General features: G+C 66.6%; 45 protein-coding genes (2 of these 45 only partly in view). 22 read left to right on the forward strand and 23 right to left on the reverse strand.

What is annotated here, in order from left to right:
- Both AL3_RS08365 and AL3_RS08370 read left to right on the forward strand, forming a co-directional pair.
- Positions 1-275 carry the 3' end of a hypothetical protein gene (locus AL3_RS08365; protein ID WP_066299167.1) on the forward strand. 631 nt of this gene lie to the left of the window's left edge, so the window shows 275 of its 906 coding nt (coding positions 632-906); its start codon lies off the left edge, out of view; its stop codon occupies positions 273-275.
- Complete coding sequence (locus tag AL3_RS08370; RefSeq protein ID WP_066299172.1) at positions 272-1,294, forward strand: hypothetical protein; 1,023 nt, start codon at positions 272-274, stop codon at positions 1,292-1,294. The genes AL3_RS08365 and AL3_RS08370 overlap by 4 nt, the downstream gene beginning before the upstream one ends.
- On the opposite strand, the gene nhaA is transcribed toward AL3_RS08370, so the two are convergent.
- The 4 genes from nhaA to AL3_RS08390 all read right to left on the reverse strand — a co-directional run bounded on the left by nhaA (position 1,291) and on the right by AL3_RS08390 (position 4,317).
- Positions 1,291-2,661 carry a Na+/H+ antiporter NhaA gene (nhaA, locus tag AL3_RS08375; protein WP_066299174.1) on the reverse strand — a complete coding sequence of 457 codons (1,371 nt, stop codon included), beginning with the start codon at positions 2,659-2,661 and terminating at the stop codon, positions 1,291-1,293. The two genes, AL3_RS08370 and nhaA, sit on opposite strands and share 4 nt — an antisense overlap.
- A 120-nt stretch (positions 2,662-2,781) precedes the next feature.
- Entirely contained in the window at positions 2,782-3,003 is a 222-nt protein-coding gene (locus tag AL3_RS08380) for an SCO4848 family membrane protein (RefSeq protein ID WP_066299176.1), read from the reverse strand.
- A gap of 30 nt (positions 3,004-3,033) precedes the next feature.
- Complete coding sequence (locus AL3_RS08385) at positions 3,034-3,531, reverse strand: DUF2505 domain-containing protein (RefSeq protein ID WP_066299179.1); 498 nt, start codon at positions 3,529-3,531, stop codon at positions 3,034-3,036.
- Between the two features lie 111 nt (positions 3,532-3,642).
- Positions 3,643-4,317: a hypothetical protein gene (locus tag AL3_RS08390; protein ID WP_066299182.1), complete on the reverse strand. Its 675-nt coding sequence runs from the start codon at positions 4,315-4,317 to the stop codon at positions 3,643-3,645.
- 315 nt (positions 4,318-4,632) lie between these two features.
- Here AL3_RS08390 and AL3_RS08395 point away from each other — a divergent pair, with 315 nt between their 5' ends.
- A complete protein-coding gene (locus tag AL3_RS08395; RefSeq protein ID WP_066299187.1) occupies positions 4,633-6,297 on the forward strand; it encodes a M28 family peptidase in 1,665 nt (554 codons plus the stop codon).
- A gap of 184 nt (positions 6,298-6,481) precedes the next feature.
- Entirely contained in the window at positions 6,482-10,078 is a 3,597-nt protein-coding gene (gene mfd, locus AL3_RS08400) for a transcription-repair coupling factor (RefSeq protein ID WP_066299189.1), read from the forward strand.
- Between the two features lie 78 nt (positions 10,079-10,156).
- On the opposite strand, the gene AL3_RS08405 is transcribed toward mfd, so the two are convergent.
- From AL3_RS08405 to AL3_RS08415, 3 genes are read right to left on the reverse strand one after another with little or no spacing between them, the layout of a single operon-like run.
- Complete coding sequence (locus tag AL3_RS08405) at positions 10,157-11,584, reverse strand: NAD(P)/FAD-dependent oxidoreductase (protein ID WP_083521575.1); 1,428 nt, start codon at positions 11,582-11,584, stop codon at positions 10,157-10,159.
- Between the two features lie 49 nt (positions 11,585-11,633).
- Positions 11,634-13,091, reverse strand: a complete 1,458-nt coding sequence (locus AL3_RS08410) for an aminobutyraldehyde dehydrogenase (protein ID WP_066299194.1) — start codon at positions 13,089-13,091, stop codon at positions 11,634-11,636.
- Between the two features lie 17 nt (positions 13,092-13,108).
- Positions 13,109-14,395: a nucleotide disphospho-sugar-binding domain-containing protein gene (locus tag AL3_RS08415; protein WP_066299196.1), complete on the reverse strand. Its 1,287-nt coding sequence runs from the start codon at positions 14,393-14,395 to the stop codon at positions 13,109-13,111.
- A 139-nt stretch (positions 14,396-14,534) separates the two neighbouring features.
- Here AL3_RS08415 and AL3_RS08420 point away from each other — a divergent pair, with 139 nt between their 5' ends.
- The gene (locus tag AL3_RS08420; protein WP_066299198.1) at positions 14,535-15,146 is read left to right on the forward strand and encodes a TetR/AcrR family transcriptional regulator; all 612 of its coding nucleotides are present in this window, start codon (positions 14,535-14,537) and stop codon (positions 15,144-15,146) included.
- Here the strand turns inward: AL3_RS08420 and AL3_RS08425 are convergent.
- From AL3_RS08425 to AL3_RS08440, 4 genes are read right to left on the reverse strand one after another with little or no spacing between them, the layout of a single operon-like run.
- Positions 15,125-16,225 (reverse strand): ABC transporter ATP-binding protein, encoded by a 1,101-nt coding sequence (locus AL3_RS08425; protein WP_066299201.1) that lies wholly within the window; start codon positions 16,223-16,225, stop codon positions 15,125-15,127. The genes AL3_RS08420 and AL3_RS08425 overlap by 22 nt on opposite strands.
- The gene (locus AL3_RS08430; protein ID WP_205054147.1) at positions 16,222-17,061 is read right to left on the reverse strand and encodes an ABC transporter permease; all 840 of its coding nucleotides are present in this window, start codon (positions 17,059-17,061) and stop codon (positions 16,222-16,224) included. The genes AL3_RS08425 and AL3_RS08430 overlap by 4 nt, the downstream gene beginning before the upstream one ends.
- Entirely contained in the window at positions 17,058-17,960 is a 903-nt protein-coding gene (locus AL3_RS08435; protein WP_083521577.1) for an ABC transporter permease, read from the reverse strand. The genes AL3_RS08430 and AL3_RS08435 overlap by 4 nt, the downstream gene beginning before the upstream one ends.
- 5 nt (positions 17,961-17,965) lie before the next feature.
- A complete protein-coding gene (locus AL3_RS08440; protein ID WP_205054149.1) occupies positions 17,966-19,054 on the reverse strand; it encodes a polyamine ABC transporter substrate-binding protein in 1,089 nt (362 codons plus the stop codon).
- A 215-nt stretch (positions 19,055-19,269) separates the two neighbouring features.
- On the opposite strand from AL3_RS08440, the gene AL3_RS08445 reads away from it, so the two are divergent.
- Complete coding sequence (locus AL3_RS08445; RefSeq protein ID WP_066299202.1) at positions 19,270-20,484, forward strand: hypothetical protein; 1,215 nt, start codon at positions 19,270-19,272, stop codon at positions 20,482-20,484.
- Positions 20,463-21,464: an SIS domain-containing protein gene (locus AL3_RS08450; RefSeq protein WP_066299203.1), complete on the forward strand. Its 1,002-nt coding sequence runs from the start codon at positions 20,463-20,465 to the stop codon at positions 21,462-21,464. Before AL3_RS08445 ends, AL3_RS08450 begins: the two co-directional genes overlap by 22 nt.
- Here the strand turns inward: AL3_RS08450 and AL3_RS18420 are convergent, their stop codons facing one another.
- The 4 genes from AL3_RS18420 to AL3_RS18425 all read right to left on the reverse strand — a co-directional run bounded on the left by AL3_RS18420 (position 21,465) and on the right by AL3_RS18425 (position 23,111).
- Positions 21,465-21,602, reverse strand: coding sequence for a hypothetical protein (locus AL3_RS18420; protein WP_157075258.1), 138 nt, complete (start codon positions 21,600-21,602; stop codon positions 21,465-21,467).
- 188 nt (positions 21,603-21,790) lie between these two features.
- Positions 21,791-22,042, reverse strand: coding sequence for a hypothetical protein (locus AL3_RS08455; RefSeq protein ID WP_066299211.1), 252 nt, complete (start codon positions 22,040-22,042; stop codon positions 21,791-21,793).
- Positions 22,043-22,083: 41 nt separating this feature from the next.
- A complete protein-coding gene (deoC, locus tag AL3_RS08460; protein ID WP_066299213.1) occupies positions 22,084-22,791 on the reverse strand; it encodes a deoxyribose-phosphate aldolase in 708 nt (235 codons plus the stop codon).
- Positions 22,792-22,970: 179 nt separating this feature from the next.
- Positions 22,971-23,111 (reverse strand): hypothetical protein, encoded by a 141-nt coding sequence (locus AL3_RS18425; protein WP_157075259.1) that lies wholly within the window; start codon positions 23,109-23,111, stop codon positions 22,971-22,973.
- A 239-nt stretch (positions 23,112-23,350) separates the two neighbouring features.
- Between AL3_RS18425 and AL3_RS08465 the strand changes: the two genes are divergently transcribed.
- The 3 genes from AL3_RS08465 to AL3_RS08475 all read left to right on the forward strand — a co-directional run bounded on the left by AL3_RS08465 (position 23,351) and on the right by AL3_RS08475 (position 26,591).
- Positions 23,351-24,385, forward strand: a complete 1,035-nt coding sequence (locus AL3_RS08465) for a tetratricopeptide repeat protein (RefSeq protein ID WP_066299215.1) — start codon at positions 23,351-23,353, stop codon at positions 24,383-24,385.
- Between the two features lie 200 nt (positions 24,386-24,585).
- Complete coding sequence (locus AL3_RS08470; protein ID WP_151724033.1) at positions 24,586-25,023, forward strand: DUF7793 family protein; 438 nt, start codon at positions 24,586-24,588, stop codon at positions 25,021-25,023.
- Complete coding sequence (locus AL3_RS08475) at positions 25,020-26,591, forward strand: putative bifunctional diguanylate cyclase/phosphodiesterase (protein ID WP_066299222.1); 1,572 nt, start codon at positions 25,020-25,022, stop codon at positions 26,589-26,591. Before AL3_RS08470 ends, AL3_RS08475 begins: the two co-directional genes overlap by 4 nt.
- An 86-nt stretch (positions 26,592-26,677) precedes the next feature.
- Here the strand turns inward: AL3_RS08475 and AL3_RS08480 are convergent, their stop codons facing one another.
- Together AL3_RS08480 and AL3_RS08485 are read right to left on the reverse strand one after the other, a co-directional pair.
- Positions 26,678-28,438 carry a phospho-sugar mutase gene (locus AL3_RS08480; protein WP_083521579.1) on the reverse strand — a complete coding sequence of 587 codons (1,761 nt, stop codon included), beginning with the start codon at positions 28,436-28,438 and terminating at the stop codon, positions 26,678-26,680.
- A 30-nt stretch (positions 28,439-28,468) separates the two neighbouring features.
- Complete coding sequence (locus AL3_RS08485; protein WP_066299226.1) at positions 28,469-29,272, reverse strand: purine-nucleoside phosphorylase; 804 nt, start codon at positions 29,270-29,272, stop codon at positions 28,469-28,471.
- Positions 29,273-29,365: 93 nt separating this feature from the next.
- Between AL3_RS08485 and AL3_RS08490 the strand changes: the two genes are divergently transcribed.
- Both AL3_RS08490 and AL3_RS08495 read left to right on the forward strand, forming a co-directional pair.
- Positions 29,366-30,769 (forward strand): NAD(P)H-quinone dehydrogenase, encoded by a 1,404-nt coding sequence (locus tag AL3_RS08490; protein WP_066299229.1) that lies wholly within the window; start codon positions 29,366-29,368, stop codon positions 30,767-30,769.
- A gap of 197 nt (positions 30,770-30,966) precedes the next feature.
- Positions 30,967-32,367, forward strand: coding sequence for an MFS transporter (locus AL3_RS08495; protein WP_066299231.1), 1,401 nt, complete (start codon positions 30,967-30,969; stop codon positions 32,365-32,367).
- An 82-nt stretch (positions 32,368-32,449) separates the two neighbouring features.
- On the opposite strand, the gene AL3_RS08500 is transcribed toward AL3_RS08495, so the two are convergent.
- Positions 32,450-34,231: an acetyl/propionyl/methylcrotonyl-CoA carboxylase subunit alpha gene (locus AL3_RS08500; RefSeq protein WP_066299233.1), complete on the reverse strand. Its 1,782-nt coding sequence runs from the start codon at positions 34,229-34,231 to the stop codon at positions 32,450-32,452.
- 627 nt (positions 34,232-34,858) lie between these two features.
- Here AL3_RS08500 and AL3_RS08505 point away from each other — a divergent pair.
- Entirely contained in the window at positions 34,859-35,467 is a 609-nt protein-coding gene (locus tag AL3_RS08505; RefSeq protein WP_066299235.1) for an endonuclease domain-containing protein, read from the forward strand.
- Between the two features lie 164 nt (positions 35,468-35,631).
- Here AL3_RS08505 and AL3_RS08510 read toward each other — a convergent pair whose 3' ends face one another.
- From AL3_RS08510 to AL3_RS08530, 5 genes are all read right to left on the reverse strand, one after another.
- On the reverse strand, positions 35,632-36,261 hold the full coding sequence (locus tag AL3_RS08510) for a Maf family protein (RefSeq protein WP_370665167.1): 630 nt from the start codon (positions 36,259-36,261) through the stop codon (positions 35,632-35,634).
- Positions 36,262-36,409: 148 nt separating this feature from the next.
- Positions 36,410-37,846 (reverse strand): dicarboxylate/amino acid:cation symporter, encoded by a 1,437-nt coding sequence (locus AL3_RS08515; protein WP_066299238.1) that lies wholly within the window; start codon positions 37,844-37,846, stop codon positions 36,410-36,412.
- 269 nt (positions 37,847-38,115) lie between these two features.
- A complete protein-coding gene (locus AL3_RS08520; RefSeq protein WP_066299455.1) occupies positions 38,116-39,804 on the reverse strand; it encodes a DUF885 domain-containing protein in 1,689 nt (562 codons plus the stop codon).
- A 48-nt stretch (positions 39,805-39,852) separates the two neighbouring features.
- Positions 39,853-40,110: an acyl-CoA carboxylase subunit epsilon gene (locus AL3_RS08525; protein ID WP_066299240.1), complete on the reverse strand. Its 258-nt coding sequence runs from the start codon at positions 40,108-40,110 to the stop codon at positions 39,853-39,855.
- On the reverse strand, positions 40,107-41,702 hold the full coding sequence (locus tag AL3_RS08530; RefSeq protein ID WP_066299242.1) for an acyl-CoA carboxylase subunit beta: 1,596 nt from the start codon (positions 41,700-41,702) through the stop codon (positions 40,107-40,109). Before AL3_RS08530 ends, AL3_RS08525 begins: the two co-directional genes overlap by 4 nt.
- Positions 41,703-42,015: 313 nt before the next feature.
- On the opposite strand from AL3_RS08530, the gene AL3_RS08535 reads away from it, so the two are divergent.
- The 9 genes from AL3_RS08535 to AL3_RS08575 all read left to right on the forward strand — a co-directional run.
- Positions 42,016-42,867: an SDR family oxidoreductase gene (locus AL3_RS08535; RefSeq protein ID WP_066299245.1), complete on the forward strand. Its 852-nt coding sequence runs from the start codon at positions 42,016-42,018 to the stop codon at positions 42,865-42,867.
- Between the two features lie 47 nt (positions 42,868-42,914).
- A complete protein-coding gene (locus AL3_RS08540) occupies positions 42,915-43,799 on the forward strand; it encodes a biotin--[acetyl-CoA-carboxylase] ligase (RefSeq protein WP_066299248.1) in 885 nt (294 codons plus the stop codon).
- A gap of 28 nt (positions 43,800-43,827) precedes the next feature.
- Positions 43,828-44,391: a PH domain-containing protein gene (locus AL3_RS08545; protein WP_066299250.1), complete on the forward strand. Its 564-nt coding sequence runs from the start codon at positions 43,828-43,830 to the stop codon at positions 44,389-44,391.
- Positions 44,384-45,538 (forward strand): adenylate/guanylate cyclase domain-containing protein, encoded by a 1,155-nt coding sequence (locus AL3_RS08550; protein WP_083521581.1) that lies wholly within the window; start codon positions 44,384-44,386, stop codon positions 45,536-45,538. The genes AL3_RS08545 and AL3_RS08550 overlap by 8 nt, the downstream gene beginning before the upstream one ends.
- A 213-nt stretch (positions 45,539-45,751) precedes the next feature.
- Positions 45,752-51,874, forward strand: coding sequence for an Ig-like domain-containing protein (locus AL3_RS08555; protein ID WP_066299252.1), 6,123 nt, complete (start codon positions 45,752-45,754; stop codon positions 51,872-51,874).
- 74 nt (positions 51,875-51,948) lie between these two features.
- Positions 51,949-52,920, forward strand: a complete 972-nt coding sequence (locus AL3_RS08560; protein ID WP_066299254.1) for an AAA family ATPase — start codon at positions 51,949-51,951, stop codon at positions 52,918-52,920.
- A 161-nt stretch (positions 52,921-53,081) separates the two neighbouring features.
- Positions 53,082-54,251, forward strand: coding sequence for a DUF58 domain-containing protein (locus tag AL3_RS08565; protein WP_370665191.1), 1,170 nt, complete (start codon positions 53,082-53,084; stop codon positions 54,249-54,251).
- On the forward strand, positions 54,248-56,785 hold the full coding sequence (locus tag AL3_RS08570; RefSeq protein WP_066299259.1) for a transglutaminase-like domain-containing protein: 2,538 nt from the start codon (positions 54,248-54,250) through the stop codon (positions 56,783-56,785). Before AL3_RS08565 ends, AL3_RS08570 begins: the two co-directional genes overlap by 4 nt.
- Positions 56,786-56,857: 72 nt before the next feature.
- On the forward strand, positions 56,858-57,671 hold the 5' portion of the coding sequence (locus AL3_RS08575; protein ID WP_083521582.1) for a PP2C family protein-serine/threonine phosphatase. 71 nt of this gene lie beyond the right edge of the window; the window shows 814 of its 885 coding nt (coding positions 1-814); it begins with the start codon at positions 56,858-56,860; the stop codon falls past the right edge of the window.

Consider the following 57,671-nt stretch of genomic DNA (forward strand, 5'->3'; position numbering starts at 1 on the left):
ATCTCCCCGGAACCTCCGCCGCACGGATCGCCGCTGTCCCCGCAGCCGTGCCAGCCGCGCCCGCCGGGCTTCAGCCGGCTGAGGCAGAGGCCATCCCCGCGGCCGCGCCCTCCGGAACCCCTGACGCACCGCCTGAAATCACGGCCGCCTCATTCATTGAGAGTACGGTGGAACCGATCATCCGCACCTGGCAGGGCACTTTGATGGTGCTGCTTACCGCTGCATTCTTTGCTGCGGCTGCCGTCAGGACACGAATTACCCGAAGGACGCCATGAACCACAACGAGCAGCCGAAGCCTCCAGAGGAGAAATCCGGGATGCTGCAGCGGTTCCGGCGGCTTCCCGGCTCCCGTGCTGCTGCGGCTGCTTTTGTCCTGGCCCTCGTCCTGGGGTTCGGCGGACCCGCTGCTTACGCCTGGTGGAGTCAGCAGGGAGCCGCCAGCTTCTCGGTGACCGCCGGTGCACCCACGGCAACTCCCACGCCGACGCCGACGCCGACTCAGCCGGGCCCACCGGCGGTTGGCCCTAACCCGGTGCTTGCCGGGTGGCCGGGCAAGCCCTCCGGAGGGGTTGTTTGTACGCCCCTGAAGGACTTTGAGAGTCTGAGGCAGGACCGGGAAATGGGCATCAGCTTCTCCTGGGGAGCGCCGGTCAGGGGTACCGCGCCCACGGGCTACGCGGTGCGGATGACTTCCAACTCTCCCGGATTCGCCTATGACAAGGTGCAGAACGTCACCGCAGCCAATGCCGTGTTCACGCTGCCCCGGTCCCTGTCCGATCCAAAAAGCGGAAATGCCGTGGACGGATCCACGCCGTACTACACCACGTACACCATCCGGGTCATGCCCATGAACGGGGCAGTCGCCGGGGATCCGCTCTACTGGACCTACAAATACGAGCACTGGAAACTGGATAACTGCTATGACGAGCGGGGCCAGGGCAGCGGGCTCGGCACGGTGGGGAACACCGTCCTCACCTGTTCAAAGGCCATGCCGAACCCCCGGTGGGTGGACGGCTACTACACACTGACCCTGGGCTGGCAGCCCGCCCCTGCCGCGGCCTCGTACCGGGTAACGATCGTCTCGAACGGACGGCCCGGGGTGTACGGCCTGGATATGACCACGCCGGACGTGCAGGCAGCCCTGCGGTTCGCAAAGGAAGCCGGGTCCTACGGGCAGTACACGGTCAGGGTCCAGCCCATGAACGCCAGCGGATCCGGCGATCCGGCGTACATGACCTACCAGCTGGGCGAATACAGCCAGGAGTGCTGGAAGACCGGCGCAGAGTCGCTCTAGCGCCCCTCGTTTTCGCTGGAGTCCGCTTCGAAGACGTCCGGGATCCCGTTCTCATCGGCGTCCACCCGTTCGGCGGCGTCGATCACCGCATAGCGGCGGTTGCGGATGGTCAGCAGGACCGAGGCCAGCAGGGCCGCGAGCACGGAAGCGGCCAGGATGGCGACCTTCGCGTCGTCGTTGTGCGCCGATCCCACTTCGAAGCTCAGGTCGTTGACGAGCAGCGAGACGGTGAAGCCAATGCCCGCGAGGATGCCGATCCCGGTCAGGTCGATCCACTTCACTGAGTCGTCCAGCCGTGCCTTGGTCACAGTGGTCAGGGTCCAGGTGGTCAGGAGGACACCGATCGGTTTGCCCGCTACGAGGGCAAGGATAATGCCGACGGCGACCGGGTCGGTCAGGGCACGGCCCAGTCCGTCCAGTCCGCCGATTGCGACCCCGGCTGAGAAGAACGCGAAGACCGGAACGGCGAAGCCGGTGGAAATCGGCCGGAACCGGTGTTCGAAGATTTCGGCCAGGCCCGGCTTGTCCTCGCTCGGGGGGAGCTTGGCGCCGGCTGCGCTGCGGCGCAGGACCGGAACGGCGAAGCCCAGCAGGACACCGGCCACGGTGGCGTGGACACCGGACGCGTGCATCAGGATCCAGACGGCTGCGGCGAGCGGGGCGAGGAACACCCAGAATGCCCAGCGCCGGGTCCCGAAGAACCGGGGCGCACGCTGGACCAGGAACGTAAAGGCTGCGAGCGGAATGAGCATCAGCAGCAGCATTTCCGGCTTAACGTCTTCCGAGTAGAAGAACGCGATGATGGTGATCGCGATCAGGTCGTCAACGACAGCGAGGGTCAGCAGGAAGATGCGCAGCGCGCTGGGCAGATGGGAGCTGATAACGGCGAGGACGGCCAATGCGAAGGCGATGTCCGTGGCGGTTGGGATGGCCCAGCCGCGGAGCCCGTCGGAGCCGGAAACCAGGTTCACCGCAACGTAGATCAGCGCCGGAACGATAACGCCGCCAAAAGCTGCCGCCACCGGAACGATTGCTTTGCTGATCTGCCGCAGGTCTCCGGCCACGAACTCCTTCTTGAGTTCCAGGCCGACCAGGAAGAAGAAGATCGCCAGGAGACCGTCAGCTGCCCAGGCGCCGACCGTGAGGTCCAGATGCCAGGGTTCGTAACCGAAGCTGAAATCCCGGATGGTGAAGTAGCTGTCTGAGGCGGGGGAGTTGGCCCAGATGAGGGCGGCTACGGTGGCGATCAGCAGGAGAATGCCGCCAACGGTTTCCTTGCGCAGGATCTCTCCGATGCGCAGGTACTCGCGGTAGCTGGACCGGCTGAGAATGGTGCGGGACGCCCCGGAGGGCTTCTGTGAGGCCATGAAGGCAGGCTCCTAAACGTAATCGGGTACGGCAGAACTACTGCCGACCAGACTTCCCGGCTCACCTTCGCACTAGCTTACCTTCCCCCGCACCTTGAAGGTGCGGGGGAAGGTGGAGCGCTACGCGGCCAGGGCGCGGACGCCGATGATCGCGGTAGCCAGACCGAAAATGATCGCGGTGCTGATCAGCATCAGGTTCACGGTCATAAAACGGGTGGGGGCGCCGTTGGCGTCCCGGGCCTCCGGAGCCTTCAGGACACGCTTGAGGAACGGAGGCCAGACGATGATCGACCAGAGGCCGGCCGCAATGAGGACAAACGCCAGGGGTGCAGACAATGACAAAGAGAGCTCGCTTTCAGGCCGCGGACGGACCTAGTTGTTTTCGATCCATTTGCCGGCCTGCGTGGCCTGGATGGTCAGGGCCTTACCGATCATCGGTTCCGCGGCCTTGGCGATCTTGTCGCCCAGGAACGGGATCGAGGAGCTGACGCTGCCTTCGACGTCGGTCCGGGTGCCCTCCGGCACCGCCACCATGCGCTGGACGGCATTGACCTTAAGGGGAACGCCGCCGACAGACAGGTCGATGGTTGCGGTGCGGGAGCCGTCTGCGGCGGGCGCTTCCCAGGACTCCTTCTGGGTCACAGTCAGCGATGCACCGACCAGCTTTTTGGCCATGTCCGGCAGGCGGTCGGTGGGGAGAGTGCGGACGGCCGTGACGGTGAACGGGCCGGCGATGTCGCCGTCAACCACCAGTGAGACCAGCGAGCCGCCTACGTGCTCACTGATGCTGCGGACAAAGTCCTCATCCGTGAAGGTCTTGGTCAGCGTGGCAGCGTCATACGGCAGAGTGGTGGATGCAGTCAGGGCCATTGGGTCCTCCGATAGGTGGTGTGCGGCGGGCCCGGCGCCGAAGCGCTGGACCCGCCAAACATCCTAGTCGGTGAAAGGCTGCGCCCTCCAACGCGGTCTGTCCCGCAGTGCTCAGGGAATTCTCACGCAGCCCGCCGCCTGGTTGTCCGTGGAAAGGATGACGATGGACTTGCCCGACCCGTTGTCCGGCAGCACCCAGGGGACCGTCACGGATGCATCCGCAGACCCGTCCGCGTCCGTGGTGAAGTCCAGTGCCAGTCCGGACGGAACGTTCTCGCTGACATCCTCTTGGACGTATTCCGGTCCGGCGTCGGAGACATCGGCTCCGCACGCCTGGTTGTGCAGGACTCCGGAATAACCTTCATCCGCGGCAAAACCCTGGACCTGCATCTCCATCGTTGTCTCCAGATCCGTTTCCTGGAGCGTGAGTTCGGTTTCGGCTCCGGCCGGAATCAGGTCCGTGTCATAAGCCGTGGCGATGGCGTTCTCGCACCACGGCCCAAAGGCCCCTTCGATCACGCCGCCTGAAAGGGCAGAAGGTGAGGCGGATGAACACCGGCTGGCCTCCACCGTGGTGCCCGGGCCAGCAGCCTGGCAGGAGGCTGAGGTGGCTTCGGGTCCCGTCTCGCAGGCCGGATCGACCGATTCCTGCGTCGAGGCCGCGGGGGAACCGGAGTTGTACATACCTCCGCCATCCCCGTCATTGGAACAGGCAGTGAAGAAGAGAAGGGCTGCTGCGAAGGCAATGAACAGAAGCGGCGTTTGACGTACCAGTCTGCGTTCCATGGGGCAGGCCTCCGATGCGCTGGGGAAAGGCGGTTGCGGTGTTGCCCGTGCCTTTCCAGCGTGGCAGCCGCGATCCGGAAAATCCACACCCGGGCCCGCGCCCGGGCGCGATCAGGCGGGAGGAAACCTAGACCATGGACGCATCCGGGGGAAGATCCCCGCGCAGTGTCCGGAGTGGAAACAGGCTAATCATGCGGGTTTCACAGCTGACCCTGTTAGGCCCCCAAATCGTCGAGTAGCATCACCGCACGGCTGCTGCCCTGGGACGGTGACGGGCACACCGTGTCCACTCACTCGCATTCACTTAGGGGAACGATGAAATTCAGCAGATCGGCGCGCGGGGCAGCCCTCGCGGCCACTATTGTCCTTACAGTTTCGGCGGGAGCTCCGGCTGCCTTCGCCGCTGACGTTAACTCAGGCGGTAAGAACGGTCAGGGCGCCCACCAGGGGCCGGGGCAGAACAACGGCAAGCCAGGCCAGGGGCACCCCGGCAACGGAAAACCCGACAAACCCGGCAAACCTCACAAGCCTGACAAGCCCGGCAAGACGGACTCCGACAAACTGCGGGACAAGGTCACGCTCAAGGGGCTGCTGGGCCACCTGAACGCTTTCCAGGCCGCCGCGGACGCCAACAGCGGTAACCGTGCTGCCGGTACGCCGGGTTACGAAGCCAGTGCCCGGTATGTGGAATCGCAGCTGCGCAAGGCCGGCTACAAGCCGTTCCGCCAGGCTTTCACGTACGAACAGTTCGTCCTTAACGGAGACGCCCTGGAGCAGGTGTCACCGAATCCGGCTACCTACACCGCCGGTACCGATTACCTCACCATGAGTTACTCCGGCTCCGGGGACGTGACCGCGGCAGTGACGGCCGTCGACATCAACCTCGCCGGCAACCGGGCCAACAGCTCGGGCTGTGAAGCTGAGGACTTCGCGGGGTTCACAGCGGGCAACATCGCTCTGCTGCAGCGGGGAACCTGTGCCTTCGGCGACAAGGTTGCCAATGCGGCGGCCGCCGGAGCGGCCGGAGCCATTGTCTTCAACCAGGGCAACGATGTTCCGGGCGATGACCGCACCGGGCTGATCAACGGGACACTCGGCTCCGAGCTCTCCGCCATCCCGGCGGTGGGCACCACTTTCGCCCTGGGGGAGACCCTCGCCGGGACGGCGGGAGTGACGCTGCGGCTGGCAGTTGATTCCGCCATCAATGCCACCGAAACTTTCAACGTCATCGCTGATACGCCTAAGGGAGATCCAACGCGGCAGGTTGTGGTCGGCGCGCATCTGGACTCGGTGGCCGAGGGGGCGGGTATCAATGACAACGGCAGCGGTTCCGCCGCCATCCTGGAAACCGCGATCCAGCTCGGCAAGACCGGGAAATTCAAACTGGAGAACCAGGTCCGGTTCGCGTTCTGGGGTGCGGAAGAGGACGGCCTGGTTGGTTCCACGCACTACGTTTCCCAGCTTGACGAGACCGGCCTGCAGAACACGCTGGCCAACCTGAACTTCGACATGGTCGGCTCCACGAACTTCGTCCGCTTCGTCTACGACGGCGACGGCGACGCCTTCGGCACGGCAGGGCCCACCGGCTCGGACGTGATCGAGGGAGTCTTCAAGAGCTACTTTGCCTCGGTTGGCCTGGCCTCGGCACCAACTGAGTTCAGCGGACGCTCTGACTATCAGGCGTTCATCAACAACGGGATCCCGGCCGGCGGACTGTTCACCGGTGCGGAAGGGATCAAGACTCCGGAGGAAGCAGCGCTCTTCGGCGGGACCGCCGGCACCGCCTACGACCCCTGCTATCACTCGGTGTGCGATAACCGGAGCAATATCAGCAACAAGGCAATGGACGAGATGTCCGACGCCGTCGCGCATTCCGTGCTGACCTTCGCGCAGACGAAGGCCGATCTCAAGGGCGGTGCCGGGGCCGCCCGCACCGTGCCCGCACAGCCTGACTACCTGGGCCATGAGGCTCTGCGGTAACAGCCCAGCTGCCGGTTAGGAGCAAAGGAGGCCGTCCATTCAGGACGGCCTCCTTTGCCGTTCCGCCGACAGCGGGATCCGGAGCAGGCGGCCGTGCACAGCGGGTACGCTGGAAAGACCACCCGGGGTTGACTGCCAACTTCGGGTTCTTGTGTTGCCCTGCACTGAAGGAGAAACACCGAAGATGAGCCTGAACGGACTGCGCGCCGCCCTGGCCGAGGACCCGTCCTACGCACGCCTGCGCGCCCACGCTGCGCGGCCGCCGGCCCAGCGCAGCCAGGACCTGGAAATCGGAGCTCCGCAGGGTATGCGGGCCGCGCTGCTGGCCGAGATGGTGGACGGTCTGGCGTCCGGGGGCCCCGACGGCGGGACACCCGTGGTCCTGGCGGTCACCGCCACCGGACGGGAGGCTGAGGACCTGGCCGCCGCGCTGCGCAGTTACCTCCCGCTGGCCGGGATTGAGGAGTTCCCGAGCTGGGAGACGCTGCCGCACGAGCGGCTTTCCCCGCGTTCGGACACCGTGGGGCGCAGGCTCTCCGTCCTGCGCCGGCTGGCGCATCCGGGGAACGATCCGGTGCAGGTGGTCGTGGCGCCGGTCCGCGCGGTGGTTCAGCCGCTGGTGAAGGGGCTTGGGGACCTGGAACCGGTCTCCCTGGCGGTGGGGGATGAACGCCCGTTCGAGTCCGTGGTCAAGGCGCTCGCAGATGCTGCCTATGCGCGGGTGGACATGGTGTCCCACCGCGGCGAGTTCGCTGTGCGCGGCGGCATCCTGGACGTTTTCCCGCCTACCGAAGACCATCCGATCCGCATCGATTTCTTTGGCGATGAAGTGGAGTCGATGCGCTGGTTCGCCGTTGCCGACCAGCGCACGCTGACGGGGGAGGACGTGATCCACCCCAAGGAGCTTTACGCACCGCCCTGCCGTGAGCTGCTGATTACGCCGTCCGTGATGAGCCGGGCGGCGAAGCTCAAGGATGAGATGCCCGCAGCCGCGGACATGCTGGAGAAGCTGGCCGGCGGCATTGCCGTTGAGGGGATGGAATCACTGGCCCCCGTGCTGGTCGATGAGATGGTTCCCCTGATGAGCGAGCTGCCGGCGGGTTCCATCTGCGTGGTGATCGAACCGGAGAAGGTGCGCGCCCGCGCCCACGACCTGGAGTCCACGAACGAGGAATTCCTCGCCGCAGCGTGGGCCACGGCGTCCGACGGCGGCGCGGCACCGGTGGATCTGTCCGCCGGCCTGAGCGCGGACCTGGAAGCCGCGAGCTTCCGGTCGCTGGCCGACACCCGTTCCGCAGCGCTGCAGAACGACGTGTCCTGGTGGGCGGTCACCTCCTTCAACCCGGACGAAGAGACCGTCCTGGACATCGACACCCTGACCATCAACGCCCGGGAGCCGCGCGGCTACAAGGGCGACGTCGCGGAGATGATGGAGTTCATCGGCTCAAGGGTGCGCGACCAGTGGCGGATTGTGGTGGTGACCGAAGGTCCCGGCCCGGCGTCCCGGCTTGCGGAGCTGTTCGCTGACAATGACATCCCCGCCTCCCGGGTGGAATCACTGGATTCCGAACCGCAGCCCGGGATCATCGAGATCACCACCGCCAGCGCCGGCCGCGGATTCGTGTTCGACAATCTCAAGACCGGCCTGCTGACAGAGGCGGACCTGCTCGGCCGGGCCAGCGCATACTCCACCCGTGACATGCGCAGGATGCCCTCCCGCCGCCGCAACGCCGTCGACCCCCTGCAGCTGCAGGAAGGCGACTACGTGGTGCACGAACAGCACGGTGTGGGGCGCTTCGTGGAGCTGCTGCAGCGCGCCACCGGTGCCGGCGGAAACAAAACGGTCCGGGAATACCTGGTACTGGAGTACGCTCCGGCCAAGCGCGGGGCCCCCGGGGACCGGCTGTTCGTGCCCACCGACCAGCTGGACCAGATCACCCGGTATGTGGGCGGCGAGACGCCGGTGCTGTCCAAGATGGGCGGTTCGGACTGGGCGAAAACCAAGAGCCGGGCACGGAAGGCCGTCAAGGAGATCGCCGGGGAACTGATCCGGCTCTACTCCGCCCGGATGGCGTCGCGCGGCCATGCCTTCGGCCAGGACACCCCGTGGCAGCGCGAACTGGAAGAGGCTTTCCCTTACATTGAGACCCCGGACCAGCTGACCACCATCAACGAGGTCAAGGCGGACATGGAGCGGGAGATTCCCATGGACCGCCTGGTCTCCGGCGACGTGGGCTACGGCAAGACCGAAATCGCCGTGCGTGCAGCCTTCAAGGCGGTGCAGGACGGCAAGCAGGTGGCCGTGCTGGTGCCAACCACCCTGCTGGCACAGCAGCACATGGAGACCTTCACCGAACGGTTCTCCGGATTCCCGGTCCGGGTCGCCGCCCTGTCCAGGTTCCAGACCGCCAAACAGGCCAAGGAAGTGATCGAGGGGGTCCGCACCGGCACCGTGGACGTGATCATCGGGACCCACCGCCTGCTCTCGCCTGAGGTGCAGTTCAAGGACCTGGGGCTGGTCATCGTGGACGAAGAGCAGCGGTTCGGCGTCGAGCACAAGGAGGCGCTGAAGAAAATGCGCACCAACGTGGATGTGCTCGCCATGAGCGCGACGCCGATCCCGCGGACGCTGGAAATGTCGCTGACCGGCATCCGGGAAACCTCCACGCTGGCTACTCCGCCGGAAGAGCGCCACCCGGTCCTCACCTACGTCGGTCCCTACACGGACAAGCAGGCTTCCGCGGCCATCCGCCGTGAGCTGATGCGTGAAGGGCAGGTGTTCTTCGTGCATAACCGGGTGTCCTCGATCGACCGGACCGCCGCGCACCTGCAGGAGCTGGTGCCCGAAGCCCGGATCGCCGTCGCGCACGGCCAGATGAGCGAAGCGAAGCTTGAGCAGATCATCGTGGACTTCTGGGAAAAGCGGTTCGACGTGCTGGTCTGCACCACCATCATCGAAACCGGCCTGGACATCTCCAACGCCAACACCCTGATCGTGGACCGGGCGGATCACTTCGGCCTGTCCCAGCTGCACCAGCTGCGCGGCCGGGTGGGCCGCGGACGGGAGCGTGCCTACGCGTACTTCCTGTACCCGTCGGAGAAGCCGCTGGGCGAGGTTGCGCTGGAACGGCTGAAGGCTGTGGCTGCCCACAACGAGCTCGGCGCGGGCATGCAGCTGGCCATGAAGGACCTGGAAATCCGCGGCGCAGGCAACTTGCTGGGCGGAGAGCAGTCCGGTCATATCGCCGGCGTCGGGTTCGATCTCTATATCCGGCTGGTTGGCGAGGCAGTGGCGGACTACCGCGGCGAAGCCGAGGAAAAGGCAGCGGAAATGAAGATCGAGCTGCCGGTCAACGCGCACCTGCCGCATGACTATGTGCCGGGGGAGCGGCTGCGGCTGGAAGCCTACCGCAAGCTGGCGTCGGCCATCACGAACGAGGCCATCGACGAGGTCCTCGCCGAGTTGGTGGACCGCTACGGTGAGCCGCCGCAGGCGGTGAAGAACCTGATCGACGTGGCACGGTTCCGGGTTGATGCGCGCGAGGCCGGGCTGACCGACGTCGCGCTCCAGGGGAACTTCATCCGGTTCTCCCCGGGAGACCTGCCCGAGTCCAAGACCATGCGCCTGCAGCGGTTGTATCCGGGGGCGCAGGTGAAGCCGGCGCTGAACTCGGTGCTTATCCCCAAGCCGAAGACGGCACGGATCGGCGGCCGGGACCTGCAGGATGCGGAGATCCTGGAGTGGGCGCACCAGGTGCTGGACACGATCTTCAAGGACTAGCCCGGAAGGCAGGCGCGGCCTCCTTCGGGAGGGGGGACCGAAGGAGGCCGCGGTCTAGGGGGTGGAGACGGGCGGCAGCTAGGAATCGAACCCCATCCCGATGGCGTCCATCAGCTTCAGCCACGGACCCCGGCGGCCCTGCCGGCGGTCGGCACGCACCATGGCCGCGGTGGTGATTTTGACACCGATCCAGGCCACCGGCTCCGGCGGGAACGGCAGGGGCAGTTTGCGGACCAGCTCCAGGCTGGTGCGCCGGGTGGTTTCTCCCGAGAGCAGGTCCAGGAGCACATTCGCCGCGAACCGGCTGGCGCCGACACCGAGTCCGGTGAAGCCGGCCGCGTAGGCGACCCGTCCGCCGTAGGCCTTCATAAAGAAGGAGAAAAAGCGGCTGCAGGTATCAATCGCACCGCCCCATTTGTGCGTAAAGCGGATGCCTTCCAGCTGTGGAAACGTCAGCAGGAAATGAGCGGCCAGTTTGCGGAAGGTCTCCTCGCTCTGGTCGTGCTCGTTTTTCAGGCTGCGCCCGTAGTGGTACACGGCGTCGTACCCGCCGAAGAGGATCCGGTTGTCATCGGTGAGCCGGTAGTAGTGAAACCGGTTCGCGACGTCGTCGAGCCCCTGCCGGCGTGACCAGCCGATGGACTTCAGCTGGGCCTCGGTCAGCGGTTCAGTCATCAGCGCGTAGTCGTAGACAGGCACGGTGTGCAGCCGTGCGCGGCGCAGCAGCGACGGAAAGGCATTCGTGGCCAGGGCAACCTTGGCGGCCGCCACCGTTCCCCCGCGGGTGGTCACCTCCACCCCGTTCCCGGTCCGGGACAATGCCGTGACGGGCGAGTTCTCGTAGACCTGCACTCCTTGCTGCCGGCAGGCCCGCTTCAGCCCCCATGCCAGCCGGGCCGGGTCAACGAGGGCGCTGCCCCTGCGGTTCCAGAGGCCGGCGAGGTAGAGCGGTGAGTGGACTTCTTCCTGGACTTTCTCCTGGTCGAAAAACTCCTCACCGGTCTCCTCCGCTTCCTTCCGGAGCCAATCGACCTGGTGCGGTTCGGTGGCCAGGGCCAGGGTTCCGTTCCATTCGAAACCGCAGTCGATCCCGTGCCTCTCGAGCGCTGCGGCGAACTCGGCCAGATTCTCCTGGCCGAGTTCCTGGAGCAGGTCCACTTCCCCGGGCAGGTGCTTTACGCCGTTGCTGTGGCCGTGGGTCAGGCTGGCCGAGACGAAGCCTCCGTTCCGCCCCGAGGCGGCCCATGCCACCTCGCGGGCCTCCAGCAGCACCACGGAAGCGGACGGGTTCCGTTCCTTGGCCATCAGGGCCGTCCACAGTCCGGTATAGCCGCCGCCAACCACCACCAGGTCCGCGGTGGTGCGGCCGGTTAGCGGAGGCAGCGGGTCCGGGCGTTCAGGCCGGTCCAGCCAGTAGGGGGCAGCCGCGGCCCCGGACAGGGCGTCGGTGATGCTTCCGGCCGGGACACGTTCCTCGGCCAGGTCATAGGCGGTGGTGCTGGGCACAGGGTCTGCTTTCGCTCGTGGGTGGTTCTTAGCGGGCAATCCGCCGGGCTTAGGCGGGACGGTAACCGGTGGTCTCCGGCGGAACCGAGTGCCTGATCATCAGGTGCCGCGTGACCGAGTAGTCCAACAGCGGTTCCATGCTCATGTCCTTTCCAAAGCCGGATCCCTTGACCCCGCCGTGGGGTGCTTCCGAGGCCAGCGGAAGATGGTCGTTGACCCAGGTCACGCCGACGTCGAGCCGGTGGCTGACACGGATGGCACGGCCGACGTCGGCGGTCCAGACCGAGGATGCGAGCCCGTAGGCGTTGTCGTTGGCGAGGGCAACGGCGTCGTCCTCCCCATCGAACGGCAGGGCGACCAGCACCGGGCCGAACACTTCGCCCTGCACCAGTTCCGAGGACTGCCCCGCGCCCACCACGAGCGTGGGCGGGAAGTAGAAGCCCGCTCCCTCCAGCGCCGAACCGCCCTCCAGCACCTCCGCGCCGGCCTGCACTGCCCGGGTCACGAAGCCGGAGACCTTGTCCCGGTGGGCCGCGGAAATCAGCGGGCCAATGTGGGTCAGCGGATCGTGGGGGTCGCCGAGGACAATTCCCTTCAGCTCGATCCGCAGGGCCGCGACGGCGTCGTCGAAAATGCTCCGCTCAATGTAGACCCGGGTGGCGGCCGTGCAGTCCTGGCCCGTGTTGTAGGTCCCGCCCAGGGCCACCGCGCGGGCCATCTGGGCGATGTCCGCGTCCGCGAACACCAGTGCCGGGGCTTTGCCACCCAGCTCCAGGTGGACGCGTTTAATATCCTTGACGGCGCCCTGCATCACAGCCCGGCCGGTGGCCGTGGACCCGGTCACGCTGACCATGTCCACCCCGCGGTGGGAGGCCAGCGCTGAGCCGATTTCCCCGCCGCCGGTTACGACGTTCAGCACACCCTCGGGCAGGCCGCAGCCGGCAGCCAGCTCGGCCAGCCGCAGCGTGGATCCCGGCGTCAGCGGGGCGGGTTTGAGCACCACCGTGTTCCCGGCCGCCAGTGCCGGGCCGGCCTTCCAGAGCGCCATGATGAGCGGAAAGTTCCACGGAGTGATGCCTGCGACCACACCGACCGGCCGGCGCAGCATCACCGATGTGTATCCGTCCGAGAACACTCCGGCCCCGGTGCCGTCCACGGACCGGGCAGCACCCGCGAAAAAACGCAGGTTGTCCGCGCCGAAGGGGATCTCGCCGTCGAGCACCGTTGTCCAGGGCTTGCCGCCCTCGGTGACCTCCAGCTCGGTGAGCGCCTCAGCATCCGCTTCGAGCGCATCGGCGAGCTTGAGCAGCACCCTGGCCCGCTGTCCGGGCGTCTGCCCGGCCCAACCGGGAGCAGCAGCGCGGGCGGCGGCGACGGCGGTGTCAACGTCCGCGGGCGTGGAAGCGGAGAGCGTGCCGGAGACCGTTCCGGTCGCTGGGTTCACCAGCTCCTGGACTTCGCCGGAGGAGGAGCGGTAGCTGTTGGAAATGAAGGTTCCAGATGACATGGTGGTTCGTCCTAGCTTTACAGTGCGGTTTCGGTTTGGGGCTGTGCATGTACGGCGGCAACGCCTTCCAGCGCGGACGCGGCGGCGGCCAGGCCGTCGGCGGCCCGGATCCGTTCTCCGGCCGCCTCGCAGCGCGAGCGCAGGTCCTGGTCCCGGAGCAGCTCGTCCACGGCGCCCAGGAGCTCCGCGGGGGTGCAGGCATAGGTATCCAGCCGCCGTCCGTAACCCGATTCGTGCACCCGCTGGGCGTTGTCATACTGGTCCCAGAACAGGGGCAGCAGGATCATGGGCTTGCCGAAGTGCAGCGACTCTGTGGTGGTGTTGTTGCCGCCGTGGGTGATCACCAGGTCCACCAGTGGGATGATGCGCGTCTGGGGCAGGAATTCCGCGCCCCACATGTTGGCGGCGAGGGTAATCTCCTCATGCAGGGGACCCTTGGAGACGATGAAGTTGTAGTCCCCGGCGGTGCCCAGGATGTCCACCGTGCGCTGCATCAGAGCGACGTCGGCCCCGCCCAGGGAGCCGAGGCTGAAGTAAATGAGCGGTTTGGTGCCGTCCAGGAAGTGCCCTGGCAGATCGGCGGCAGCTTCCGTCTCCCGCACGGCGGAATCCACCCGGGTCCAGTCCGCGCCCAGCGGGCGGCCGGCGGTGTAGTCGAGTTCCTCCGGATACACGTAGATGTTGTGGACCCCGCTGTGAATGAACTCCAGGTAGGGCAGCGGCTGGGCGCCCTGGGCCTGGACCCAGGCGTTGAAGTCCTCCCAGAGGTCCTTGTGCGTGCGTTCGTATTCGGAGCGGTACTCGCCCCACCCGGTGACGTCCGTTTCTCCCAGGCCCGAGTAGGCCGGAGCGATGCCGCTGCCCGGGATTTCCAGCGGATTGCAGGAGACAATCCGGACAAACGGCCTGCCCGCCGTCACGAGTGCCGGAAACGCTACGACATTGTCCTCAATGATCACATCAGGATTTACTTCCGCAATTATTTTCTGCAATTCTGGCTCGCAGTATTTTGCACCTTCGATGGCTCCCTCCCAGATTGGACGGATTACCGTTTCAGCCTGCAGGAGTGTGGATTTGCGGAATTCCGGAGAGATTGCCTTGATGTATTCTTTCCAGAAATCTCCCGCTTCCTGGTCTCCTTCAGCCGGCGGGGCGAAGTCCACGAGCGCCTCCTCGAAACCAAGCGGCGCAAGCTTTCCGCGCCAGGATGACTCTGAAGCGAAGACGACGCGGTGGCCCCGCCGCAGCAGCTCACTGCCAATGCCAATGCAGTTATTGGTGGGCCCGTATGCACTTTCGGGCATGAAAAGAAAAGTACGTGAATTTGTCAATGTTCTCTCCTTGGTGCTTAAGTGACGAGAATTACTTCCTTGGAAATGCCGCTGATTGGACGGGGGTGTCATATTGTGGTGTATCTGATCCATTTGGAGGAAGGCTTCGAAGATGGCACGCCCGAAGAACCAGGCCGCACGGCGCAATGAAATTGTTGCCGCGGCGCAGCGTGCGGTTGCCAAGCACGGTCCGGACGGTGCGCGGCTGAACCGTGTTGCCGAGGAAGCTGGCCTGACCAGCGGGGCGGTGCTGTACTACTACCCGAACCTCGAGGACCTCATGCTCGAAGCCAACCGGGAAGCCATGGAACGGTTCTACGAACAGCGGGTGAGCATGCTTGGCTCGCTGCCGGATGACCCGGCGGCCCGGCTCCTGGCTCTGATCCGCTCCGGGCTTCCCTCCGGGCCCGACGATGCGCAGGTCGCGATGCTCTGTGCGCTGGGCGGCTCGGCCGGCAACAACCCGGTGACCGCTGCCCTGCTGACCTCCCTGTACGAACGCCAGGTGGGAATGTACCTGGTGGTTTTGGAACAGGGCGCGGCGCGCGGGGTCTTCGCCCTGGCCCAGGACCCGCTGACGGTCGCGAGGAACCTCGTGGCGCTGGAGGACGCGTACGGCTACCGGATTATTGCCCGTCACCCCAGCATCGACGCCGAAACTGCGGCGGGACTCATCGCGGACTATGCGCGGATAGCAGCCGGTCACACGCTCACCGGCGCCTGAGCTGCCGGGACCGCGCCCCTGTCATCGGCAACGGCCACGGTATGCGCCGGGTCCAGGATGAGCCCAACTCCGGCTCCGCGTTCCGGGACCTGGACAGCCCGCATGGTGCAGGTGAAGGGCTCCGGCAGCCCGGCAACCCGGATGGCCACGGTGGAGGTTCCGCCGAGGAAAAAAGTGTCCACGACAGTTCCGTCCAGGGTCCCGGCGCCCGGTGCGGCCAGGACAATGTCTTCGGGGCGGATCACGGCGGTTGCCGGGCTGCCCGCGGAAAGGGCGTGTTCCACGGCCAGGACCAGGCCTGACGCGAGCTGGATGCCGCCGGCCACGGCCGTACCGTCCAGCATGTTTGCCGATCCAATGAAGTCCGCGACAAAGCGGGACTGCGGCGCCGAGTAGAGGCCAACCGGGGTATCGACCTGCTCCAGCCGGCCGGCGTTGAGCACCGCCACCCGGTCAGCCATGGACATGGCCTCTTCCTGGTCATGGGTCACGACCACGAAGGTCATGCCGACTTCGTGCTGCAGCCGCTTGAGCTCCAGCTGCATCTCGGACCGGACCTTGCGGTCCAGGGCGGACAGTGGCTCATCCAGCAGCAGCAGGCGGGGCCGCTTCACGATTGCCCTGGCCAGGGCAACCCGCTGCCGCTGACCGCCGGAAAGCTGGCCCGGGCGGCGCTTGGCATAACCGTACAGACCAATGGTTTCCAGGGCCTCACCGACCCGGCGCCGCACCTCTGCCTTCGGGGTTCCTTCGGCCTCCAGTCCATACGCGACGTTCTTCTCCACGCTCAGGTGGGGAAACAGTGCGTAAGACTGAAACATCATGTTGACCGGACGGCGGTGCGCCGGCAGCCGGGTCAGCGGAGCGCCGTCGAGCAGGATCTCTCCTTCGGCTGGGGTCTCAAAACCGGCGATGGAGCGCAGCAGGGTGCTCTTGCCGCAGCCTGAAGGCCCAAGCAGGGCAAAAAACTCGTTCTCCGCGATGTCCAGATCGATTCCGTGCAGGGCCTGCACGGAGCCGTAGCTGTGGCTCAGGCCGCTGAGCCGGAGCAGGGGAGCGGCGGCAGGGGTGCTGGTCATAGTGAATCCGCAATCTTGGTTAGGCGCTGTGTGCCCAGGACCGCAAGGACGGTCAGGCCCAGCAGCATGGTGGCAAGGGCATTGATTTCCGGTGAGACACCGAAACGCACCATCGAATAGATATTGATGGGCAGGGTGGAGACGGTGGGGCTGGTGGTGAAGAACGCGATCACGAACTCATCCAGGGAGAGGGTGAAGGAGAGCAGCGCTCCGGAAATGATTGCCGGGCCAAGCTGGGGCAGGGTGACCTTCAGCAGGGTCCGGCCCGGTGACGCGCCGAGGTCCCTGGACGCCTCCTCGAGGCTGGGATCCACCTGGGCCAGCCTCGCCAGGACAATGGCCGTCACGAATGCCATGGCAAAGACCGTGTGGGCCAGGATGACCGAAAGCAGTCCCAGCGTGAAGTTGAGCAGCGTGAACAGGCTCAGCAAGCCGATGGCCAGGAGCAGGTCCGGGAGCATCGCCGGGGCGATCGCGATCGCCCGGATCAGGCCGCCGCTGGTGTGCCGGTGGATGCCGACGGCGGTCAGTGTGCCCAGCGCCGTGGCGAGCACCGCGGCGGCAGCGGCAACTATCAGGGTGTTCCCCAGGGCCGCCAGGATGTCCGGGCTGCGGAACACCTCGGCGTACCACTGCAGCGAAAACCCGGACCAGGAGAAGAGGTTCGAGGAGGCGTTGAAGGACATCGCCACCACCACGAGGATGGGAATGTAGAGGAAGGCAATCGCTCCCCAGAACGGCAGGCGAAGGTGCAGTCCGGGGCGGGTGGCGGCGTCCGTGCGGGGTCCGCCCCTGGCTTTCCGGGACCGGGCAGGCAGTGCGGCGGGAGCGTTCACGGCTTCACTTCCTTGGGGGTCTTGCCTTCGCTGACCGCGCGCGAGGCGCGCTGCTGAAGGACCAGCAGCAGCACCAGGAATGCCGTCATGACCAGGGCAAGCGCTGCGCCGAAGGGCCAGTCGCGTGCCTTGAGGAACTGGTCGCGGATAAGGTTGCCGATCAGGACGGTCTTCCCGCCTCCGATCAGCTCGGGAATGATGAAGTTGCCCATGGCGGGCACGAACACGAAGATGCAGCCGGTCAGCGCCCCCGGGGCGGAGAGCGGAAGCGTGATTGTCCGGAAGACCCGGAAGGGGGATGAACCCAGGTTTACGGCCGCTTCCGTCAGCTGGGGGTCGTGGGAGACGAGCGAGGCGTACAGCGGCAGGATCATCAGCGGCAGGTACATGTAGACCAGTCCCACCACGACGGCCGGTTCGGTGTAGAGCATATGGACCGGCTCGCTCGTAATTCCCAGCCAGGACAGCCCCTGGTTGATCCACCCGGCGTTGTTCAGCAGCAGAATCCAGGCATAGGTCCGGATCAGGAAGTTGGTCCAGAAGGGCAGCAGCACGGCGATCAGCGCCAGGGTGCGCCAGCGGCGCGGCAGGCGGGCAATAAACAGGGCTGCGGGATAGCCGATGAGCAGTGCGATCCCGGTTGCGGTTCCCGCAATGAGGATCGATTTCAGGACAACACCGAGGTAAAGCGGATCGGCCAGGCGGGCGAAGTTGTCCAGCGTGAAGTTGAATTCAACGCCGCCGAAGCGGCCGCGCTCGAAGAAGGCATAGACGGTGACCAGGGCCACCGGCAGCACTGCGAGCACGAAGAGGAACACCATGCCGGGACCCAGGAGCGGGAGTCCGGCCAGCCTCCGGCGCCAGAAGGCGCCGGAGGCCGCGGAGCGGGGAACGGACATCGGCGCTACTTCGCGGAGATTTCCGTGGCGAGCCGGGTGTACTCGGTGCTGTAGTCGCCCAGGTCGACGATGACTTCCTGTTCGGCGAGTTCCGCCGGTGTCATGGCCAGGTTGGGGTAGGTTTCCAGCAGCTGCGGATCCAGGGCGTCCATGGCGGCCTTGTTCGGAACCTTGTAGAGGATGTTCTCTGCCGCCCAGGAATGGACCTCCGGCTCCAGCACGTAGTTGAGGAAGGCCATGGCCGCCTCCTTGTTCTGTGAACTCTTGAGTACCGTCATGGTGTCCACCCAAAGGTCACTGCCTTCTTCGGGGACAGTGAACTTGATGTTGGGATCCTCTGCGATGCCGTAGTTGCACCAGCCGTCCCAGGCCTCGGTGAGGACTGCTTCCCCGGTGACGAGCTTGCTGTAGAAGGTCGTGTCATCGAAGGCCAGCAGGGTGGGCTTGGTCTCCATCAGCTGATCCTTCACCGCCGACAGCTCATCGGGGTTCTCCGAATTCACTGAGTAGCCCAGCGCCTTGAGCGCGGGAAGCGCCATCCAGCGTTCGGTGGACAGCATGGTGGTTTTGCCTGCCGCCTCGGCGGACGGCTCCAGCAGGTCCAGCCACGACGCCGGTTCGGCCGGCAGCAGATCGGAGCGGTAGCAAAGGCCGGTGGTGCCCCAGGCATACGGCAGGGAGAACTTATTGCCGTCGTCGTAGGCCAGTTCCGTGGCTTCCGGGTACAGGTTCGTGATGTTCGGAATCAGGTCATGGTCCAGTTCCTGCAGCATGCCGCCCTCGTTCAGGGCCTGCGCGTACTGGCCGGAGACGAAGGCAACGTCGATGCCTGAGTCGCCGCCGGCAGTCAGCTTGGCCATGATCTCTTCATTCGTGGCGTGGTGGACAATCTGGACCGGAACCCCGGTCTTTGCCTCGAAGGTCTCCGCGAGGTCCTCCGGGTAGTAGTCGGCCCAGATGCCGACGACGAGCTTTTGTGCGGTGATGTCGGCTTCGGGATCCAGGTCCGCGGACCCGCTTCCTCCGCCGCAAGCTGCCAGGGCAAGAACCGCTGATGCTGCGAAAGCGGTCCGCGTAATGCGCTGCAAACTCACGATGGCTCCTTTGTGAAGACTCGGAAAACTCGGAAAATCCCAGCCGGCCCGTAACATCCGGCCAGTCCAGGAGTGTGGCCCAGGTCACGTTAAGACTCGGTGGTGAATTGATCTTTGCATCAGAGTTCAAGGAATACAACGGTTATTTTCAGCCGTAACAAGCTGGTTACATGGGGTTCTTGAAATTGGCATACAACGAATGTGATGGTTGTGGGATGGAGGAAGTCAAAGCCGTGCACGGCTACATTCGGCTCAACGGCGACGGCAGCCTCACAGCCTTGGATTCCGCGGGGCAGGCAGCGGAAGCGGGAAGTGGCCTGGCTGCGGAACTGGTGGCAGCCGTCCTGGCAGGGGCTGCCGGTGGCCTGAGCTGTACGGCTGGGACCCTGGAAACCGTGCGGACGCCGCTGCCGGCTGCGGGATCCGGCTCCGCCGAGACCGCAGTGCCGGTGGACATGACCAACCTGTCCGTGGTGGTCGGCGGAGACAAGATCGTGAAACTGGTCCGGCACTGGGGCGGAGCCGACCGTTCAGCCCGGCTGCTGGCCCGGCTGGCCGAAGCCCGGGTGGCAGTGGTGCCAGGCTATTTCGGCTCCCTGGACTGGATCCACCCCACCCGCGGCCGGGGCACCATCGCCTTGGTCAGTGCCATGGTTCCGGACGGGAGCGACGGCTGGACCTGGGCCGTGGACGACGTCGTTGCCTGGTTCCGCGGGGGAACGGCGCCCCTGTGGCCCGCAACGCTGGGCACCCTCGTGGCCGGCGTGCACTGCGCCCTCCTCGGGGCGGGACAGCACAGTCCGCCGGACGCCTCCGAAGTCAGGGACCGCACCGCGCGGGTCCTCGAGGACGCGCTGGCCGTGACCGGCGGTGCGGCCGGAACCCGGCTCGCGAACCGTGCCGGGCATCTGGCGGAACTCCTGCAGTCAGTCCCGGAGACCGCCGGGCCGGCATTCGACCTGCACGGGGACCTGCACCTGGGCCAGATCCTGCGTGCCGGCGGAACATACTGGCTCCTGGACTTCGACGGGGATCCGCAGCTGCCGGCAGCGGAACGGGACCGGCCGGACACTGCAGCGCGCGACCTCGCGCATCTGGCAGCAAGCCTGGACCTGGTTGCCTCCGCAGCCGCCAAACGCCTCCAGGTCAGTGATCAGGCGTCGCTGGCCAGGCTCTACGGCTGGGCGGAGGAAGCCTCCGTCCTGATGACGGACGCCTACCGGGACGCTTCCTCGGCGGCCGGGAAGCCGGGTCTGCTGGACGAGTCGCTGCTGCCGCCGCTGATTGCCGAGCAGCTGCTGCGGGAACTGCTTTATGCCCACCGTTTCCTGCCCCGCTGGCAGTACGCAGCGGACGGCGCCCTGACCTTCCGAATTTCCCGCGACCACACCCGTACGAAGGAGCCTTCGTGGACACCGCCCGCTTTATAGAAGACCTGCAGCTTGTGCCCGACTACCTGGACTCACTGGCCCCGCTGCTGGAGGAGGGCTACCCGGGACTGGCTCAGCTGCCGAAGGCGCCGCGGATCCTGGTCCTGGCAATGGGATCGAGCGCCTACGCGGCGGCAACTGTGGCGCGCAAAGCCCGTGCCGACGGCATCAACGTCCAGGTGGAGCTGGCCAGCACGGTGCTGCTGCCTCCTCCAGCCCCGGACCTGCTCGTCGTCGCGCTTTCCGCGACCGGTTCGAGCGTGGAGGTGCTGGCGGCAGCCGAACGGTACCGCGGCACCGGATTCCTGGTGGCGGTGACCAACAACCCGGATTCGCCCCTGGCCTCGCTCGCCGACTTTACCGTTCCGCTGAAGGTGGGCCGGGAAGTCTCCGGAATCTCTTGCCGGAACTTTCGGCACTCACTCCTGGTGATGGCGGCCCTGCTGGAACACTGCGGAGCTCTCTACGGTTCGCTGCCGGCCGCTGCCAGCCGGGCGGCAGCGGGAACCCGGGAGCTCCTGGGCACCTCGGGGAACTGGCTTCCCCAGGTATCGGATGCCCTGCAAGGCCCCGACGGGACCTTTCTGCTGGCCCCCTCGGAACGTCTCTCCAGCAGCAGCCAGGGGGCATTGATGCTGCGCGAAGTGCCGCGGCGCCCCGCTTTCGGAAGCGAGACCGGCGACTGGTCCCACGTGGACGTTTACCTGTCGAAGACCTTGGACTACCGGGCACTGGTTTTTGCGGGTTCTGCCTGGGACCAGCAGGCATTGGACTGGATGGTGCCGCGCTCGGCAACCATCGTGTCTGTGGGCGCGGTCTTCCCCGAAGCGGCGCACAGCATCACCTATCCGGGGCAGGGGGAGTGGCTCGTCTCCGCACTGGTGGAAACGATGGTGCCGGAGCTCCTCGCCTGGGACTGGTACACAAAGGACCCCGGGTACTCCTGGAGTGCCTGGGCCGCGTCCAGCCTGCCGGGGTGACTACTGCATGATCGCGATAGCGAAAACAATGATCGACGCCAGTACGAGCGCGCCGATCGCGGAATAGGAGATACGGGTAAAACGCTGCTGGCGGCTGCGCTCCAGGCGCCATTCCCTGCGGGTCAGTGTTGTGCTCATGCAGAACTGTAGGAAGGGGCCCGGCGGAATACGAAGAGTACTTTCTACTTGATCCTCGCCGATTGTTACCCGGACGTTCGCTTATATTACGTGTCTTGCCGGGTCAGGCCTGCCGGATACAGCGAAGGCACGCTGCCCGGCCGTGGAAGCGGCCCGGGCAGCGTGCCTTCGGCAGATGCAGCTGCGGATTACTCGTTGTGGCTCTTGCCCTCTGCCAGCTCGGCGCTGGTGTCCGAGCGGCCCATCATGAACGGAATCATGAACGCAAGGGTGCCGAGCACAAGGCAGGCAGCCATCGGCCACACGACGTCCAGCGTCAGCCAGTTCAGCGAGTAGAGGGACAGCACGAAGAGCCCGAAGAAGATGACAAACGTCACGAGGTTCTTGACCAGGTGTCCTTCGCCCGAGTGAGTCGGCTGCTTAGCACTGGTACCTGCCATGGGAGTTCTCCGTTTCAAAAAAGTTTTCAGCGGCGGACGGATCAGTAACCGGACCCGCCGTTACCACCCTTAACAATAGCGATACCTGAGCTGGCTCCAATTCGCGTGGCGCCGGCGTCGATCATTGCGAGGGCATCTTCGCGGCTGCGGACCCCGCCGGAAGCCTTCACGCCAAGCTCCGGGCCAACAGTCCGGCGCATCAGGGCGACGTCCCCGGCGGTGGCTCCGCCGCCGTTGAATCCGGTGGAGGTCTTGACGAAGTCGGCTCCCGCTTCGACCGATGCTTCGCAGGCCAGGACCTTCTGCTCGTCGGTCAGCAGCGCGGTTTCGATAATGACCTTCAGGATGCCTCCCGCCTCATGGACGGCTTCCGCGACCGCGCCAATGTCGCGGACCAGTGCCTCCCTGTCCCCACGGCGGGCAGCGGCAACATCAATAACCATGTCGATCTCATCGGCACCGTCCTGGAGGGCGCCCTGCGCCTCGAAGACCTTCACCTCGGTGGTGGTCGCTCCCAGGGGGAAGCCAATGACGGAGCAGGTGTCCACCCCGGTGTCCTTGAGTGCGGTGTGCACCGTGCTGACCCAGATCGGGTTTACGCACACGGACTTGAAGCGGTACTGGGCTGCCTCTTCACAGACCCGCAGGATGTCCTCACGGGAGGCATCCGGCTTCAGCAGCGTGTGGTCGATATAGGAGGCGAGGTCAGCGGTATCCGGAGTCTCTCCAGGCGCGGTGTTCGTGGGCATGGCGGTCCTTTCCAAACTGGGCTTCCATCCTCGCATATGGAACGCCAGCGGGGTGTGTAGCTATGAATAACTGGAGGAAGGCATGACTCTGTGGAGCTTTAGGCAAGCTAACTACCTGGTGAAAACGCAAAAACCGGACGGCTTCCTGTGAGGAATGCCGTCCGGTTTTCTGCTGATTGCTACAGCGGCCAGTTGCCGATCAGCGGCTGAGCGATGTTACCGCCACCGTTGCTGGTAGAAGACGCGGCATTCGCCGGTGCTGCAACGCCAACGGCAGCGATAGCTGCGGCGAGAAGAAGGGATACGCCAAGTTTCTTCATTAGAGCTCCTATTGTGTGAAATATGCCCAGTGTGCTGACAGAAGTGATTCTACCCAGAAATCACAAAATATGTTCACGCAGAAGCGCGTATGGAGAAGCCGACAATTGATCGTGGGGGGCAGTCCGGATAATTCAGCCATGACTTGCCCCGCGTAATGCTTGGGCGGTCTGTCCCTGCCAGAGCAGAATAGACGTAGTGTTTGCTGCAAGCAGCCGATTGGCGAGAGTGAGAAAGTGTCGTGGCTTTGACTACCGATGACTTCATATTGAACGAGTACAAGGCACGACTGCTCTGGGAACGCCGGGAGTACACCGCCGCCCTAAAACACACGCGCCAGGCTGCAGAGACTGCAGCCTCGCGAAAGGATGAGGCTGGTTGGTGGAGGATGACCTTCCTGCTCGCCGAATGTCAAAGGGAGCTCGGCCTCATCGACGAATGCGCAGACACGGCAAAACTACTGGCCGATCATCCGTTAACTCTGGACGATCCTGAGTTGGCAGCCAAAGCCAAAGCGCTGAGATCGGCCGGTTTGCGGAGCCTCGGGCAGCTTCCTGAGGCTCTGGAGGTTGCGCGCGAAGCGGCTCTCGATTTTCCTGAGACAGGATACGGGAGCAAAGGAAAGCTTGAAGCTCAGCAAGTTCTGGTTGCCGCACTGGCGGAAAGTGGAAACCTGGAAGGTGCATGGCGGGAAGCTGAAATCCTTGTCGGACTGATCGATGACGGAACAGCCGCCAACAAGGCTGGGAAGGGGTACTGGGTTGTAGGTAACGTGGCGTTCCTGCTGGGAAGGAATACAGAAGCCACGCACTACCATGGCCTGGCAGCCGAGTGTCTTTCACCCAGCAACGATGTCAGCCTATGGGCCCTGTTCAACAAGGCATCAGCGTTTATGCGGCTGACCGCAAATCTTGTCGAGCCGGAAACCCTACAGTGCATTGAACGCGCGGAGATGGCGATCTCTATCAGTGGCGGAAACCCTCAGGACGAACTGGATATCATTTCCATTCGTGCTCACTGGTGCTACCTCACCGGCGAAGTGGCCGCGGCGAGAGAGCAAATGGCCGGGGTTGTGCAACAGGTTGATTCAATGTCGCCGCTGACAGAGGGGGACGCGCGTCTCCTGTATGCACGAATTTTGAACGATGACGGTGAAGTGGACCAAGCGGTTGAACAAGCCCGCGCGAGCGCCGATCTATTCGACAAAGTGGGTGCTGCAACTAGGGCTGAACATGCAAGAACGTTCTTGACGGAGATAGGTCGGCTGGATTCGTAGTTCAGTTGACGCGGGATGGCCTTCGGGCGCGCTAGGATGGCCGCACGATGCGGGGTGGAAACCTCCGGCGGGAACAAGCGGGGGTTTTTACTAAGGAAGCTTTGTTTTTTGGGGGAAAATGAAAAAGTCTCATATTCACTGCTGTGGAATACGGGTGCAGAGTCAACACTTCGGCAGTGCGTCTACGCATGGGGGGCGTAATGACGGTTAGCGAAAGCATCAACTACAGCGTTCGTGGGGACTCCGAGATTCGGGAGTCATCAGCGGAGGCCGCATCTGCCATGGAAGGCTACGCAGAAGTCTCCCAGGACGACGGTTTCATCAGCATGGTGCTGCCGCCCGGTGCCGTTATCACCGGCGGGATTGCCGCCCGTGCCGCTGCGGAGTTCCAGGAACTGGCCGGAGCCGTGGACAAACCCCTGCTGCTGGAACTGACAGGCATTGAGTCGATCACGCGCAGCGCCCGCACCGTTTTTGGTTCCGCGCGCTCCGCGTCCGCCGTCGCCGTCGTCGGCTCCACCCAGGTCGATCGGGTCATAGCCAACTTCCTGCTGGGCGGGGACCTGCCGCCGTGTCCCACGAAGTACTTTTCGTCGAAACCCGATGCCCTGGCGTGGCTGGGAAGCCGGGCAGGATGACGGAGCCGGACACAGAGGACACCCGTCTCCAGCAGGTTGTGGACGGAATTGTCCGCATCGCGGCCGGTGACCTGAGTACGCGGATCCGCACCTCGGCCAGACGGGACGCCGTCGACGCCGTTATCACCGGCATCAATCTGCTGGCCGAAGAGCTGAATTCCGTCTACCAGGAGTTTGAGGAGCGGGTGGAGTCGCGGACCCGTGAGCTGCAGGCGGCGCACCGCCAGATGCAGCGGATGGCCATGAGCGATGCCCTGACCGGCACCGCTAACCGGACAGCGCTGATGCATGAGATTGAAGCAGAACTCGCCGCCTCGGGGGACGGCCTCAAACGGCCCGCCATCCTCATGATCGACCTCGACGCGTTCAAAGACATCAATGACAGCTTTGGACACCAGACCGGAGACCAGGTGCTCGTCGAAGTTGCCCGGCGGATCCGCTGGGCCGTCCGGCGCGGAGACACGGTGGCCCGGCTGGGCGGGGACGAATTTGCCGTCCTGCTCCCGGAGACCGGCCTGACGACGGCCATGGGGGTTGCCGCCCGGGTCCAGGAATCGCTGGCCGAGTCCATCCGGGTAGAGGAAATCGATGTCTGGCCGCGGGCGAGCATCGGTGTGCACTCCGCGCTCCAGGGCGAATCTCCGGAAGACATCATGGTCCGGGCGGATACCGCCATGTATGCGGCGAAGGAGGCCGGGCGAAGCCAGAGCAAGGCGTTCGAGCCGGTGATGCTCTATGCGCGCCAGTTCCGCCGGGAGATGGCCGCGGAGCTGCGCGAAGGCGTGGCCCGGAACGAACTGTTCCTGGCCTACCAGCCGGTGGTGGAGCTCGCCACGGGCAGGATGACCGGGGTGGAAGCCCTGATCCGGTGGCGCCATCCGCAGCGCGGACTCATCATGCCGGACGAGTTTATTTCGATCGCCGAGGAGACCGGAATCATCCTGGACGTCGGGCGGTGGGTCCTGCGCGCCGCCCTGGAACAGGTGGCCCGCTGGGAAGAACAGCTTTCCCTCGAATCTGACTTCAAAGTGCGCGTAAACCTCTCCGCCATGGAACTGCAGCGTCTTGACCTGGTGGACCACGTCCGCCGGGCACTCGCGGAGACCGGAATCGACGCCGCCCGCCTGGTCATCGAGATCACCGAAAGTGCGTTCGTCAGCGGCGGGGACGTGGAAATGTACTCGCTGAAATCCCTCGATGCCCTGGGTATCGGCATTGAGATCGACGATTTCGGCACCGGATATTCCTCCATCAGCTATCTGCGCCGGCTGCCCGTGCACACCGTGAAGGTGGACCGCAGCCTGATCCGCGACATCAGCGCCGATCCCGGTCAGCTGCAGTTCGTCGACGCCGTCCACGGACTCATCCAGGCGGCCGGAATGGAAGCCGTTTTTGAGGGGATCGAAACCCTGGACCAGGCAGCGGACCTTCTGGTCCTGGGCTGCCGCAGCGGCCAGGGCTATTACTTCAGCCGGCCGCTCGAAGCCGGGCAGGTGGCTGCAATCCTGGAATCGGGCACCACGCTCCCGCTCGTGCAGGCCTCAGCCGCGGCTCCCACTGCGGGCTGACCGGGACTTCCCTGGCCGGCTCCCCGCTGCGGGGAGCGGGCCGGCTCCGCCGCAGGCAGCGCCGTCCGGCGCCGGCCGGGCTAAACCTAGGCTTCGAGCCCCAGGGCCGCCGCGATATCTGCGGTGGCAGCAGCCAGCCGGTCGGCCGCCGCTGCGCGTGCCCGCACCAGGTCCTCCCGGCCCTCCACCGGCTCAATGACCTCCAAGTAGCACTTGAGCTTGGGCTCAGTGCCGGAGGGACGGACGATGATCCGGGTGCCGTCTTCGGTGAGGTAGAGCAGTCCGTCAGTCGGCGGCAGCGCCTCCGAGCCAGTAGACAGGTCCACCGCGGAGACGACGGGGGAGCCGGCCAGCGAAACCGGTGCCTGATCCCGCAGCCGCGTCATCATCCGCGGAATCAGCGCCAGATCCTCCACTCGGACCGAAAGCTGATCCGAGGCGTGCAGCCCGTGCTCGAGCGCGAGGTCATCCAGCATGTCGAACAGGGTCCGGCCCCGCGCCTTCAAAGCGGCAGCCAGCTCGGCGATGAGCAGTGCGGCGGAGATGCCGTCCTTGTCCCGGACCAGGGCCGGAGCCACACAGTATCCGAGGGCCTCTTCATAGCCGTAGACCAGTCCGGGAACCCGGGAAATCCATTTGAACCCGGTGAGGGTTTCCTGATGCTGGAAGCCTGCAGCCGCTGCGATCCGGGCCAGCAGCCGCGAGGACACGACCGAGTTGGCGAACACCGGAACGCGGCTGGAATCGCTGCGCGGCTTCAGGTGGCCGGAACGGATCCGCTCGGCGAGGTGGGCGCCCAGCAGGGCACCGGTTTCGTCGCCCCGGAGCATCCGCCATTCGCCCGTGGCAGGGTCCTTCGCCGCCACTGCGGCCCGGTCGGCGTCCGGGTCGTTGGCCAGCACGACGTCGGCACCGGACTCGGCGGCCATGGCCAGTGCCAGGTCCAGGGCTCCGGGCTCTTCCGGATTGGGGAAGGCCACCGTGGGGAAATCCGGGTCCGGTTCGGCCTGTGCTGCCACCAGGCGGACGGAGGTGAAACCGGCGTCACGCAGAACGGCGGTCATGGTTTCGCCGCCGACGCCGTGCATCGGCGTGAGCACGATCGACAGGTCCCGTGCGGGGTAGCCGTCACGGCTGGCCAGGGCATCCACCGCGTTGATGTAGTCCGCCACGATGGAATCGGAGACGTCCGTCCAGCCTTCCGGCGCGGTGTCGATGGAGGACAGCGGAACGGTGTAGTCGATGCGTGCGGCGATCTCGGCGTCGTACGGCGGCACAATCTGGGCGCCGCGGCCCGGCCCCTTGACCGTCCGCCCGCCCAGATACACCTTGTACCCGTTGTCCAGCGCCGGGTTGTGGCTGGCGGTGACCATCACACCGGCGTCGGTATCCAGGGCGCGGACCGCGTAGGCCAGGACCGGAGTGGGCAGGGCGGAGGGAAGCAGGAACGCTTCGATCCCGGCCGCGCTGAAGACCGCAGCGGTGTCCAGGGCGAAGGCCCGGGATTTATACCGGGCGTCATAGCCGATCACGGCACTGGGAATCCGGCCGTCCGCCTTGCTCTGCAGGAACGCAGCGATCCCGGCCGCTGTCCGCCGGACCACTGCCCGGTTCATGCGGCGCGGGCCGGCGCCGAGCGCCGCGCGGAGTCCGGCGGTGCCGAACTCCAGGGTGCCGGTGAACCGGTCGGCCAGGTCGGCGACGGCCGCCTCGCCGTCGGCTCCCTGGGCGCCCGCGCGGGTGAGCAGGGCACGCAGTTCAGCGGCTGTGGCCGGATCCGGATCCTCGTCCGCCCAGAGGCGTGCTTCGGTCAGCAGTTCCTGCAGTTCCATGGCGGTCAAGGTCATTGGGATGCCTCTGATCAGGTAAGAGCGGCGCTAGAGGGCGCCGATGATTCCGGCAAGCAGCTTGGAGATGCGGGGACCGGCCTCGACGCCGGCTTCGAGGACCTCCTGGTGGCTGAGCGGTTCCGGGCTGATGCCGGCTGCCAGGTTGGTCACCAGGCTGATGCCGAAAACTTCCATTCCCGCGTGCCGGGCCGCGATGGCTTCGAGCGCGGTGGACATGCCCACGAGGTCGGCGCCGATGGTCTTGGCGTAGCGGACTTCGGCCGGCGTCTCATAGTGCGGGCCGGGGAACTGGGCGTACACCCCCTCGTCGAGGCTGGGATCGACCGTGCGGGCCAGATCGCGCAGGCGGGGAGAGTAGAGGTCCGTGAGGTCGACGAACGTCGCACCCTCCAGCGGTGACGTGGCGGTGAGGTTGAGGTGGTCGCTGATCAGCACGGGTGTGCCGGGCTTCCACTCCGGGTTCAGCCCGCCGCAGCCGTTGGTCAGCACCATCACCTTGGCGCCCGCCGCTGCGGCCGTGCGCACCCCGTGCACAACGGCGCGCACACCCTTGCCCTCGTAATAGTGTGTGCGGGCGCCGAGGATCAGCGCCCGCTTGCCGCCCGGGGTCAGGACGGAGCGGATGGTGCCCACATGTCCTTCCACCGCAGGGGCGGAGAAGCCGGGGATTTCCGACGCCGGAAGGGTGGCGGTGGTCTCACCGATCAGGTCCGCTGCGTCCCCCCAGCCGCTGCCCAGGACCAGGGCAAAGTCGTGGGAGGGCACACCGGTTTTCTCGGCGATGTAGGCCGCGGCCTGCCGGGCAAGTTCAAAAGGTTCGTCGTTGCTCACCCGTACAACTTACCGCCTGCGGCGGCAAACCGCGGGCGGGAAGGGAATCGGTTCGTTTGAGAGGGGCTCCCGGATGGGACAGAATGGACACTTGTGACGAGCCAACTAGATTTCACTGCCAGAAAAATTGCGATCCTCGGCGGCGGCCCGGGCGGATATGAGGCCGCGATGGTGGCCGCCTCCCTGGGTGCGGACGTCACCATCGTCGAACGCAACGGGCTCGGAGGCTCCGCCGTCCTCACCGACGTCGTACCGTCCAAAACCCTCATTGCCACCGCTGACGTGATGACGCGCATGAGCTCGGCCTCCAACCTCGGAGTCGACTTCGGCGAAGCCGGCAAGCCCGTGGTGGCTGATCTGAAGGTGGTTAACCACCGTCTGCTCGCCCTGGCCAAGGAACAGTCCAATGACATTCGCCGCACGCTGGAGCGCATGGGTGTGAAGGTGCTCGTGGGCGAGGGCCGGCTGCTGGACAACCGCACCATCGAGGTCACCTCCGACGAAGGCACCACCACCGTGGAAGCTGAGGCGCTGCTGATCTCCACCGGCGCGAACCCGCGCGAACTGGAATCCTCCATGCCGGACGGCGAGCGGATCTTCACCTGGAAGCAGATCTATAACCTGACCGAGGTTCCCGAGCACCTGATCGTCATCGGCTCGGGTGTCACCGGAGCCGAGTTCGCCTCGGCCTACAACGGCCTGGGCGCACGCGTAACGCTGATTTCCAGCCGTGACCGGGTGCTCCCCGGCGAAGACGCCGACGCCGCCCGCGTGCTGGAGGATGTTTTCCAGGCCCGCGGCATGACCGTGCTGTCCCGCTCCCGCGCAGAATCCGTGAAGAACACCGGTGACGGCGTCCTGGTCACGCTCTCCGACGGCCGCACCGTTGAAGGCTCGCACTGCCTGGTCGCCGTCGGCGCCATCCCGAACACCCGGGACATCGGCCTGGAAGAGGCCGGGGTGACCCTGGATGAATACGGACAGATCAAGGTCGACGGCGTTTCCCGCACCACGGCCTCCAACGTCTACGCGGCCGGCGACTGCACCGGTGTGTTCAACCTTGCCTCGGTCGCCGCCATGCAGGGCCGCATCGCCATCGCCCACCTGATGGGGGACAGTGTGAAGCCGCTGAAACTGAAGAACGTTGCCTCAAACATCTTCACCTCCCCGGAAATCGCGTCCGTAGGCGTCTCCGAAGCCGACATCGCGGCCGGCCGCTATCAGGGCGATGTCATCAAGCTGTCCCTGCACACGAACGCGCGCGCCAAGATGATGGACGTGAAGGAAGGCTTCGTGAAGATCATTGCGCGGAAGGGATCCGGGACAGTCATCGGCGGCGTCGTCGTCGGCCCGCGTGCCTCGGAGCTGATCTTCCCGATCGCCCTGGCCGTCACGCAGAAGCTCCACGTGGATGACGTGGCGAACACCTTCACCGTGTACCCCTCGCTCACCGGCTCGATCTCGGAGGCCGCGCGGCGCCTGCACGTGCACCTGTAACCCAGCCCCTCCAGCCAAGGCCCGGCCCCGGACGTTCACGCGCTCCGGGACCGGGCCTTGGCTGTTTCAGCGGCCTGCCACGGCATGACAGTCAAGGTATGACACCAGGGGTGTCCAAATAGTGGACGGATGTCCGAATGGCGGACGCCGGGTTTTAGGATGAACTGTTTCCATCCCGCACCCGAAAGACTCACCCCATGTCAACAGAAACCTCCAGTGCCGAGGCTGCAAAGGCCCCGGCCAACTCCCGCGGACGCGTCATCGTCGCGTCCCTGGTCGGCACCTCGATCGAGTTCTACGACTTCTACGTCTATGCGACCGCGGCCGTCCTCGTCTTCCCCGTCCTGTTCTTCCCGAACGCCGAGGGCGTCACAGCCCTGCTGAGCTCCTTCGCCGTCTTCGGTGTGGCATTCATTGCCCGTCCGCTGGGCTCGATTATTTTCGGGCACTTCGGTGACAAGGTGGGCCGCAAGGGCACGCTGGTGGCTTCGCTGCTGACCATGGGTATCGCCACGTTCCTGATCGGCTGCCTGCCGACGGCCAACGTTGCCGGCTGGACCTTCTGGGCCCCGGCACTGCTGGTGGTTATGCGCTTTGCCCAGGGCCTTGCCCTCGGCGGTGAATGGTCCGGTGCGGCGCTGCTGGCGACGGAGAACGCTCCGGCGAACAAGCGCGCCATCTACGGCACGTTCCCGCAGCTGGGCGCCCCCATCGGCTTCATCCTGGCCAACGGGCTGTTCCTGTTCCTGAGCTTCAACCTCAGCGAAGACCAGTTCATGTCCTGGGGCTGGCGGATTCCGTTCCTGGCCAGCGCCGTGATGGTCATCATTGGCCTCTACGTCCGGCTGAAGCTCGTGGAGACCCCGGCCTTCCAGAAGGTTGTTGATTCCGGTGAGGTGAGCAAGCTGCCGCTGGCCGCTGCGTTCAAGTTCTCCTGGCGTCCGATGATCGCCGGTACGTTCATCATGCTGGCCACCTACGTGCTCTTCTACCTGATGACCACGTTCACCCTGTCCTACGGCACCGCTGCCAAGACCGCCGAAGAGGCCCAGGCAAAGGCCGAGGCTGCAGGCAAGGCCTTCGACCCCGACACGTTCGCCGCCGGACTGGGCTACGCCCGGAACGACTTCCTGATCATGCTGATCGTCGGCGTCGTCTTCTTCGGTATCTTCACCATGGTTGCCGGACCGCTGGCCGAGAAGTTCGGCCGCCGCAAGACCCTGCTGTGGGTCACCGCTGGCATCTTCGTCTTCGGCTTCACCTTCGCCCCGCTGTTCGGCGGCGGGTTCGCTGGCACCATGGCGCTGCTGATCCTCGGCTTCACCCTGATGGGCCTGACCTTCGGGCCGATGGGTGCGGTGCTGCCGGAGCTCTTCCCGACCAACGTGCGGTACACCGGCTCGGCGATCGCCTACAACGTGTCCTCGATCCTGGGCGCCGCCGTCGCACCGTTCATCGCCGTCGCCCTCTGGCAGGCCGCTGACGGCAGCCCGTGGCTGGTGGGCGTCTACCTCTCCTCCATGGCGGTGCTGACCTTCATTGCACTGTTCGTGACCCGTGAGACCAAGGACGTCGATTACGTGAACCACTCCAGCTAGGAGCTCCGGCTCCAAGCGGCGAAAGGCCCGGATCCTCACGGATCCGGGCCTTTCGTTTGGGTCGGGCCTGTGTCAGGTCCGCTTAGTCGAGGATGGTGGCGATGACCGCCCCGGCAGAAACCGTGGCACCGGGCAGGGCGCTCAGGCCACTGACCGTGCCGGACTTGTGCGCGGTCAGCGGCTGCTCCATCTTCATCGCTTCCAGCACCACCACCAGGTCTCCCTCGGCCACAACGGTGCCGTCCTCCACAGCCACCTTCACGATGGTTCCCTGCATGGGGGAGGTGAGGTCGTTGCCGGTCGCGGCAGCGGAGGCGGAGCGGGAACGGCCCTTGCGGGGTTTGCCGTTGGCTGCCGTGCCGCGGGAGGGCGCGGAGGCCAGCCCGGCGGGAAGAACCACTTCCAGGCGCTTTCCGCCGACTTCGACTGTCAGGCGCTGCCGGGACGCGTCCTCGCCGGAGCCTTGTGCGGGCTCGCCGGAGAAGGCCGGAATGGTGTTGTTGAATTCCGTCTCGATCCAGCGGGTGTGCACGCTGAACGGACCTTCCTCGGGCGCGAAGGCCGGGTCCGACACCACTGCGGCGTGGAACGGCAGGACCGTGGGAAGACCGGTGATCTCCATTTCCTGCAGAGCACGGCGGGCGCGCTGCAGTGCCTGGGTGCGGGAGGAGCCGGTGATGATCAGCTTGGCGAGCATGGAGTCGAAGTTGCCGCCAACGGTTTCCCCGGCCTCGATGCCGGAGTCCACGCGGACGCCCGGCCCGGAGGGCAGGCGCAGCGTGTCGACAGTGCCGGGGGAGGGCATAAAGCCGCGGCCGGCGTCCTCGCCGTTGATCCGGAACTCGAAGGAGTGACCGCGGATTTCCGGGTCCGTGTAGCCCAGTTCCTCTCCGCGGGCGATGCGGAACTGCTCGCGGACCAGGTCGATTCCGGTGACTTCCTCCGACACCGGGTGCTCCACCTGCAGGCGCGTGTTGACCTCGAGGAAGGAAATGGTTCCGTCGGTGCCCACCAGGAACTCGCAGGTTCCGGCGCCCTGGTATCCGGCCTCCCGGAGCAGGGCCTTGGAGGATTCATACAGCCGCTGGTTCTGATCGGCTGTGAGGAACGGGGCGGGTGCCTCTTCCACGAGCTTCTGGTTGCGGCGCTGCAGCGAGCAGTCGCGGGTGGAGATGACGACGACGTTTCCGTGGGCGTCTGCCAGGCACTGGGTTTCCACGTGGCGCGGTGAGTCCAGGAACCGTTCGATGAAGCACTCGCCGCGGCCGAAAGCCGCCGTGGCCTCGCGGACTGCGGAGTCGTAGAGCTCGGGAATTTCCTCAAGCGTCCTGGCCACCTTGATGCCGCGCCCGCCACCGCCGAAGGCTGCCTTGATAGCCACGGGCAGGCCGTATTCCTGGGCGAAGGCCAGTACTTCGTCGGCGCTGGTGACCGGATCTGCCGTTCCCGGAACCAGGGGAGCACCAACCTTGGCTGCCAGGTGCCGGGCCTGGACCTTGTCGCCCAGCTGGTCGATAGCTTCGGGGGAGGGACCGATCCACGTCAGTCCGGCGGCGATGACGCGCCGGGCAAATTCTGCGTTTTCGGACAGGAAGCCGTAACCGGGATGGACGGCGTCTGCTCCGGCGCGCGCGGCGGCGGCCAGAAGCTTGTCCATATCGAGGTAGGTCTCAGCAGCGGTGCTGCCGCCGAGGGCGTAGGCCTCGTCAGCGAGCCGGACGTGCAGCGCGTCCCGGTCAGGTTCTGCATAAACGGCGACCGTGCCGATTCCTTCGTCGCGTGCTGCCCGGATGATCCGGACGGCAATCTCGCCGCGGTTGGCAATCAGGACCTTGCCCAGGGGGACTGTGGTGAACTGGCTCATGAAATGCAGTGGCTCCTTTGATCTGTTGGGAGCCTAGCGCGCTTTTGTACTCTCCCGCCATAAACCGTGCTGTTTCTGCGTGGGTCAGGGACTTTCGTTGTGGAAACCCTACAAACGTATTGCGCCGGTGTGACGTGGAGGGGACGCGGGCCCGGAAACGGCCTTCCACGGTGAAAGCGGCTTATGCACAGGGCTGCTGGCGGTGCGGGTGGCTGCCGCAACCCCAGAGAAGGCATTTGTGGATAAATCCGGCTGTGAACAGCCCTGCGGCCCGCGCTCCTCACGATGATCTGCAATAGAGGAATGACCCGCGCCGCACCATTTCCCGCCAACCTGCCGGAGCACTCCTTCACGCTGAGGCGGGCCCAGAGTCTTGGGCTTCGTCAATCCAGGCTTCGGGCGCAGGATGTCCTGACGCCCAGCAGGGAGATTCGTGTCCTCAAAGATATGGAGATGCCGCTGGTGGATCGCTGCCGGCCCTATATCGAGCTTCTTCCAGGGGCCTACATATCGCACGGCACTGCTGCCCGGCTTCATGGTCTGCCGCTGCCCCGATCCCTGCAGGCTGAAACGGCTATTCATCTCAGCCGGGCCCGGGGCCTGCCGGCGCCGCGGAGGAGGAACGTCATGGGGCATCGTCTGGTGCTGGAACCTGCTGAGCTGACCGCCCTAGCCGGGTTACCCGTGACCTCGGCGGCCCGGACGCTTCTCGATCTGTCAGCCGCACTGGCGCTGGAAGACCTGGTGGTTGCGGGGGATTGGATCGTCAGCGAGCACCGGCGGAACTTTGGTGCCCGGCGGTCAGCGCTGGTACCGCTTGCGGAGCTGCGCACTTACGTTCGGTCGAAAGCTGGACTTCCCGGGCTGCCAAGGCTCCGTGCCGCCGTCGATCTGATGCGGGTCGGTGTGGACTCGCCGCCGGAGACGCGGATCCGGCTGCTTCTTTGTCGCGCCGGCCTGCCGGAATTCAGCCCCAACACCGCCATCCTCGATGAAACAGGCGCTCCTGCGCTCTGGGCGGATCTAGGCTGCCGCGGATTCCGCACCTGCATCGAGTACGACGGCGCGCACCACCTCACCCCGGCGCAGCAGAGCCGGGACCATCACCGGGATCTGCTCGCCCATGACCTGGGCTGGCATCAGGTCCGCTTCAACCGGTTCGACCTGGCCCAAGGTCCGGCCTGGGTGCTGGGCAAGGTGCGGCAGGCCTTGATGCGGGGCGGCTGGGAGCCGTGAGTGCGCAGATATGGTGACTTGTTCGCCGGGGTGGTCACTGGAGCTGCGCACCGGGCGGTGGCTGGCACCCGCGGGGTGGGCCGGATGTGGTGAGTGCGCAGATACGGTGACTTGTTCGCCGGGGTGGTCACTGGAGCTGCGCACCGGGCGGTGGCGGGCAGAACTTACTTCCAGAGAGACGTAACGCCCACGCCGGCGCTGGCCAGAAGATGCCGGAGGGTGGACACGGAGAGGCCAACCACGGCGTGCGGATCGCCCACGACCCGTTCGATGAAAGCGCCGCCGAGGGAGTCGATGGTGAACGAGCCGGCAACCTCCAGCGGTTCGCCGGTCGCAATGTAGGCCTCGATTTCCTCGTCCAGGAGTTCGGCGAAGTGCACTTCGGCGGAGCTGACGGCCCCCAGCGTGGCACCGGAGCCGTCGTCGTCGGTGTCCCGGCAGTCCACGAGCCAGTGGCCGGTGTGGAGCACACCGTGGCGGCCGCTCATGCGCCGGATGCGTTCGCGGGCGACGTCGGCCTCCCACGGCTTGCCGTGCGCCTCGCCGTCGAACTCGAAGACCGAATCGCAGCCGAGGACCAGTGCGCCCTCCGCCTCCGGGAGCGATGCGACGGCCTCCGCCTTGGCGCGGGCCAGCAGCAGGGCCGTGTCGTGCGGGTCGGTCAGCCCATAGCGGGCGGTGACGGCGTCCTCGTCCACATCGGAGACGAGCACACGGTGGGTAATGCCGGCGTTGGACAGGAGCTTGGTGCGGGCGGGGGAAGCGGAGGCGAGGATCAGCGTCAGGTCAGTCACGGACTCCAGCCTAGTGCGCGTGCGCGGCCCGGGGCGAAAGCGGGAGACGCCCCACCGCCCACACCCCGCCCCCCGGACAGCAGAATGGCCGCCCCAGCATTGGGACGGCCATTCCAGAAGGGTGCGAGTACCTGCACCCTACACCGCTTTAGGAACGCGCGGGGGCTTCTGCAGGGAGGGAAGTTTCCTCCTGTGCAGCGGGTGAATCCTCGTTGCTGATGTTGTCATCGGAATCGTCATCGAACGGGTCACCGGTGCGCTTGGCGTTGTACAGCTCGTGCTGCAGCAGGCCGTTGCGCTTGGCCACGATCGTGGGCACCACGGTCTGGCCGGCCACGTTGACGGCGGTCCGGCCCATGTCGATGATCGGGTCGATCGCCAGGAGCAGTGCGACGCCGTCCAGCGGCAGTCCCAGGGTGGACAGGGTCAGGGTGAGCATCACGACGGCGCCGGTGGTTCCGGCGGTCGCTGCCGACCCGAGGACGGCGACGACGGCGATCAGCAGGTACTGGCCGAGGCTCAGATCAATGCCGAAGAACTGGGCCACGAAGATGGCGGCGATGGCCGGGTAGATCGCGGCGCAGCCGTCCATTTTGGTGGTCGCGCCCAGGGGTACGGCGAAGGACGCGTAGGCCCGGGGTACACCGAGGTTCCGTTCCGTGACCCGCTGGGTCAGGGGCAGCGTGCCCACGGAGGAGCGGGAAACGAAGCCGAGCTGGATGGCCGGCCAGGCGCCGGAGAACCACTGCCGGATGGAGAGCCCCTGGCTCTTGATCAGCACGGGGTAGACCACGAAGATCACCAGGGCCAGGCCAAGGTAGACGGCCACCGTGAAGGTGCCGAGGGAGCCGATGGTGTCCCAGCCGTAGGTGGCGACGGCGCGGCCGATCAGGCCGACGGTACCCAGCGGTGCGAGGCGGATGATCCACCAGAGCACCTTCTGGATAACAGCCAGTGCGGAGGCATTCAGGGCCAGGAACGGTGCGGCGGGCTTGCCGACCTTCAGGGCGGCAATGCCGACGGCGATCGCGATGACCAGGACCTGCAGCACGTTGAAGTTCAGCGACGTGGTCAGGGACTCCGTGGTGGAGGCGGTCAGGCCGAGGAAGTTGCCGGGAACGAGGCCGGTCAGGAAGCCGATCCAGCTGCCGGTGCTGCCTTCGTACCCGGGCGGGGTGGCGGCGTCGGCGTTGGCTCCGGGCTGCATCACGACGCCCAGGGCAATGCCGATGCCGACGGCGATCAGCGCCGTGATGCCGAACCACAGCAGTGTCTGCCAGGCGAGCCGCGCAGCATTGGAAACCTGTCGGAGGTTGGCGATCGAACTGACAACGGCCGTGAAGATCAGCGGAACCACGGCTGCCTTGAGCAGGGAGACGTAGCTGGAGCCGATGGTGGCCAGGGTGGTGGCGAGCCAGTTCGGCTCACCGCCGGTTTCGCCCATCGACCTGGCCAGCAGGCCCAGGCAGAGGCCAACCACCAGGGCAGCGATGATCTGCGGGCCGAAAGCTGTGGCCCAGCGGGGGAGCCTGCGGCGGGTGGTGGCGTCGGCCGGGGACTGGGGAGGTGTCTGTGGTGAAGTCACGTTGAAAATGCTAGACGAGGCTCCATACCAGAGTCTTTTTAGGGTTGCGAAATGTTACGCCGGGGAATTCGGCTGCGGGTTGAAATCTCACGCCGGAATCCCCGGACTGTGGCGCGCAGCGGCGGACCGCCGGCAATATTCCTGACTGGCCTGTGAGGATTCTCGCAGGAAAGAGCCCGGCTGGTCCGGTCAAAACCGGACCGGCCGGAAAGGCAGAACGTGCCCGGCAAGCTGCCGGGCACGTTCCCATCCTCATGATCAGCTGAAGGCTAGCTTCCCAGCAGCGCCCGGCGCAGGGTGTCCAGGCCGACCGAACCGAGCTGGAGTGCCTTGGTGTGGAAGGCCTTCTCATCGAAGGACTCACCTTCACGGGTGCGGACCTCATCCCGGATCTGCTCCCAGAGGCGCTGGCCGAGCTTGTAGGCGGGAGCCTGTCCCGGCCAGCCTAGGTAGCGGGTGAACTCGAAGTTGAGCTGGCCCTCTGAGATAGCGATGTTCTGCTTGAGGAAGCCGTAGCCCTTCTCCGGGGTCCAGGTGCCCGTGCCCCAGCGCTCCGGAACTTCGAGTTCCAGGTGGACGCCGATGTCGAAGACGACGCGGGCGGCACGCATCCGCTGCGCGTCGAGCATGCCCATCCGGTCGCCGGGATCGCTGAGGTAGCCGAGCTCGGCCATCAGCCGTTCGGCGTAGAGTGCCCAGCCTTCGCCGTGCCCGGAAACCCAGCACACGTTGCGGCGCCAGCCGTTCAGCAGGTCCCGGGAGGCAACCGCCGTGGCGATCTGCAGGTGATGGCCGGGAACGCCCTCGTGGTAGACGGTGGTGGTTTCCTTCCACGTGGTGAAGGTGTCTTCGCCCTCGGGGACGGACCACCACATGCGGCCGGGCCGGGAGAAATCATCGCTGGGACCGGTGTAGTAGATCCCGCCCTCGTTCGTGGGCGCGATCATGCATTCCAGCTTGCGCATCGGCCCGGTGATGTCGAAGTGGGTGCCGGAGAGTTCGGCCACGGCGCGGTCGGAGAGCTCCTGCATCCAGGTGCGCAGCTCTTCGGTGCCGTTCAGCTGGCGGTCCGGATCGGCGTCGAGCAGGTCCATGGCCTCGCGGACGGAGGCGCCCGGCCGGATCTGGTTGGCCACTTCCTCCTGCTCGGCGATGATCCGGTCCAGCTCTGCTACGCCCCACTGGTAGGTTTCCTCCAGGTCGACGGCGGAGCCGAGGAACTGGCGGGACATCAGTGCGTAGCGCTCGGCGCCCACGGCGTCCTTTTCCGGTGCGGCGGGCAGCAGCTCTGCGCTGAGGAAGTCCACGAGCGCGCGGTAGGCGGCGCGGGCGCCGTCGGCGTTCTCCCGGAGCGAAGCCTTCAGCGCCTCGGGCAGTTCAGTGCCGTCGGACAGCGCGGCGTTGCCGGCGAAGGAATCAAAGAAGCCGCCGTCCTCGGCGTACTTGCCTGCCTGCTCCATCACGATCTTTACCTGCCGGCGGGCAGCTACGCGGCCCTGCTCGGCACCGCTGCGCAGCGAGGTGATGTAGCCGGCGACGGCGTCGGGCAGGTTGTGCAGGCGGCCGGAGATGTGTTCCCAGGCTTCGACGGTGTCGGTGGGCATCAGGTCGAAGATCGCACGGATGTCCTGGGCCGGGGATGCGATGTTGTTCAGATCGGCGAGGTCCCAGCCGGATTCGTGGATTTCCAGGGCAAGGCCCAGGCGTTCCCGCATCGCATCCAGGGTCACACGGTCGACGTCGTCCGCGGGCTGCAGGTCCTCAAGTCTTCCGAGGGTTTCCCGCATCGCTTCGGCGGTGGATTCCAAGCCGGCGGGGGAGTAGTCGGCGTACTCCGTTTCGTGGCCCGGGATGCCCAGTGTGGTTGCGAAGGACGGATCCAGGTGCAGCAGATTTTCGGTGAATGCTTCCGCGACGGCATCGATGGCTGTTGGAGTGCGCGTCCCGGCGGTGGACAGGGATTCTGGCGAGGTTGTCTGTTCAGTCACACCCCCGAGCGTAACGCGTCAGCGGTAGCTGCGCCGCCACGAGCCCGGCCCGGGAGCGGGCCGCAGGCTCAGCTGGCGCCGCCTGGTCCAGGCGCGGCGGGTGCTCGCCGGGTCCGCAGCGGCGTGCGCGCCGGCCGGTCCGTCCTGACCGGAACCGGCGGCCAGACTGACGACGACGGCGGTCAGGACAGCGAGTTCCTCGTCCGTGGGATTGCCGGCCAGGACCTGGAACAGCGGCTCTTCCGGTGCGCCGTCGGTTTCGTTTGCCGGACTCACAGCGGGATGTTCCCGTGCTTCTTATGCGGCAGCGTTGCGCGTTTGTCGCGCAGGGCGCGCAGGCCGCGGATCAGCTGCAGCCGGGTTTCCGAGGGCGCGATCACGGCGTCCACGTAACCCAGCTCCGCCGACTGGTACGGGTTGAGCAGTTCTTCCTCGTACGCGTTGATGTAGCCCTGCCGCACCTCGTCGACGTCGCGGCCTTCCGCCGCGGCCGCTGCCAGCTGCCCGCGGTACAGGATGTTCACCGCGCCCTGGGCGCCCATCACGCCGATCTGCGCGGTTGGCCAGGCGACGTTGAGGTCAGCGCCCAGCTTCTTGGAACCCATCACGATGTACGCGCCGCCGTAGGCCTTGCGGGTGATCACGGTCAGCTTCGGCACGGTGGCCTCTGCGTAGGCGTAGAGCAGCTTGGCGCCGCGGCGGATGATGCCCTGGAATTCCTGGTCCTTGCCGGGCAGGAAGCCGGGAACGTCCACGAAGGTCAGGATCGGGATGTTGAAGGCGTCGCAGTTCCGGACAAACCGGGCAGCCTTCTCGGAGGCGTTGATGTCCAGGGTGCCGGCGAACTGCAGGGGCTGGTTGGCGACGATGCCCACCGTGTGCCCTTCGAGCCGGCCGTAGCCGATGATCACGTTGGGGGCGTAGAGGGACTGCATTTCCAGGAAATGCCCGTCGTCGACCACCTGTTCAATGACCGTGCGCATGTCATACGGCTGGTTCGCGGAGTCCGGAATGAGGGTGTCCAGGGCGAGGTCGCCGTCGTTGATTTCCAGGTCCTGGTCGAACGCCGCCAGGGGGGCCTCGGCGAGGTTGTTGGAGGGCAGGAAGTCCAGCAGCTCCCGCACGAAATCGATGGCGTCTTCTTCGTCCGAGGCCAGGTAGGTGGACGTGCCGGTGTTGGCGTTATGCTGCCGTGCGCCGCCCAAAGTCTCCATGTCCACGTCTTCGCCGGTGACCGTCTTGATCACGTCCGGTCCGGTGATGAACATATGGGAGGTCTTGTCCACCATCACCACGTAGTCGGTCAGGGCGGGGGAGTACGCGGCGCCGCCGGCGGACGGGCCCATGATCAGGGAGATCTGGGGAACGACGCCGGACGCGTGGACATTGTTGCGGAAGATATCGGCGAACATCGCCAGGGAGGCCACACCCTCCTGGATCCGGGCGCCGCCGCCGTCGAGGATGCCGATGACCGGGCAGCCGTTGCGCAGGGCGTGTTCCTGGACCTTGACGATCTTTTCGCCGTTGACCTGGCTCAGGGATCCGCCGTAGACGGTGAAGTCCTGGCTGTAGACCGCAACCGGGCGGCCGTCGACGGTGCCGTAGCCGGACACCAGTCCGTCACCCAGCGGCTTCTTCTTTTCCATCCCGAAGGCGGTGGAGCGGTGGACGGCCAGGGCGTCGAATTCCACAAAGGAGCCCTCGTCCAGGAGCAGGTCGATGCGTTCACGGGCGGTGTGCTTTCCCCGGGCGTGCTGCTTCTCGATGGCGGCGGTTCCGGAGGGCGCAGCGGCCAGGGCCTGGCGGCGCCGGAAGTCCGCAATCTTGCCTGCTGTGGTCTGCAGATCGATGTCCTGGTCGATGCTCATGTGTTCTCCGGGTGCTTCTGGGGGTGGCTGCCGGTCGGTGCCCCACCCCAACGGTGCGTCATGACGGGTCAGGACGGGTTAAGTAGGTTTTACACAACTGGGCGGGCGTTCCACCCAGTCTAGTGAGCGGCAACACCTATCCCGGGTGTAGGAATCCTACAATTTCGATCCCGGCGCGTTGGCCCGCTGAAAGATACCGGCAGTGGAGCGGGGGTGCGGTGCCCCGCGGGCAAGGCGCTGGCAGGCCGGCTGGCGGCCGGCCTGATGTTACTGGTGAGTAACATATTTGCCCCGGGTGCATTACCCTGTCCGTATGACCTCGAACACAGCCTCAACGAACCCGCGTTCCCTGGCCGGACGCACCATCCTGATGTCCGGAGGCAGCCGCGGCATCGGGCTGGCCATCGCCCTGCGGGCAGCGGCCGACGGCGCCAACGTAGCGATGCTGGCGAAGACCGCCGAACCGCACCCCAAGCTGGAGGGCACGGTGTACACCGCGGCCGAACAGCTGGAGGCCGCCGGCGGAAAGGCCCTGCCGATCATTGGCGATGTCCGCAGCGATGAGGACGTCGCCAATGCCGTCGCCGCCACGGTGGAACGGTTCGGCGGCATCGACATCGTGCTGAACAATGCCTCCGCCATCGATCTGCGCAGCACCGACGACGTCAGCATGAAGAGCTACGACCTGATGCAGGACATCAACGCGCGCGGCACGTTCCTGCTGTCCAAGTCTTCGCTGGCGGCCCTGCGGAACTCGGACAACGGGCACATCCTCACGCTTTCGCCGCCGCTGAACCTCGACCCGAAGTGGGCCGGAAGCTACCTCGCTTACACAATGGCCAAATACGGCATGTCCCTGACCACACTGGGCCTGGCCGAAGAACTTCGGAAGGACGGCATCGGGGTCAACTCGCTCTGGCCGTGCACCTCCATCGACACCGCTGCCATCCGCAACATGCCCGGCGGCACCGAACTGGCCCGGGTGTCCCGCAGCGCCGACATCATGGCCGACGCCGCGCACGCCATCCTGACCCGCCCGGGAAAGGAAGCCACGGGCAACTTCTACACCGACGAACAGGTCCTGGCCGAGGAGGGAGTCACTGACTTCGCCAAATACAGCCTCGGTGCTTCGGAAGACCAGCTCATGGCCGACTTCTTCCTCTGAGGCAGGCACCCGCCGGGGTGGAGGACCCGGCGCGTAAGATCGGAGGCATGCATTTGCACTACTCCAGCATGGAGCGTCCACCCCTGGAACCACAGCGGCTCCAGGCGCGTCTTGTTGCCCCGGCTGGCCCGCTGTCCCGGCTGGACGTGGTTTCCGAAACCGGATCCACAAACGCTGACCTCGCGGACGCTGCCCGGCTGGTGCCTTCGCAGTACCCAGATCTCTCGGTCCTGACCGCGGAACTCCAGACGGCCGGCCGGGGCAGGCTGGGCCGCACCTGGGAAGCTCCGGTACGTTCCTCGCTGTTCGTCAGCGTCCTGCTGCGTCCGGTCAACCCATCCGGGCGCCCGCTGCCAACCCAGTCCTACGGCTGGCTGTCCCTGCTCTCCGCGTTGTCCCTCACCGAAAGCATTGCTGCCCGCACGGGGGTGGAGCCCAAGCTGAAATGGCCCAACGATGTCATGGTGGACGGCCGGAAGCTGGCCGGCATCCTGGCCCAGGTGGTTCCGGAAACGTCGGGCAATCCGCCCGCCGTCGTCGTTGGCACCGGCCTGAACGTATCCCTCACCGATGAGGACCAGCCGGTGAGCACCGCCACCAGCCTGCTCATGGAGTACGCCTCCACCACGGACCGGAACGTCCTGCTGGAGGATTATCTGCTCCGGTTTACGGCCGACTACCGCGGGTTCTGCGCCGTTGACGGAAACGCGGAGGCGTCCCAGGCAGACGGGCGGACACTGAAGGAGAGCATCTCCTCCAGGATGGTCACGCTGGGCCAGGAAGTCCGGGCTTTCCTGCCGGACGGATCAGACCTGGTCGGCCGCGCGGTTGGCCTCGATCCGCATGGCGGACTGCTGATTCTCGACGGCGAGGGTGTCCGGCACGCGGTGACAGCGGCGGATGTGGTGCATCTCCGGGCCGCTCAGGCATGAGCGCGCGCCCATACGGACTCCGGTGCGGATGAGGCTGGAGCCGGGGGAACAGGTCATCGTGGCTGCACGGCCGCATGCTGGGCCACTGCTCGGGCCTATTCTGCTGGCCGCTGCCGCCTGTGCCGCCGCCGGCTTCGCCCTGGGATACCTGAGCCGGGAAACCCTCCCGGCTGCCCTGGCGGAGTGGACCTTTGTGCTGGTGCCCGCCGTCGTGCTCCTGACCCTCCTGCTGCTGGCACGGTTCTGCATACCGCCGGTGCTGCGCTGGAACGCCACCCGGTACGTCCTGACCAGCCGCCGGCTGATCCAGCGCCGGGGAGTGCTCCGGCGCCGCGAACACGACCTGCCGCTGGCCTCGATCTACCAGCTGGAAGCGCGGCAGGGGATCCTGCAGCGGATGCAGCGTGCCGGAACCCTGCGGATCGACCTTGGCCGCGGCCGGGTGATCGACTATGCCTCCATGCCTGAGGTGCACCGGTTCAAGTCAATTGTGTTGGCCACCATAGAGCAGCTGCCCATGACTGTGATGTTCGATGGTGTAGATATTGAAGGAAGCACGGGTTACGACGACGATTGGAGCGGCCATGAGTGATCAGGGCCACGAAGCGCCTGACGACGCTGCCGAGCCCGAGCCCGAGCCCGAGCCGCTGACGCTGTCCATGAACACCGTGCCGGTGCCGGACAAGCCGGAACCTGCGGAGTCCCCGGGGTCGATCGACCGCGAGGACGTGCGGAAGCTCGAAGCTCAGCTGATTGGCGGTCCGCGTACGCTCAAGCGGCGCGAGGCCGCTGCGGGTGCGGGTGTCTCCCTGCTTTCCGCGCGCAAGCTGTGGCGGGCCATGGGTTTTCCTAACCTCGACGACGACGCCGTGTTCTTCACCGAAGCGGACCGCGATGCGCTGAGCACGGTGATCCAGCTGGTCCGCGATGAACAGCTCACCGAGGAAGCCGCCATCTCGATTATGCGTTCCATCGGCCAGATGACCGACCGCATGGTGGTGTGGCAGATTGAGGCCCTGGTGGAGGAGATGGTGGTCCAGCGTGGAATCACCGACGCCGAGGCGCGGAAGAAGCTCGTCGCGGCGCTGCCGGACCTCATCGAGCCGCTGGAGAAGACCCTCGTCTACGCCTGGAAGCGGCAGCTGAACGCCGCGATCCAGCGGCTGGCCCTGCGCGCGGAGGCCGGACTGGCCAGCCACGACTCGGACACTGACGATAATCCGCTGCCGCTGGCGCGCGCCGTCGGATTCGCGGACCTGGTCTCCTACACCAGCCTGTCGCGGCAGATGAACGAGAAGACGCTGGCGCAGATGGTGCAGCGTTTTGAGCACAAGTGCTCCGAGATCATTTCCGTGGGCGGCGGCCGGCTGGTGAAGACCATCGGCGACGAAGTGCTCTTCAACGCCGAAACCCCGGAAGCCGGCGCCGAGATCTCCCTGGCGCTGGCGAAGGCCTTCACCGAGGACGAGCTGCTTCCCTCCGCCCGCGTGGCGATGGTGTGGGGCCGTGTCCTCTCCCGGCTGGGCGATATCTACGGACCCACCGTCAACCTCGCGTCCCGGCTGACCTCGCTGGCGGAACCCGGGACAGTGCTGACCGATGCCTCGACGGCAGCGGCGCTGCGCAACAACGACAGCTTCGTCCTGATCCCGCATTCACCGCGCAACGTGCGCGGTTTCGGCGAAATCCACCCCGTGACCCTGGCACGGGGGACCGGGCAGGGCCTGGTGCTGGACTAGGGACCGGTGTCCGGCGGGACGCGGTGTCCGGCGCTCTCAGCCTCGGCCCCGGCACTCTCAACCCGCCGCACCGGTAATTTTGCGCAGGGAGCTTAGCAATATGCGACACTAGGTGCGTCTGCCTGCCGATCTGCTGCCGCCGCGCCTGGACAGCGCATCTCACGGCCCGCCGCAGCACGGCCAGGCTTGGGGGTTCTTAACAGGGGGAAGCAAGTGTCACTCTTCAGGGGGGCTGCGCGCGCGCAGAGCCGTACCCGCCGCAAGGCAGCATCGGTCGGCGCCGCAGTCGCCGCGGCCGGGGCGCTTGTCGCCACCGCCATCCTGTACCCCGGCTTTGCCAGCGCTGACGTGGACCTGAACGACGGCGGCGTGTGGGTCACCAACGGAACCCAGGGCATGGTGGGACACCTCAACTACTCGGCCCGCATGCTCGACGGCGCCTACGCCGCCAACAGCGACGGGTTCGACGTAACGCAGAACGCCGGCACCGTCTTCCACACCAATACCGACCAGTCCAAGGTGTCACCCGTTGACGTAGCCAACGTTGCCCGCGGCACCGAGGTCCAGCTTCCGGCGTCGGCCACCATCTCGCAGGGCGGCTCCATCATCGCGGTGACCGATCCGGCCGCCGGTGCGGTGTGGCTGACCACCGCCGATGCCCTGCCGTTCTTCAGCGATGCGGAGAACGAACCCGCGCTCGAGGATTCCCCCGGGATCGCCGCCGGAGTCTCCCCGGAGGGCCATGTTGCCGTCGCAGCGCCCCGGGACGGCCTCCTCTACGGCTACGACGTTCAGCCCAACGGCACCTTTGGCGAACCGGAGATCACCAAGGCCGAGGAACTGCGCAGTTTCGGTGACGTCCAGGTGGCCGCCGTCGGGCGCAAGGCCGTTGCCTTCGATCCGGAATTGGGCACCCTGGTTCTGCCCGGCGGAAAAACCGTCATCCTGCCCGATACCCGCGGCGCCCGGCTCCAGGAATCGGGACCGGAATCCGGGTTCGTGGTCCTTGCCACCGCCACGGCCCTGATCAAGCAGCCATTGGACGGCTCGGACGCCACCGTGACCGAAGTGGGCAGCGGAGGGCTTCCCGCCGCTCCCGTAGTGGTGGACTCCTGCGTCCACGCCGCCTGGTCCGGCGCCGGCACCTACCTCCGCGACTGCGCTTCCGACGCCGACGATTCGCGGGAGGAAATTCCCGGCATCGGTGCGTCCTCCGAACTGGTCTTCCGCGCCAACCGGTCCGTGGTGGTACTCAACGACATCAACGGCGGAAACATCTGGCTGGTGCTGGAGAACATGCAGCTGGTGGACAACTGGGGCGACGTCATCCCGCCAAAGCAGGATTCCAGCGACGACGAAGAGGAATCCGCCAGCGAAAACCCGGTCAACACCCTTCCGGACCGCACCGGGGAAAACCGGCCGCCGGTAGCCGGCGATGACCGGTTCGGTGTCCGCCCCGGCCGCACCACCATCCTGAATGTCCTGGACAATGACACCGATCCCGACGGCGATCTGCTGACAGTCCAGCTTTCGGGCCCCCAGCCCACCGCGGGAACGGTGCAGGAAATCTACAACGGCGCCGGCCTGCAGATAGTGGTCCCGCCCGAAGCAGCGGGAACCAGCACCTTCAACTACGAGGTCCGCGACGGCCGCGGCGGCAGCGCCTCCGCCAGCGCCACTGTGCAGGTGCGGGGCAACACCGAAAACAGTCCGCCCGAGCCGCGGCGGTCCACGAAAATCCTGGTGGAACAGGGCCAATCGGTCAGCCAGAACATCCTCAACGACTGGATGGATCCCGACGGCGATGACCTGGTCCTCGTTTCGGCTGAGCCGACAGCCGACGGCGACCAGGTCCGCAGCCGCTCCGACGGACTGCTGACCTTCCGGGACATCGGCAAAAGCCAGGGCATCAAGGACGTGGCCATCACCGTCTCCGACGGCACCGAAACCTCAACCGGCACGGTGACGTTCGATGTCCGCCCGGGCGGAGTTCTGCCGCCGGTGACCAACTTCGACCACTTCACCGCCACCGTCGGCGAGGCCGTCACCCTGTATCCGCTGCAGAACGACCTTGATCCCGCCGGCGGCCGGCTCAGCCTCGCCAAAGCAGAGGCCGAAGACGGTTCAGAAGTTGTCCCGGATTATGATACGGGAGCCATCGCGTTCACCCCGGACGCCGCGAAAACCTACTACATCGAATATCTGGTGACCAACGGCCCGCAGAGCGCCAGCGGCCTCATCCGGGTGGACGCCGCCGAATCCGGCAGGCAGGGAGCCCCCGTAGCCGTGCGTGACGTGGCCCTGCTGCCGCGCGGCGGCAGCGTGCTGGTGGATGTCCTCGGCAATGACACTGATCCCACCGGCGGCGTGCTGGTGGTGCAGTCGGTCAGTACCGGCAGCAGTTCCCCGCTGGACGTGGCGGTGCTGGACCACAACATCCTGCAGATCCACGACGTCCGCGGCCTCCAGGACCAGTCCACCATCAGCTACACGGTCTCCAACGGAACGGCCAGCGCCAGCGGGGAGGTCAGCGTCCTGCCGGTGGAGGGGCCCGGGACGCTGCTGCCGCCGTCGGCCGCCGCCGACACCGCAACCGTGCGGGTCGGCGACGTGGTGAACATACCGGTCTTGGAAAACGATGTCTCGCCCACCGGCGATACGCTGACCCTCAACCCGGTGCTGGCCCAGGGCGTTGATCCGCTGGACGGGCAGATGTTCACCGCAGAGAATACGCTCCGGTTCGTCGCGGGCGAGACGGCCAAGACGGTGTACGCCATCTACGAGGTCCGCGATTCCACCGGGCAGAGCGACTCGGCGCAGGTGCGCATCAACATCCGGCCGCGCGACGACGAGCGGAACACTCCGCCGGTCCCGAAGAACCTGGAAGGCCGTGCCATCGCCGGCACCACCGTCCGGATCCCCGTGCCGCTGGACGGGCTGGACTCCGACGGGGACTCAGTGTTCCTCAACGGGATCGAGGAGGCTCCCAGGTTCGGCGCCGCCGTTCCGGGACCGAACTACATCGACTACACCGCTTCCGCCACCGCGGCGGGCACCGACTCCTTCACCTATTCCGTCCGGGACCGGCTGGGTCTGGTGAACACCGGCACGGTCCGGGTGGGAATCGCGCCCATTGCAGAGGCGAACCAGAAACCGGTGGCGGTCGACGACGCCGTGACGGTGCGTCCGGGCCGCGAGGTCGCCGTGCCTGCGCTGCAGAATGACTCCGACCCTGACGGTGATCCAATCTCCCTGGACCCCGAAGGAGTGACCGCGCAGAACCCGGAGATGAATGCCCGGGCCGACGCCGGCCGGGTCCGCTTCACTGTTCCCGCCGAGGCAGGCAGCTACAACGTGCGCTACGCCGTCCGGGATAACCGCGGCGGCTCAGCGAACGGGAACGTCGCCGTCGTCTCCGATCCGAACGCGGAACTGCTGGCTCCGGTGGCGCGCGATGACCGGGTGGAGGTCGCGGAAATCCGCGGCCGGACCGCCGTCGACGTCGCGGTCCTGGAAAACGACGAAGACCCTGACGGCGTTGCCGAGGATCTCAAGGTGTCCGTGGATCCGTCCCGGCTTACCGCCTCAGCGGCAGGGGACCGGGTCCGGGTGGAACTGCTGGAGGAAGCGCAGATCATCCCGTACACCGTCCAGGACATGGACGGCGGAACTGCCACGGCCGTGATCTGGGTTCCGGGCCTGAGCGCCCAGTACCCGACGCTGCGGAGCAACGCCGTGCTGGAAGTCGAAGCTGCCCAGACCCTGGACCTGGAACTGGCGGAACTCGTTGAGGTCCGGGAAGGCCGGACGCCCCGGATCACCGAGGCAGCCAAGGTCAGCGGCATCGGCTCCTCCAACCGGGATACCTGGGTGGCGGACGAAGACACCCTGGCCTACACCGCCGACGGGAACTACGCCGGACTCGGCTCGATGACCTTCGAAGTCACCGACGGCTCCGGTCCGGATGACCCGGACGGGCTGAAAGCCACCCTGACAGTGCTGATCAACGTGCTTCCGCAGCCCGAGCAGAACCTTCCGCCGGTGATGAGCCCCGGGTCGCTGGAGGCCGCCATCGGCGAGGACGCGGTGACCCTGGACCTGGCCCCGCTGGCCTCCGACCCCAATCCCGGTGACGCCGGGAAGCTGTCCTTCGCACTGGCCGGCCAGGTTCCGGCCGGATTCGAGGCGCGGCTCTCCGGCACGGTCCTGTCCGTCTCAGCCGCGGACGGAGCCACCGTCGGCACGCTGGGGCAGCTGGGTGTCACCGTCACCGACGGGCGCAGCGACCCGGTGGCCGGCCGCGTGGACCTGGCCGTCCTGGGCTCCAGCCGTCCGCTTCCGGTCGCCGCGGACGACTCCGTGGACGACGCCGTGCAGGGCCGGGCGGTCACGGTGCCCGTCCTGGACAATGACGACAACCCGTTCCCGGAAACCCCGCTGGAAATCATGGAGGCCAGCGCCGACGGCAACGGTACCGCCAGCATCCAGGGCAGTTCCGTGGTGGTCACCCCGGCCGCTGATTTCGTGGGCAGCATGACCGTGCAGTACCGGGTGCAGGACAAGACCGGCCAGGCCGACCGGCAGGCCTCGGCCCGGATCCTGCTCACCGTGCAGGGCCGTCCGGACGCACCGGCCACCCCCGTGGTGGAGTCGACCCGCAGCCGCACGGTGGTGCTGGCCTGGGACCCGCCCGCTGCCAACGGGGCTCCGATCACCGGGTACACCGTCACCGGGACCGGTGGCTTCAGCCAGGCCTGCCCGGCCACCACCTGCACGCTCACCGGCCTGACGAACAACGTTGAGTACGCCTTCTCCGTCACGGCCACCAACGTCAACGGCACCTCCGAACCGTCCCCGCAGTCCGCCGTCGTCCGCCCGGACACCCAGCCTGCCCAGCCCGCGCCTCCGGTCCTCACCTTCGGCGACAAGCAGCTGGGCGTCGCCTGGACCCCGCCGGCGAACGACGGGTCGCCGATCGAGTCCTACGACCTGCAGATCTCCCCGGCCCCGGTCAGCGGCGTGTCGCAGAAGACCGTCCCGGCGTCCATGACGCAGACCACCTGGACCGGACTGGCCAACGGCACCAGCTACCGGGTGCGGGTCCAGGCCCGGAATGCCGCTCCGGAACCGTCCGGTTTCAGCGACTACTCGGCGGCCGAGGTCCCCGCCGGAGCACCGGCAGCACCCGGGTCGCCCACCACGGCGCGGGCAGACTCGGTGGGAACGCAGAGCCAGCTCACGGTCGACTGGAACGACACCGCAGCCAACGGAGCTCCCGTGACGCATTATCAGTTGCGCGAATCGCAGGGGTCCACGGTGGTGCGCACCCTCGAGGCCGGCGCCGTGTCCAACATGACCGTACGCGTGGATAACTCCGAGCAGAACTACACCTACGCCGTCCGCGCCCTGAACAAGGCCGGCTGGAGCGACTGGGGGCCGGCGTCCGCGCCGCGCCGCGCCGTCGGGACGCCCGATGCTCCGGCAGCGCCAAGCCTGGCGGCCTCCCGCACGGGTGCCGAGGGCCGGTCGGTCACGATCACTTTCAGTCCGCTCAGTGCCAGCGCCCGCAACGGCGCCCGCGCCGAGGAAGTCAGCTACCGCGCCAGCTTCAGCGACGGCCGCTCCCTGGCGGTTAGCAGCGGACAGGAAATCACCGGATTCAGCAACGGGGCAAACATCAGCGCCCGGCTGACCGCCGTCGTGAATTCCGACGGGTCCAGCTATGACAGTCCCGCCTCCGCCGCCTCCTCGGCTGTCCAGGTGTATGGCAGCCCGGGAACACCGACGGCCTCCGGTTCGAACGGCGGACAGGGCAGCACCACCGCCACTCTGTCCTGGGGGCCGCCCAACCAGAATGCGCACGACGTCGCCCAGGTCCAGATCTCGATCGACGGCGGCGGCTGGGAAACGGTCGGTGCCAACGGCAGCCGCAGCGTCGGCAACGGGTACAACCAGGACCACAGCATCCGGGTCCGGGTCCTGAACTCGCAGGGAACCCCAGGGGCCGAGGCAGCGGCCTCCGCCCGGACCGGTGCCGAGCCGCCGCCGTCCACGTGGTCGCTGACGGTTGGGAACCAGCTCCCTGTGTCCGATCGGCGCACCTGCATGGACCCTGCCTCGGGGACCAACTACGACGGCAGGAACTGTGCCGGCAGCCACTGGGCGTACCACGGGGAAGTCATCCAATCGCGCTGCTACATCGTGCGCAGCGGCGGCGAGCCCTGGTACCGGCAGGAGTCCGGAGGAAACCGCGACGCCAACAATAACGGCCTGCATATCAAGGGCATCCACACCAGCTTCGGCAACAACCCGCCGTCCGGCATGGGCCGCTGCTAGCCCATGACCGCACCGACCAGACCCGCCACACCCATCACACCCGCCACTCCGTCCATCTGGGGGAAATGCCAACCATGTCAATGACCGAAGAACAGGCCGCCTGGTTCGCCGAGACATTCGCCAAACTGGTGACGAACGTCGGCCAGGCCGTGCTCGGCAAGCCGGATGCCGTCCGGCTGATCCTGACCTCGATGCTGGCGGAAGGGCATGTGCTGCTGGAGGATGCCCCCGGCACCGGTAAAACGATGCTGGCCCGGGCTCTGGCCGCCACCGTGCAGGGCACCACCTCCCGCATCCAGTTCACCCCGGATCTGCTGCCCTCCGACGTCACCGGCATCACGATTTATGACCAGAAAACCCAGGCCTTCGAATTCCACCGCGGACCGATCTTCGCGAATGTGGTGCTCGCCGACGAAATCAACCGGGCCTCGCCCAAGACCCAGTCCGCGCTGCTGGAAGTCATGGAAGAATCCCGGGTCACAGTGGACGGCACCACCTACACGCAGGAACGGCCATTTATGGTCATCGCCACCCAGAACCCGATTGAGCAGGCCGGGACCTACCGGCTGCCGGAAGCGCAGCTGGACCGGTTCCTGATCAAGACCTCCATGGGCTATCCGGACCACGCGGCCACCGTGGAACTCCTGGCGGGCTCAGCCACGCGTGACCGCTCAGCCGCGCTGTCCGCCGTCATCACCGCTTCCGCGGTGCGGGACATGGCCGACCTCGCAGCGACCACCCATGCCGACACCTCGGTCCTGGAATACATCGCCCACCTCACCGCCGCCACCCGCGAAGCTCCGGAAACCCGGCTGGGCGTCAGCGTCCGCGGCGCACTGGCCATGGTCCGCGCAGCGAAGGTCTGGGCGGCATCCGAGGGACGGAACTATGTGCTGCCGGACGACATTAAAATCCTGGCCCCCAGCGTCTTCACCCACCGGCTGGTGATGGACCCGGAAGCGGAGTTCGCCGGCGCCACCGCTGCAGCAGTCCTGGACCAGGTGCTCGCCTCCACGGCCGCGCCCCAGCAGCGCGTAGCCGTCTAGGGACACCGCCGGTGCACCCCCTTCTCCGTTCTGCCGCCGCGCGCCTGCGCGCCGCCGCCGGCACTGTCCGGGCAGCCCTGCCTGCCGCGCGCCTGCAGGCAGCTGCCGGCGGGCCCCGCACCCGGGCCGCCCGCCGCCGCCTCGGCAGGGCCGCGCGCCGGATCGGCAGCGGAGCGTCCGCCGCAGCGCGAAGCGTGACATCCCTGGGCTGGACGGTGGCCGGACTGATGCTGGCGTGCTGGCTGGCCGGGGGACTGCTGGGCTGGCGGGAACTGCTGCTCGCGGCCGCGCTGCTGACTGTTGTCCTGGCCGCTGCCACGGGCTTCATCATCGGCCGCCAGGCCTACGCTGTGCGTCTGGATCTGGCCCGGACCCGGGTGGCCGTGGGGGACGACGCCGTCGGATCCCTGACCATCAGCAACCCCGGCGGCCGCCTGCTCATGCCGGCCACGCTGGAACTGCCCGTCGGCGCGGCCACCGCCGTGTTTGACCTGCCGCGCATGGCCCCGGGCGCCGAACACGAGGAGCTCTTCCGGATTCCCACGCAGAAGCGCGCCATGATCGTGGTGGGGCCGGTGGAATCCGTCCGGCAGGACCCGTTTGCGCTGATGGGACGGCGGTTGGTCTGGACCGACCCGGTGGACCTGTTTGTCCATCCGCGGACCGTGGGCCTGCAGGGGTCCGCAACCGGCTTCATCAAGGACCTCGAAGGCCTGCCCACCCGGGAACTGTCCACTGCCGACGTCGCGTTCCATGCCCTGCGCGAATATGTTCCCGGTGATGACCGCCGGCATATCCACTGGAAAACCACTGCCCGCACGGGCACCTTGATGGTCCGGCAGTTCGAGGAGACCCGCCGTTCCCATCTGGCCGTTGCCCTGTCCACCAATCTGGCCGAATATTCCTCCGCGCAGGACTTTGAGCTGGCGGTGTCGGTGGCCGGGTCGCTGGGATTGCAGGCCATCCGTGAACAGCGGGACCTCACCGTTCTCACCCAGGACGGGCCACTGCGCAGTGGCAGCGCGCGGATCCTGCTGGATGAACTGACCCGGGTGGACGGCACCGAGCGGCGGCAGGGAACCCGCGAACTCGCTGCCCTGACCGCTGACGCCGTGCCCAACGCCTCGGTGGTCATCCTCGTGACCGGCACGGACGTGAGCGCATCGGTCCTGCGGTCCGCGGCCGCCGCCATCGCCCCGGGCATCCGCTGCCTCGCCGTGCGCTGCGCCGAAGGCCAGCAGCCCGGGCGCCGGGACATCGCCGACCTGACCGTCCTGTCCTGCGGGGATCTGGACGGCCTGCCCGCGCTGGTGCGGAAGGGGACCGCATGAGCGTCGACGCCCCGCGCCGGAACCGGATCCGCCAGCCGGCTCCCCGGGTCTCCGCCGCAGCCCTGCTGCGGACCGGACTGCTGCGGCCAGGCCTGGAAGCCGCCGCGCTGGTACTGCTTTTGCTCGCCGGGCTGCTGGGCTTCGGCCCCACCTTCGGCTCAGATCCCCGCTACCTCGTGGCCGGAATCGGGGGCATTGTGCTGGGGCTGCTGCTGGCCGGCGCGGCAACAGTGCGCGGCTGGGGAGCCTGGACCACGGCCGGAGCGGCCACCGCAACCTATCTGGTGCTCGGCTCGGCCCTGGCTGCGCCGGTGGAAGCCGCCGCCGGAGTGCTGCCCACCTTCGCATCGCTGCGGGTGCTGGTCTTCGGCGTCGTCTTCGCCTGGAAGGACCTGCTGACCGTCGCTGCCCCGGTGGGTACCGCCGGCGGGATGCTGGTGGTGCCCTTTCTGCTCAGCCTGGCCTGCGCGCTGGCTGCCGGGCTGCTGTGCTGGCGGGTCCGCCGCCCGTACTGGCCCGCCGCGCCGGTACTGGCGCTGTTTGCTGCCGGCATCGCTTTCGGCACCAAACACGCCCCTCTGCCGGGGTTCCGGGCGGTGCTGCTGGCGGCCGGGCTCCTGGCCTTTCTGGCCTACCGCCGCCGGTCCGCCCAGCGCCGCGCGGCCGCCGGAGGTTCTGTCACCGGAGGCGCCGCCGGCGCCCCGGATTCCATTGTTGTCGACAGCGCTCCGGCGCGGGCGGCACGGATCCGGCGGACCGCCTACGGCGCTGCCGTACTCGCCGGCGCGGCTGTCCTGTCCCTGGCTGCCGCACCCCTGCTTGGGGTGGACGCGGAACGCAGGGTGCTGCGCGACGCCGTCGAACCGCCTGTGGACCTGTTCAACTATCCCAGTCCGCTCACCGACTTCCGCCGCTACGTCAAGGACAACGCGGATACCCCGCTTTTCAGTGTGGAAGGGCTGCCCGAGGGCCAGCGGGTGCGGCTCGCGGCCATGGACGCGTACGACGGTGTGGTCTATGACGTGAGTACGGAGTCGGAGGGCGGGTATGCCCGGGTGGGTGATGCCGGGACCCTGGGCGGCGCGCAGGAGTCCGGGCGGGGTGCTGAGACGACCCTGCGGTTCACCATCAGCGGCTATAACGGTGTGTGGCTGCCGGCCGGAGGCGAGGTCCAGGCACTGCGCACCTCCGGGGAACGCGGGCAGGATGTTGCCGGCGGCCTGTATTACGACGCCGGTTCCGCCACGCTGCTGACCGCCGCCGGTGTGGGGGACGGGGACACCTACGAAGCCCGGGTCCTGTTCCCCGAGGAGTACGACGACGCGCAGCTGGCCCAGTACGGGTTCGCCGGCTCGGTGCAGCCGCGGCTGCAGGGCGAACCCCCGATCATCGGTGTCAAAGCCACCGAATACGCAGGCGAGGAGACCACGCCCATCCAGCGGGTGCGGCGGCTGCAGCAGATCCTGGCTACGGAAGGCTACTTCAGCAACGGCAAGGACGGCGAGACCCCGTCCCTTCCGGGGCACGGCGCCGCCCGGATGGTACGCCTGCTCGACGCCGAGCAGATGGTGGGTGACGACGAACAGTACGCCACCGCGATGGCACTGATGGCCCGGAAGCTGGGTATCCCCGCCCGGGTGGTGATGGGTTTCTACCCGGACTGGGAAGATCTGGGATCAGCGCCGGAGAAGATTGAGATCACCGGCGACGATGTGCACGCCTGGGTGGAGATCGAGTTCGACCGGGTCGGCTGGGTGCCGTTCTTCCCCACCCCGGACGAGGATAACGAGCCGGTTCCACCGCAGCAGCAGCCCAAATCCACGCCGAAGCCGCAGGTTCTGCAGCCTCCGCCTCCGCCTCAGGAACCGGCTGAACTCCCGCCGGACACCGCGGCCGATCCGCAGGACGCGGAGCAGAAGGAAGACGATCTCTGGCAGACCGTCTCGGGTCTGCTGCGTGTGCTGGCCGTGGCGTCGCTGCCCCTGGTTGTGCTCTTTGGCCCGCTCCTGGTGATTCTGCTGCTCAAGCGGCGGCGGAGGAAACAGCGGCGGACCGCCGGAGGGCCCGCGCAGCGGGTTGCCGGCGGCTGGCGCGAAGTGCTCAGCGCTGCCGCGGACCACGGTGTCCTGCTGACCGGACGGCAGACCCGCAGGGAGGACGCCGCCGTGCTGGGCAGGGCATTCCCCTCCGGAGCGGCAGCCACGTCCGCTCTGGCGCGGCGGGCCGATGCCGGGATCTTCGGCCCCGGAGACCCGGCCGAAGCCGAGGTGCAGGCGTACTGGCAGGAGGTTGAGGAGCTGCGCGGGCAGCTCGACGGGTCCGTGGGGTTCTGGTCCCGGCAGCGGGCCCGCTACTCCCTGCGCTCGCTGCGCCTTGACTGGCGAACCGGCCGGCGGACGAACCGGCTGCGGGTTGACCGCCGCAGCAGCCTGTGGCCCAGTCAGCAGCCTGACGGGAAGCGGTCCGGACTGCGCGCAGCGTTTTCCGCCATGACCCGCCGCCGCAGCACTGCTGATGAGGGGGAGGTCCGTTAGGGTAATGGGAAGAGCAGTTAGGCACATCACTACAGCCGCATCATCACAGTGCAGCTTCCGGATAGGGCGTGAATGAACTCCGACGAAACGACATCTGAGGCGTTGGAACTCCAAGCAGTCTTCGGCTATGCCTCAGACCGCGGTCTGAGACGGGAACTGAACGAGGACTCACTGATCGCCGCTGATCCCATCTTTGCCGTCGCAGACGGTATGGGCGGACACGAAGCCGGCGAGGTCGCCAGCAGCATCTGCGTGCGCACCCTGGGCGATTCCCGGATTGTCGGGGAGCACCTGCCTGAGGTACCGGCCGCCGAGGTGGAGGAACTGCTGGCAAAAGCCGACCGGCAGATCCGGGAGGCTACCGGAGGCCGCGCCGGCACCACGCTCACCGGAGCGGTGCTGGTCCAGGAGGAGTCCCAGCCGTACTGGCTGGTATTCAACGTCGGAGACTCCCGCACCTACCGGCTCTCCCGAGGTGTGCTGGAGCAGATCACCGTGGACCACAGCGAAGTCCAGGAACTCGTGGACCTTGGCCAAATCACCCCGGATGAGGCACTGGTCCATCCGCGCCGCCACGTGGTGACCCGTGCCCTTGGCACCGGTAACGACACCAATGCCGATTTCTGGCTGATCCCGGTGGAGCCGGGCGACAGGCTGCTGGTCTGCTCCGACGGCTTGACCGGAGAGGTCAGCGACGGGCATATCTTCCAGATCCTCTCCGCCGTAGCCAACCCGCAGGACGCCTGCTCGGCGCTGGTCCAGGCCGCACTGCGCGCCGGCGGCCGGGACAACGTGACCGTCCTGGTGATTGACGCCGAATCGGGCGCCGGCAACCCGGACTCCGGAGCGATCACGCTGCCCGGCCCCGCAGTACGGGAACCAGAGC

Source organism: Arthrobacter luteolus NBRC 107841, from assembly GCF_001552075.1.
GTDB lineage: Bacteria > Actinomycetota > Actinomycetes > Actinomycetales > Micrococcaceae > Arthrobacter_B > Arthrobacter_B luteolus.

Coding starts and splice junctions, on each gene's coding strand:
- AL3_RS18425 (WP_157075259.1), bottom strand. CDS start 23,111: ATGAAGAAACTTGGCGTATCCCTTCTTCTCGCCGCAGCTATCGCTGCC.
- AL3_RS08385 (WP_066299179.1), bottom strand. CDS start 3,531: ATGGCCCTGACTGCATCCACCACTCTGCCGTATGACGCTGCCACGCTG.
- AL3_RS08395 (WP_066299187.1), top strand. CDS start 4,633: ATGAAATTCAGCAGATCGGCGCGCGGGGCAGCCCTCGCGGCCACTATT.
- deoC (WP_066299213.1), bottom strand. CDS start 22,791: ATGCCCACGAACACCGCGCCTGGAGAGACTCCGGATACCGCTGACCTC.
- AL3_RS18420 (WP_157075258.1), bottom strand. CDS start 21,602: ATGAGCACAACACTGACCCGCAGGGAATGGCGCCTGGAGCGCAGCCGC.
- AL3_RS08370 (WP_066299172.1), top strand. CDS start 272: ATGAACCACAACGAGCAGCCGAAGCCTCCAGAGGAGAAATCCGGGATG.
- AL3_RS08530 (WP_066299242.1), bottom strand. CDS start 41,702: ATGAGCATCGACCAGGACATCGATCTGCAGACCACAGCAGGCAAGATT.
- AL3_RS08535 (WP_066299245.1), top strand. CDS start 42,016: ATGACCTCGAACACAGCCTCAACGAACCCGCGTTCCCTGGCCGGACGC.
- AL3_RS08550 (WP_083521581.1), top strand. CDS start 44,384: ATGAGTGATCAGGGCCACGAAGCGCCTGACGACGCTGCCGAGCCCGAG.
- nhaA (WP_066299174.1), bottom strand. CDS start 2,661: ATGGCCTCACAGAAGCCCTCCGGGGCGTCCCGCACCATTCTCAGCCGG.
- AL3_RS08420 (WP_066299198.1), top strand. CDS start 14,535: ATGGCACGCCCGAAGAACCAGGCCGCACGGCGCAATGAAATTGTTGCC.
- AL3_RS08410 (WP_066299194.1), bottom strand. CDS start 13,091: ATGTCATCTGGAACCTTCATTTCCAACAGCTACCGCTCCTCCTCCGGC.
- AL3_RS08470 (WP_151724033.1), top strand. CDS start 24,586: ATGACGGTTAGCGAAAGCATCAACTACAGCGTTCGTGGGGACTCCGAG.
- AL3_RS08455 (WP_066299211.1), bottom strand. CDS start 22,042: ATGGCAGGTACCAGTGCTAAGCAGCCGACTCACTCGGGCGAAGGACAC.
- AL3_RS08505 (WP_066299235.1), top strand. CDS start 34,859: ATGGGGCATCGTCTGGTGCTGGAACCTGCTGAGCTGACCGCCCTAGCC.
- AL3_RS08570 (WP_066299259.1), top strand. CDS start 54,248: ATGAGCGTCGACGCCCCGCGCCGGAACCGGATCCGCCAGCCGGCTCCC.
- AL3_RS08560 (WP_066299254.1), top strand. CDS start 51,949: ATGTCAATGACCGAAGAACAGGCCGCCTGGTTCGCCGAGACATTCGCC.
- AL3_RS08415 (WP_066299196.1), bottom strand. CDS start 14,395: ATGCCCGAAAGTGCATACGGGCCCACCAATAACTGCATTGGCATTGGC.
- AL3_RS08495 (WP_066299231.1), top strand. CDS start 30,967: ATGTCAACAGAAACCTCCAGTGCCGAGGCTGCAAAGGCCCCGGCCAAC.
- AL3_RS08545 (WP_066299250.1), top strand. CDS start 43,828: ATGAGGCTGGAGCCGGGGGAACAGGTCATCGTGGCTGCACGGCCGCAT.
- AL3_RS08445 (WP_066299202.1), top strand. CDS start 19,270: ATGGAGGAAGTCAAAGCCGTGCACGGCTACATTCGGCTCAACGGCGAC.
- AL3_RS08435 (WP_083521577.1), bottom strand. CDS start 17,960: ATGTCCGTTCCCCGCTCCGCGGCCTCCGGCGCCTTCTGGCGCCGGAGG.
- AL3_RS08425 (WP_066299201.1), bottom strand. CDS start 16,225: ATGACCAGCACCCCTGCCGCCGCTCCCCTGCTCCGGCTCAGCGGCCTG.
- AL3_RS08500 (WP_066299233.1), bottom strand. CDS start 34,231: ATGAGCCAGTTCACCACAGTCCCCCTGGGCAAGGTCCTGATTGCCAAC.
- AL3_RS08540 (WP_066299248.1), top strand. CDS start 42,915: ATGCATTTGCACTACTCCAGCATGGAGCGTCCACCCCTGGAACCACAG.
- AL3_RS08390 (WP_066299182.1), bottom strand. CDS start 4,317: ATGGAACGCAGACTGGTACGTCAAACGCCGCTTCTGTTCATTGCCTTC.
- mfd (WP_066299189.1), top strand. CDS start 6,482: ATGAGCCTGAACGGACTGCGCGCCGCCCTGGCCGAGGACCCGTCCTAC.
- AL3_RS08475 (WP_066299222.1), top strand. CDS start 25,020: ATGACGGAGCCGGACACAGAGGACACCCGTCTCCAGCAGGTTGTGGAC.
- AL3_RS08480 (WP_083521579.1), bottom strand. CDS start 28,438: ATGACCTTGACCGCCATGGAACTGCAGGAACTGCTGACCGAAGCACGC.